This window comes from Paenibacillus sp. OAE614 (assembly GCF_040546645.1).
Lineage (GTDB): Bacteria > Bacillota > Bacilli > Paenibacillales > Paenibacillaceae > Paenibacillus_AQ > Paenibacillus_AQ favisporus.
The window spans coordinates 5462501-5520171 of record NZ_JBEPOD010000001.1 but is presented as its reverse complement, the minus strand read 5'-3'; the positions used below and the strand labels follow the sequence as shown (position 1 = coordinate 5520171).

The 57671-nt window shown below is 56.3% G+C and carries 50 protein-coding genes (2 of these 50 running past the window's edge); 40 read left to right on the top strand and 10 right to left on the bottom strand.

All coding sequences use genetic code 11. The features are described from left to right. Nucleotides 1-180, bottom strand: the 5' end (the start) of a protein-coding gene (locus ABIE48_RS25485) for a permease (RefSeq protein WP_192716965.1). Its footprint begins 813 nt before the window's first position; the window shows 180 of its 993 coding nt (coding positions 1-180); the start codon lies at nucleotides 178-180; its stop codon lies beyond the left edge, outside the window. Between the two features lie 35 nt (nucleotides 181-215). Next, nucleotides 216-1349 carry a CobW family GTP-binding protein gene (locus tag ABIE48_RS25480; RefSeq protein ID WP_192716964.1) on the bottom strand — a complete coding sequence of 378 codons (1134 nt, stop codon included), beginning with the start codon at nucleotides 1347-1349 and terminating at the stop codon, nucleotides 216-218. A gap of 304 nt (nucleotides 1350-1653) precedes the next feature. Here ABIE48_RS25480 and ABIE48_RS25475 point away from each other — a divergent pair, with 304 nt between their 5' ends. The 9 genes from ABIE48_RS25475 (at nucleotide 1654) to ABIE48_RS25435 (ending at nucleotide 9407) form a co-directional block, all read left to right on the top strand. Further along, a complete protein-coding gene (locus ABIE48_RS25475) occupies nucleotides 1654-2061 on the top strand; it encodes an ROK family protein (RefSeq protein WP_354519882.1) in 408 nt (135 codons plus the stop codon). Then, nucleotides 2013-2660: an ROK family protein gene (locus ABIE48_RS25470; RefSeq protein WP_354519880.1), complete on the top strand. Its 648-nt coding sequence runs from the start codon at nucleotides 2013-2015 to the stop codon at nucleotides 2658-2660. Before ABIE48_RS25475 ends, ABIE48_RS25470 begins: the two co-directional genes overlap by 49 nt. Next, nucleotides 2633-3307 (top strand): hypothetical protein, encoded by a 675-nt coding sequence (locus ABIE48_RS25465; RefSeq protein WP_145028952.1) that lies wholly within the window; start codon nucleotides 2633-2635, stop codon nucleotides 3305-3307. Before ABIE48_RS25470 ends, ABIE48_RS25465 begins: the two co-directional genes overlap by 28 nt. Before the next feature lie 103 nt (nucleotides 3308-3410). Continuing rightward, nucleotides 3411-4253 carry a metallophosphoesterase family protein gene (locus ABIE48_RS25460; RefSeq protein ID WP_244364510.1) on the top strand — a complete coding sequence of 281 codons (843 nt, stop codon included), beginning with the start codon at nucleotides 3411-3413 and terminating at the stop codon, nucleotides 4251-4253. 44 nt (nucleotides 4254-4297) lie between these two features. Beyond that, nucleotides 4298-4894 carry a glycerol-3-phosphate responsive antiterminator gene (locus tag ABIE48_RS25455; protein WP_260869545.1) on the top strand — a complete coding sequence of 199 codons (597 nt, stop codon included), beginning with the start codon at nucleotides 4298-4300 and terminating at the stop codon, nucleotides 4892-4894. Between the two features lie 219 nt (nucleotides 4895-5113). Beyond that, the gene (locus ABIE48_RS25450; protein WP_192716963.1) at nucleotides 5114-6430 is read left to right on the top strand and encodes an ABC transporter substrate-binding protein; all 1317 of its coding nucleotides are present in this window, start codon (nucleotides 5114-5116) and stop codon (nucleotides 6428-6430) included. Nucleotides 6431-6484: 54 nt separating this feature from the next. After that, a complete protein-coding gene (locus ABIE48_RS25445; protein WP_192716962.1) occupies nucleotides 6485-7567 on the top strand; it encodes an ABC transporter ATP-binding protein in 1083 nt (360 codons plus the stop codon). A 1-nt stretch (nucleotide 7568) separates the two neighbouring features. Continuing rightward, on the top strand, nucleotides 7569-8441 hold the full coding sequence (locus ABIE48_RS25440) for a carbohydrate ABC transporter permease (RefSeq protein ID WP_076175638.1): 873 nt from the start codon (nucleotides 7569-7571) through the stop codon (nucleotides 8439-8441). A gap of 105 nt (nucleotides 8442-8546) precedes the next feature. Beyond that, complete coding sequence (locus ABIE48_RS25435) at nucleotides 8547-9407, top strand: carbohydrate ABC transporter permease (RefSeq protein WP_192717211.1); 861 nt, start codon at nucleotides 8547-8549, stop codon at nucleotides 9405-9407. Between the two features lie 202 nt (nucleotides 9408-9609). On the opposite strand, the gene ABIE48_RS25430 is transcribed toward ABIE48_RS25435, so the two are convergent. Next, nucleotides 9610-10236: a DUF3298 and DUF4163 domain-containing protein gene (locus ABIE48_RS25430; RefSeq protein WP_145028958.1), complete on the bottom strand. Its 627-nt coding sequence runs from the start codon at nucleotides 10234-10236 to the stop codon at nucleotides 9610-9612. A 270-nt stretch (nucleotides 10237-10506) separates the two neighbouring features. Between ABIE48_RS25430 and ABIE48_RS25425 the strand changes: the two genes are divergently transcribed. Then, nucleotides 10507-12069: a sigma-70 family RNA polymerase sigma factor gene (locus ABIE48_RS25425; protein ID WP_192716961.1), complete on the top strand. Its 1563-nt coding sequence runs from the start codon at nucleotides 10507-10509 to the stop codon at nucleotides 12067-12069. Between the two features lie 165 nt (nucleotides 12070-12234). Here ABIE48_RS25425 and ABIE48_RS25420 read toward each other — a convergent pair whose 3' ends face one another. After that, nucleotides 12235-12846 (bottom strand): hypothetical protein, encoded by a 612-nt coding sequence (locus tag ABIE48_RS25420; RefSeq protein ID WP_192716960.1) that lies wholly within the window; start codon nucleotides 12844-12846, stop codon nucleotides 12235-12237. A gap of 208 nt (nucleotides 12847-13054) precedes the next feature. On the opposite strand from ABIE48_RS25420, the gene ABIE48_RS25415 reads away from it, so the two are divergent. The 22 genes from ABIE48_RS25415 to ABIE48_RS25310 all read left to right on the top strand — a co-directional run bounded on the left by ABIE48_RS25415 (nucleotide 13055) and on the right by ABIE48_RS25310 (nucleotide 44161). Then, nucleotides 13055-13837, top strand: coding sequence for an AraC family transcriptional regulator (locus ABIE48_RS25415; protein ID WP_354519876.1), 783 nt, complete (start codon nucleotides 13055-13057; stop codon nucleotides 13835-13837). Nucleotides 13838-13970: 133 nt separating this feature from the next. After that, nucleotides 13971-14867 carry a phytanoyl-CoA dioxygenase family protein gene (locus ABIE48_RS25410; RefSeq protein WP_192716958.1) on the top strand — a complete coding sequence of 299 codons (897 nt, stop codon included), beginning with the start codon at nucleotides 13971-13973 and terminating at the stop codon, nucleotides 14865-14867. 183 nt (nucleotides 14868-15050) lie between these two features. After that, a complete protein-coding gene (locus ABIE48_RS25405) occupies nucleotides 15051-16760 on the top strand; it encodes an amylo-alpha-1,6-glucosidase (RefSeq protein ID WP_192716957.1) in 1710 nt (569 codons plus the stop codon). 216 nt (nucleotides 16761-16976) lie between these two features. Continuing rightward, nucleotides 16977-18740: a cache domain-containing sensor histidine kinase gene (locus tag ABIE48_RS25400; protein WP_192716956.1), complete on the top strand. Its 1764-nt coding sequence runs from the start codon at nucleotides 16977-16979 to the stop codon at nucleotides 18738-18740. After that, complete coding sequence (locus ABIE48_RS25395; protein ID WP_145028970.1) at nucleotides 18700-19881, top strand: response regulator transcription factor; 1182 nt, start codon at nucleotides 18700-18702, stop codon at nucleotides 19879-19881. Before ABIE48_RS25400 ends, ABIE48_RS25395 begins: the two co-directional genes overlap by 41 nt. Before the next feature lie 131 nt (nucleotides 19882-20012). Continuing rightward, nucleotides 20013-21278: an ABC transporter substrate-binding protein gene (locus tag ABIE48_RS25390; RefSeq protein ID WP_192716955.1), complete on the top strand. Its 1266-nt coding sequence runs from the start codon at nucleotides 20013-20015 to the stop codon at nucleotides 21276-21278. Nucleotides 21279-21303: 25 nt separating this feature from the next. Next, nucleotides 21304-22293: a carbohydrate ABC transporter permease gene (locus ABIE48_RS25385; protein WP_192716954.1), complete on the top strand. Its 990-nt coding sequence runs from the start codon at nucleotides 21304-21306 to the stop codon at nucleotides 22291-22293. Next, nucleotides 22290-23102, top strand: a complete 813-nt coding sequence (locus tag ABIE48_RS25380) for a carbohydrate ABC transporter permease (RefSeq protein WP_145028972.1) — start codon at nucleotides 22290-22292, stop codon at nucleotides 23100-23102. The genes ABIE48_RS25385 and ABIE48_RS25380 overlap by 4 nt, the downstream gene beginning before the upstream one ends. Nucleotides 23103-23157: 55 nt before the next feature. Beyond that, nucleotides 23158-26307 (top strand): beta-galactosidase, LacZ type, encoded by a 3150-nt coding sequence (gene lacZ, locus ABIE48_RS25375; protein WP_192716953.1) that lies wholly within the window; start codon nucleotides 23158-23160, stop codon nucleotides 26305-26307. Beyond that, nucleotides 26300-27082, top strand: coding sequence for an SDR family NAD(P)-dependent oxidoreductase (locus ABIE48_RS25370; RefSeq protein WP_192716952.1), 783 nt, complete (start codon nucleotides 26300-26302; stop codon nucleotides 27080-27082). The genes lacZ and ABIE48_RS25370 overlap by 8 nt, the downstream gene beginning before the upstream one ends. 83 nt (nucleotides 27083-27165) lie before the next feature. Then, nucleotides 27166-28605 (top strand): aminomethyl-transferring glycine dehydrogenase subunit GcvPA, encoded by a 1440-nt coding sequence (gcvPA, locus tag ABIE48_RS25365; protein WP_145028979.1) that lies wholly within the window; start codon nucleotides 27166-27168, stop codon nucleotides 28603-28605. Beyond that, nucleotides 28602-30173 (top strand): aminomethyl-transferring glycine dehydrogenase subunit GcvPB, encoded by a 1572-nt coding sequence (gene gcvPB / locus ABIE48_RS25360; RefSeq protein ID WP_145028981.1) that lies wholly within the window; start codon nucleotides 28602-28604, stop codon nucleotides 30171-30173. The genes gcvPA and gcvPB overlap by 4 nt, the downstream gene beginning before the upstream one ends. A 295-nt stretch (nucleotides 30174-30468) precedes the next feature. Next, the gene (locus tag ABIE48_RS25355; protein WP_116233911.1) at nucleotides 30469-31665 is read left to right on the top strand and encodes a Gfo/Idh/MocA family protein; all 1197 of its coding nucleotides are present in this window, start codon (nucleotides 30469-30471) and stop codon (nucleotides 31663-31665) included. Nucleotides 31666-31982: 317 nt separating this feature from the next. Continuing rightward, nucleotides 31983-32735 (top strand): response regulator transcription factor, encoded by a 753-nt coding sequence (locus ABIE48_RS25350; protein ID WP_145028982.1) that lies wholly within the window; start codon nucleotides 31983-31985, stop codon nucleotides 32733-32735. Next, on the top strand, nucleotides 32704-34407 hold the full coding sequence (locus tag ABIE48_RS25345) for a sensor histidine kinase (RefSeq protein WP_192716951.1): 1704 nt from the start codon (nucleotides 32704-32706) through the stop codon (nucleotides 34405-34407). The genes ABIE48_RS25350 and ABIE48_RS25345 overlap by 32 nt, the downstream gene beginning before the upstream one ends. Before the next feature lie 136 nt (nucleotides 34408-34543). Then, nucleotides 34544-34852, top strand: coding sequence for a Dabb family protein (locus ABIE48_RS25340; protein WP_145028986.1), 309 nt, complete (start codon nucleotides 34544-34546; stop codon nucleotides 34850-34852). Between the two features lie 270 nt (nucleotides 34853-35122). Beyond that, nucleotides 35123-36760, top strand: coding sequence for an extracellular solute-binding protein (locus ABIE48_RS25335; protein ID WP_192716950.1), 1638 nt, complete (start codon nucleotides 35123-35125; stop codon nucleotides 36758-36760). A gap of 121 nt (nucleotides 36761-36881) precedes the next feature. After that, nucleotides 36882-37751, top strand: a complete 870-nt coding sequence (locus ABIE48_RS25330) for an ABC transporter permease (RefSeq protein WP_260869552.1) — start codon at nucleotides 36882-36884, stop codon at nucleotides 37749-37751. An 18-nt stretch (nucleotides 37752-37769) separates the two neighbouring features. Then, nucleotides 37770-38657 carry a carbohydrate ABC transporter permease gene (locus tag ABIE48_RS25325; protein ID WP_076175674.1) on the top strand — a complete coding sequence of 296 codons (888 nt, stop codon included), beginning with the start codon at nucleotides 37770-37772 and terminating at the stop codon, nucleotides 38655-38657. A 245-nt stretch (nucleotides 38658-38902) separates the two neighbouring features. After that, a complete protein-coding gene (gene htpG / locus ABIE48_RS25320; RefSeq protein WP_192716949.1) occupies nucleotides 38903-40780 on the top strand; it encodes a molecular chaperone HtpG in 1878 nt (625 codons plus the stop codon). Nucleotides 40781-40980: 200 nt separating this feature from the next. Continuing rightward, complete coding sequence (locus ABIE48_RS25315; RefSeq protein ID WP_354519870.1) at nucleotides 40981-42147, top strand: YecA family protein; 1167 nt, start codon at nucleotides 40981-40983, stop codon at nucleotides 42145-42147. A 226-nt stretch (nucleotides 42148-42373) separates the two neighbouring features. Further along, complete coding sequence (locus ABIE48_RS25310; protein WP_192716947.1) at nucleotides 42374-44161, top strand: prenyltransferase/squalene oxidase repeat-containing protein; 1788 nt, start codon at nucleotides 42374-42376, stop codon at nucleotides 44159-44161. A gap of 191 nt (nucleotides 44162-44352) precedes the next feature. On the opposite strand, the gene ABIE48_RS25305 is transcribed toward ABIE48_RS25310, so the two are convergent. After that, a complete protein-coding gene (locus ABIE48_RS25305; protein ID WP_145028995.1) occupies nucleotides 44353-45105 on the bottom strand; it encodes an SGNH/GDSL hydrolase family protein in 753 nt (250 codons plus the stop codon). Between the two features lie 153 nt (nucleotides 45106-45258). Between ABIE48_RS25305 and ABIE48_RS25300 the strand changes: the two genes are divergently transcribed. Then, a complete protein-coding gene (locus ABIE48_RS25300) occupies nucleotides 45259-45531 on the top strand; it encodes a NifU N-terminal domain-containing protein (protein ID WP_145028997.1) in 273 nt (90 codons plus the stop codon). Between the two features lie 243 nt (nucleotides 45532-45774). On the opposite strand, the gene ABIE48_RS25295 is transcribed toward ABIE48_RS25300, so the two are convergent. The 3 genes from ABIE48_RS25295 to ABIE48_RS25285 are packed head-to-tail and all read right to left on the bottom strand — an operon-like array spanning nucleotide 45775 to nucleotide 48929. Beyond that, on the bottom strand, nucleotides 45775-46875 hold the full coding sequence (locus tag ABIE48_RS25295; protein WP_089548622.1) for a Gfo/Idh/MocA family protein: 1101 nt from the start codon (nucleotides 46873-46875) through the stop codon (nucleotides 45775-45777). 5 nt (nucleotides 46876-46880) lie between these two features. Further along, nucleotides 46881-47729 carry a sugar phosphate isomerase/epimerase family protein gene (locus ABIE48_RS25290; protein WP_145028999.1) on the bottom strand — a complete coding sequence of 283 codons (849 nt, stop codon included), beginning with the start codon at nucleotides 47727-47729 and terminating at the stop codon, nucleotides 46881-46883. 36 nt (nucleotides 47730-47765) lie between these two features. After that, on the bottom strand, nucleotides 47766-48929 hold the full coding sequence (locus ABIE48_RS25285; protein ID WP_089548620.1) for a Gfo/Idh/MocA family protein: 1164 nt from the start codon (nucleotides 48927-48929) through the stop codon (nucleotides 47766-47768). A gap of 207 nt (nucleotides 48930-49136) precedes the next feature. On the opposite strand from ABIE48_RS25285, the gene ABIE48_RS25280 reads away from it, so the two are divergent. After that, a complete protein-coding gene (locus ABIE48_RS25280; protein ID WP_145029001.1) occupies nucleotides 49137-49964 on the top strand; it encodes an AraC family transcriptional regulator in 828 nt (275 codons plus the stop codon). A gap of 49 nt (nucleotides 49965-50013) precedes the next feature. Here ABIE48_RS25280 and ABIE48_RS25275 read toward each other — a convergent pair whose 3' ends face one another. Continuing rightward, the gene (locus tag ABIE48_RS25275; RefSeq protein WP_397342663.1) at nucleotides 50014-50739 is read right to left on the bottom strand and encodes a response regulator; all 726 of its coding nucleotides are present in this window, start codon (nucleotides 50737-50739) and stop codon (nucleotides 50014-50016) included. After that, complete coding sequence (locus tag ABIE48_RS25270) at nucleotides 50708-52354, bottom strand: ATP-binding protein (RefSeq protein WP_192716946.1); 1647 nt, start codon at nucleotides 52352-52354, stop codon at nucleotides 50708-50710. Before ABIE48_RS25270 ends, ABIE48_RS25275 begins: the two co-directional genes overlap by 32 nt. Nucleotides 52355-52595: 241 nt before the next feature. Here ABIE48_RS25270 and ABIE48_RS25265 point away from each other — a divergent pair, with 241 nt between their 5' ends. The 6 genes from ABIE48_RS25265 to ABIE48_RS25240 all read left to right on the top strand — a co-directional run. Then, nucleotides 52596-53630 (top strand): tripartite tricarboxylate transporter substrate binding protein, encoded by a 1035-nt coding sequence (locus ABIE48_RS25265; protein ID WP_145029005.1) that lies wholly within the window; start codon nucleotides 52596-52598, stop codon nucleotides 53628-53630. A 76-nt stretch (nucleotides 53631-53706) separates the two neighbouring features. After that, nucleotides 53707-54168: a tripartite tricarboxylate transporter TctB family protein gene (locus tag ABIE48_RS25260; RefSeq protein WP_145029007.1), complete on the top strand. Its 462-nt coding sequence runs from the start codon at nucleotides 53707-53709 to the stop codon at nucleotides 54166-54168. 11 nt (nucleotides 54169-54179) lie between these two features. Then, nucleotides 54180-55706, top strand: a complete 1527-nt coding sequence (locus ABIE48_RS25255; protein ID WP_076175708.1) for a tripartite tricarboxylate transporter permease — start codon at nucleotides 54180-54182, stop codon at nucleotides 55704-55706. A gap of 23 nt (nucleotides 55707-55729) precedes the next feature. Then, on the top strand, nucleotides 55730-56431 hold the full coding sequence (locus tag ABIE48_RS25250) for a TerC family protein (protein ID WP_145029077.1): 702 nt from the start codon (nucleotides 55730-55732) through the stop codon (nucleotides 56429-56431). Between the two features lie 17 nt (nucleotides 56432-56448). Next, nucleotides 56449-56688, top strand: a complete 240-nt coding sequence (locus ABIE48_RS25245) for an HPr family phosphocarrier protein (RefSeq protein ID WP_145029011.1) — start codon at nucleotides 56449-56451, stop codon at nucleotides 56686-56688. Between the two features lie 18 nt (nucleotides 56689-56706). Continuing rightward, on the top strand, nucleotides 56707-57671 hold the 5' portion of the coding sequence (locus ABIE48_RS25240; protein WP_192716945.1) for an NAD-dependent malic enzyme. Its footprint extends 454 nt past the window's final position; 965 of the gene's 1419 nt are visible here — the first part of the coding sequence; its start codon is at nucleotides 56707-56709; its stop codon lies beyond the right edge, outside the window.

Genomic DNA, 57671 nt, shown 5'->3' with positions numbered 1-57671 from the left:
CCCGGCCAAAACGAACGGCAGCGCCTCCAGCAGAATGCCGACGAAGCTGGTTTTGAACGTGTCCATATAGACGTTATCCAGCAGCTCGATGCGCTCCGGCAGCCACAGGACGAGCAGGATGATCAGAAAGGCGGCGGGAAGAAGCAGCGGGACGATTTTAAAAGGGGAGAGGGTGGTCATGGCGGGATCAGCTCCTTCCACAGGAATAATGAAGCTTAACGAAACAGTTCGGACCAGCGTTCCTTCAGCCGCGACTCGTTCAAATTCAGGCCGATCATGACGAGATACGGTGCGCCGGGGTAACGGGAGGTTTCCCAGAACGTGCGTGTCCCGGCATACTGGACGAGCTGGACCGGCTCATGGCGGGCGAGCGTTACATGCCCCTTGGCGCGAAGAAGCGCGTCCCCGCAATCACGAAAGAACGCCTCTAGCCGATCCCTGGACAGGGAAGCCTGGCTATGTTCTGCCGGGGGAAAGGTCAGCGTAATGGTGTTGACTTTGGAAAAAGAGGCCGTCTCCTCATGATGTTCATGCCCGTCGTGGCCGCCATGGCCTTCATGCGCGTGGGCCGTGGCTGTAGCTCCCGCACCGTGACCGTTATGGGCAAGGTGGTGAGCATGCGAAGCGGCGGGGTCAACAAATCCACCGAACCTGTGCTGCGCCTTGCTGCTCAGCGCCTCCTGCGCTGGGGTCTGTGTATCAGCCCGGACAGCCGCGGCCTTGGACCCTTGGCGGCGGTCGACCCCGTCCAGCAGGCTGGACAGGTCAATCCGGCTATATTCTGTGTATACGATCGCAGCCTCGGGATTATGCTTACGGATCATGCTTTCGATTTTGCCGATCGTGCCCGGGGCGGCGAGGTCCTGCTTGTTGACCGCGACAAGATCGGCGCTTTCGATCTGCTTGCGCAGCGTGCGGACCAGCTCTTTGTCGGCGGAGAAGCGGCTGTTGAACTCCAGCACGTTCTCCGCGTCGAGCATCGTCACCGTATAATGGTGCCGTACCCGGCCGGCAAGCCCCGGCTCCAGAAGGGTGCGGCGGATTTCTTCGGGATCGGCCACACCGGTGAGCTCGATGACGATGACGTCGGGTGACCGCTCCAGCAGGGTGGATAGACCCTGCGGCAGCTCGCTTTTCCGGCTGCAGCAGACGCATCCGTCCAGCAGCTTCTGCACCTGAACCCCTGCCTGTTCCTCCAGAATCGTTCCGTCTACATCCCGTTTGCCCAGCTCGTTCATCAGGATGCCGGGGGTCAGCCCCCGGGCCGAGCACTCCTTGAGCAAGGACAGCAGCAGGGTCGTTTTGCCGCTTCCCAAAAATCCACTTAATATGATGACTGGTGTTTTCATACGCGATTCATCTCCTTTATCCTCGTTGTCGAATATAGAGCAGGCCCAGGAATACGGCCTGTACCAAGCGTGAATTTTTCTCCCATTTTATCTATACGTAAAGATTACGATTTAATGCCTATGAATATGGCGGTCCGGAAGGTGCTGATAGATTCAGAACCGCGGCGATTGATGCCATTACCGGGCAACCTGCAGAGGAGAAATCTGGAAAAGAATGTTATAGATCCATTCATATCCGGAGCGAAGTCGTTTATGATAGGTTTATGTCAGCGACCAAGGATTTCCGGAGGAGGAAAAGGAAGGCATGAGCAAATTTGTCATTGGCATGGACCTCGGCGGAACCCGGATTAAATCGGCGGTATTTGACGCGGATGCCGGTTGGAGGATCGCCGCGGAAAGAATGGACGCCACCGAAGCGGATAAGGGACCGGAGCATGTGCTGAACCGGATGAAGAGGATCGCTCATGAACTGATGAAGGAAGCGGGGATCGGGCCGATGGACGTGAGCTGCATGGGGATGGGCATTCCGGGGCTCCTGGATCCGCGGGAAGGGCTGTCGATTCTGTCTCCCAACTTTCCGGAATGGGAAAATATCCACGTGGTAGACCGGATGGGGAGGAGTTCGTTTTTCCGGTTTTCATCGATAATGATGTTCGTGTCAACATGTACGGGGAGTGGCGGTTTGGCGCCGGCAGGGGCTGCAGGAACCTGATGCTCATTACTTTGGGAACCGGACTGGGCTCGGGAATAATTTATCAGGGGAAGGTTGTCTACGGCACGTCTTCGAGTGCAGGCGAGATCGGCCACATGAACATGTACAGGGAAGGGCGGCCGTGCCGCTGCGGCAGCTCGGGCTGCCTCGGCCGCTACGTGTCCGCGGTGGGCATGGTCCGAACGTTTGCGGAAAAGCTGGCGGAAGGACGGAAGAGCGTCATTCAGGAATGGACGGGGAACGACTCTTCGCAAATGACGGCGCAGCTCATTTCAGATGCCTATGACCGGCAGGATGCGCTCGCTATTGAAGTGATGCACGAGACGGGAGAGCTTCTCGGCTATGGACTAGCGAACGCGATCAATCTGCTGAATCCAGAGCTGATCATTGTAGGCGGCGGCATGGCCGCGGCCGGGGAGCGGCTCTTGCGCCCGGTGCGCGAGACGGTAGCCCGCCATGCGCTGCAGCTGTCTGCCGGTGTCTGCCGTATCGTGCAGGCCGAGCTTGGGGACAAGGCCGGGATGCTGGGCGCCGCCGTGTATGCGGACGGACGATGGAAAGGAGGGAATTCATGGTCAGGCAATGGGCCAACAGGCTGATTCTGCTGCTGGTGATGGCTGCGGTCATCCTGGTCGTTATTTACGCTTTCGAGGGGAAGCTGTTTGGCCTTCAAGACAAGGAAGCGGAAGGAAGCCCGACAGTGGTGGAGGCGATTGAGAAGATAAGAGAGCCCGGATACGTATCGTATATGATTCATGAGCACCAGATTGCTTCTGGGGAAGTGGCCTTTTTTCTACGAAAGACATCCAGCGGAGGCTACACCATCGCTGCGGAATATGTAAGGAAAGTCGGTAATGGCTGGAAGTGGGGCTATGGTGGGAGCTTTGGTGCCTCCAACTATCACCCAGGCCTCTCCGACGCCGAGGCGCGTAAGGAAAGCTTTACTGCGATTTACCTGCCCGGGACGGAGGGGACAGAATTCGGAAGTACTCCTTTTCCAATGTATTATGGCATCACTCTGCATCCCGACATCAGCCGTATTGTTGTCAAGGATTCCACCGGCTACGAAAAGCAGGCACAGATCGTTCCCGTTGAGCAGAACTTCAAATTGTTTTACGTGTTTATGGATGCGTCACAGGGAACGAAGTTTGAGATTACGGCCTATGACCGAAGCGGAAACATCGTTCGGCGGGTTACGCAGGACGAGGCTAACCCCAACAATACGGGGACGACACGAATCGATTAACCGTAATTTTACATAATTAGCCTTCCTAATTAACGGATTGGAAACAATCCATCGATAAGATGAAGGAGGAAAAATCCAATTCGAACAAGCCGGGAGGAGAGAAATGATGAGATTGGCGCTGTTGGGTGATTTGCATTACCACGAAATCGACGAGTCGGTACCGGGGCTGAAGGAAGCCCGGCGTGCATTCTATCAAACGGTGCTGGAGCAGTTTTTGGAGCAGGAAGCGGACCTGTATATTTCGCTGGGGGATCTCACCAACTTCGGCACGGCCTCCGAGCTTCGCGAAGTGTACGACCTGCTTCGCCGCCAGGACAAGACGTTCATTCACGTGCTGGGCAATCATGACTTGTATGCGCAGCGCAGAGCCGAAGTGCTGGAGATGACGGGCCAGGAGAGGTACCATGCCATCGACACGGATCAAGCGATGCTCGTGTTTCTCGACACGGCCAAGGAAATGGATTTTAAGGACTGGGGCGGCTGGCTCGATCCCGAGCAGTTGGGCTGGCTTGAGGAGCAGGTCGGACTGTCGGGCGACAAGCCGCTGCTCGTCTTCGGCCATCACCCCGTATACAATACGACGGCGGGTTCGGAGAAGGACAAGGGCTCGATTCATCCCATCATCGACATGTGGAGCATTTTGAACCAAAAGCAGGGCATTGGCATCTATTTCAACGGGCATACGCATATGGACTCGATCGCGCACCGGCAGGACTGGTCGTTCGTGCAGCTGTCGGCCTGCCTGGATCAGCCGGGCTTCCGGATCGTTGATATCGCGGAGGACGCGATCCGCATCACACCGGTCGAAGTGATGGACCCGACGCTGCCGGATCACATGGCGCTCCTTCACCAGCATATGAAGCATTTCAGCCCGAATCCGGATGCCAGAGGGATGGAGGACGACCGGGCTCTCCTCGTTCCACTGCCGATTGCGCCGCAAATCTGAATATAGAGTAATCACGACCTTCGTGAAAGGGAGGCTGTACACGCATGAATGACGTTATGACCCGGGAGCATTTTTTCAAAGGTCTCGCCAAGCATAAACGGATTGCCTCCATCAAAGACCCCCGCCATATTGAAATCGCCTTGAAGCACCGGGATGAGCTGAGCGGCATCTTTCTGCTGATGGGCCATATCGGTGTCGCCAAAGGTTATGTGAACGTATTCCGGGAGCACGGTCTGCCGGTGTTCATGCATTTGGAAAAAATCGGCGGGCTCAGCACAGACCATTACGGCCTGGACTATTTGGCCAAGAGCATTCGCCCGGTCGGCATCATTTCGACCAAAACCAGCGTCATCAAAACTGCCAAAAAAATGGGGCTGCTTACGGTGCAGCGTTTCTTTCTAGTCGACAGCGAAGGGCTGGAGAACATCGCGAAGAGCCTGTCCCAGGCCGAGCCGGACATCATCGAGCTGATGCCCGCCCGCATCCCGGACATGATCCGCAGGGTGAAGAGCTTTACGGAGGTGCCGATCATCACCGGCGGCCTGCTGTATGAGCACAGCCACGCGCAGGAGTGCCTGGACCAGGGGGCGACCGCCATTTCCGCGTCCCGTCCCGAGCTGTGGAGAAGAAAGATCATTTGATGTCCCGTTAATATTCCGCATAAACCGAGTTAATAGTTGTCCCTTATGATGAAATCGACAAGTAAATAGAACGGTTGGAGTTATGGAGAAACCTGATCTGCCGAGAGAGCGCTAAGCCAGCGTTCCTGCTCGGCGGTATTCGGGTTTCTTTATTTTTTTGGCTGCAGCCGTCGTTGTCCAGCAAACATAAACCAAATTCAAGGGTGGAGGAATCAATCGATGTTCAAGAAAAAGATCGCACTGCTTACACTGTCCGCGGTAATGACGGGCATGCTGGCCGGATGCGGCGGCGGAGCCGAGAAGGCGGCCGGCAGCGAGACAGCAGAAGCGGCAGCGGCCAAGCCGGATAAAAAAATCGTCATCAAGTACTGGTACGCCTTCGGCGACAAAATCGAGGAAGCCAAGCAGCATATGGTCCAAACGTTCAATGAATCCCAAGACAAGATCGAGGTGGTCGCCGAGCATCAAGGGAATTACGATGATCTTCATGCGAAGGTCCAGGCGGCTTTTGCGGCTGGGGACGCCCCGGCGGTCACGGATCTGGAAATTGCCTCCACGGGCGTGTTCGCCCATTCCGGCATGCTTGAAGACCTGACCTCATACGCCGAGAAGGACAAGGACCAGCTGAAGCTGGACGATTTTATCCCCGGACTGATGGGGAACGCCTACGTGGACGACAAGCTGTACGGGCTGCCTTTCATGCGCAGTACTCCGATTATGTACAAGAACGTGACGATGCTGAAAGATGCCGGTCTGGATCCATCCGGGCCCAAAACGTGGGATGAGTTCGAGCAGTACTCCAAAGTGCTCAAGGAGAAAGGCAAGCTCGGCATGACCGTGCCGGTCGATATTTGGTTCTACGAGGCGCTGGTGGCCCAAAGCGGCGGCACGATGCTGAGCGAGGACGGCAAGAAGGCAACCTTCAACAACGCGGCCGGCGTGGCGCCGGTGGACTTCTGGAAGCGGCTGGTGAACGAAGGCCTGATCAAAATGCCGGTCGGCGACGAAGCCGGGGATACGGCGGACAAGGATTGGGCGAACCAAATTTCCGCGTTTAAGTTCGCCTCGACCGCCGGCGTGTCGCAAAGCTTGGAAATCGCCAAAGGCAACGGCTTTGAGCTGGAGACGGCTTTCATGCCGGCCAACAAGGATTACGGCGTGCCGACAGGCGGATGCCAGCTCGTCATGACGTCGAAGAGCAGAGCCGAGGAGAAGGCGGCGGCATGGGAATTCATGAAATGGATGACCTCCCAGGAAAACACGATTTACCAGCATAAGCATGTCGGATACCTGCCGACCCGCACGTCGGCGGTGGAAAGCGAAGAGCTCAAGGAGCATTTTACCCAGTATCCGCAGTATAAAGTCGCTGTCGACCAGCTGAAATACGCCAGACCGCGCCCGATGGAGAATGGATATCCGGAAGTCGCCAAGATCGTCCGCGATGCGATCCAGAAGGCGATTATCGATCCGAAGACGACGCCGCAGCAGGCGCTGGACGAAGCCGCGGCCAAGTCGGATAAGCTGCTTGGCAAGTAAGCTTAGCGCCTGTCAGGCAATGATACAGACCCGCCAAACAAGGAGGCATTCGGCATGGCCCAAATCGAGCTGATCGGCATTTGCAAGAAATACAAGGAAGAAACCGTAATTCAGGACCTCAACCTGACGATCCGGGACGGTTCGTTTACCGTCCTGGTCGGGCCGTCCGGCTGCGGCAAATCGACGACACTGCGCATGGTGGCCGGGCTGGAAAGACAGACCGCAGGAGATATTCTCATCGACGGCCAGCGCGTGAACGACACGCCGCCCGGCCTGCGGGACGTGGCGATGGTGTTCCAAAACTACGCGCTGTACCCGACCATGACGGTCCGGGGCAATATCGAGTTCGGCCTTAAGAACCGCGGCGTCTCCCGCAAGGAGCGGGAGCGCCTGGTCGCCGACATTTCGGAAATCGTCGGACTCGGGCCTTACCTCGACAAGAAGCCGCAGAATCTCTCCGGCGGCCAGCGCCAGCGCGTGGCGCTCGCCCGGGCGATGGTGAAGCAGCCGAAGGTGTTTATCCTTGACGAACCGCTGTCCAACCTGGACGCGAAGCTGCGGAACCAGATGCGGACCGAGCTGATCCAGCTGCACGAACGCCTTGGCACGACCTTCGTCTACGTGACGCACGATCAGGTCGAGGCCATGTCTATGGGCGACGAGATCGTCGTCATGAACGAAGGGGCGATTCAGCAGGCAGACTCGCCGATGAAGCTGTATGAGCAACCCGCCAACCTGTTCACCGCCCAGTTTATCGGCATGCCGGCGATGAATATCATGAAGGTCGGTGACATCAAGGGACTGCGCGTCCTGCCTGAGTCCGGAGCCTACCATGTAGGCTTCCGGCCCGAGTATGCACAGATCAATCCGGACAGCCCGGTGGAAGGGCTTGTTCTCGAAGGAGACATATTGACACGGGAGAGCCTGGGTGCGGAGCACATCTATCAGATCCGTTCCAAGGCGGGAGCGTTTTTTGTCAAAACGTTTCTAAAGCCGCTGGTGACGGCGGAGCGGGTGCGCATCGCCGTACCGAACGGGCATCTCTATTATTTCAGCCTGAACGGCAGCCGGGTGCAGACGGCGGGCGCGGCGAACGAGGAGACCTCCTCGCGGCAGCTGATAGCGGGAGGGGTGTAGCATGACCGTCTGGGAACGGCTGCGCCCGTACAGCATGGTCGCGCCGGCAATTATCGTCTTTGCCATGTTTTTCATCTACCCGATTTTTTACATGATGTACTTAAGCCTGTTCGACTGGAACTTCGTCAGCCCGACAAAAACGTTCGTCGGCATCCAGAACTTCGTGGATTTGCTGTCGGAGCCGGATTTTCGCCAGGTGCTGTCGAACACGACCCTTTATACCGTGCTGACGGTTACGCTGACGACCGGACTCTCCCTGTTCATGGCGATCTGGCTGAACCGCAGCGGCTTCTTCTACGGCCTGGTACAGGGGGCGATCTTCAGCCCCCATATCATCTCGCTCGTATCGATTTCGCTCTTGTGGAGCTGGCTGATGGACCCCGAATACGGGCTCTTGAACTGGGTGATCGGCCTGTTCGGCTTCGGCAAGCTGGAATGGCTGTCCCATCCGAGCACCTCGCTGATTTCCCTGGTGATCGTGGCCGTGTGGAAGGGGCTCGGCTATAACACGCTCGTGTTTATCGCGGGGCTGCAGAGCATCCCGCAGGATATATACGAGGCGGCTTCCTTGGACCGCTCCAGGCCGTGGACGACGTTCACTCGGCTGATTCTGCCGATGCTGTCGCCGACGATCTTTTTCCTCGTCATCATCAATTTGATCGGGTCGTTTCAGGTGTTCGAAACGATCGCGATCATGACGCAGGGCGGCCCGGTCAACTCGACCAATACGCTGGTGTATTACATCTACGAGGCCGGCTTCCGCTTTTTCAAAATCGGGTATGCCTCAGCGGCCGGCGTCATCCTGCTGTTCATCGTCGGCATCCTGACCATCGTCTATTTCCGGCTGCTTTCCAGCCGTGTTCATTACCGTTAACCGGTAACGACTTCTGCTTCTATGATCTTAAAAAAGGGGGAAAACCGCGTGGAACCCGCAAACCGTGCCTTTGACGGGCATACCGTCGCCGTTCCAGGAGGACGCATGCTGGAAGCGCCGGGCAGACCTGCCCTTGTGCGCTCGGCTGCCGTCCTGCTGCTGAAGGCGCTGAACGTGGCGGCGCTGCTGCTGCTGGTTCTCATCTTTGCCATGCCGTTTGTCTGGATGCTCTCGACATCCCTCAAAACGCTGCCGGAGACGATGATCTTCCCGCCGGAGTGGATTCCCCGGAATCCGGTATGGAGCAATTACGCCTCCGCGTGGCAAACCGGGCCGTTCCTGCATTACATCACGAACAGCGCCGTCATTTCGGTCAGCATTTTGCTGCTGCAGATGCTGACGATCATTCCGGCTGCGTACGCATTTGCCAGATACCGGTTTGTCGGCTCCGGCTTTCTGTTCAGCCTGGTCATGGTGACGCTCATGATCCCGACCCAGCTCATCTTTCTGCCGGTATATTTGGAGCTGAGCGCCTTCAAGCTGCTGAACACCCATCTCGGGCTGATACTCCCGTTCGCCTCCAGCGCGTTCGGCATCTTTCTGCTCCGGCAGGCGTTCCGGCAGATCCCTGAGGAGCTGGTGGAAGCTTCCCGCCTGGATCAGGCCAAGGAATGGAAAATCATCATCCGCATCATGGTGCCTATGGTGAAGCCGGTGCTCGTAACGTTTGCCCTGTTCAGCTTCATCGCGCACTGGAACGATTATTTCTGGCCGCTCGTCATGACGACGAACGAAACGGCGCGAACGCTGCCGATCGGCATCACCAAAATCCGCGAGGTCGAGGGCGGCGGCACCTGGAACATCCTGATGGCCGGCAACGTCATTTTGGTCGCGCCGATTCTGGCCGCCTTTTTCCTGGCGCAAAAGCATATCATCAAAGCGTTTGTGTACAACGGCGTTAAGTAAGAGGCATGCTGTGTGCCACGTGTATCACAGTAATCATAAACGCGGGGTTACGTGTAAAAGAGCTGCTCCTTCGTCTCTCGGACGATATGGAAGCAGCTCTTTACTTTTTTTGGAGTTATCCAGTTTGTAGATAGGGGGTGACTTTAGGCTGTGAAAAAGGATAACAGTCGGCCGCTCAGCTCCCGTCACCTGGGGCGCTGCTTCACACGACGTCTGCGGCAAGTATCGTAAGCGGGCCGTCTTCAGCGGCGATGTCCTGCAGATCATAGACCGAAATCGGGAACATCGGAATACCGACATAATAGGGTGTGATCGCGTACAATGGGTAAAAGAGCACCAACGCCTTGTCGGCGAGGTAGAAATCCTGGTTAGGCGCGACTGTGATGCTCCCCGCATCCAGTACCGGAAGATTCCGCTCCTGCACCTGCTTCTTAACGGCAGCGGTCAGGACCGCTTGGTAAGGGGAGCCCGGTTTGAACAGGCTGGACAAGGTATAGGTGTTCCCCGTTTGCATGGAAAAGGTCAATCCCTTGGCGATCGTGTATCCATGCGCCATCGGCGTGGAATAGGTGTAATTGCTCAGCACCAGACTGAGAATGCCGCGCTCGTTCGTTTTGATCTCGAAATTTCCGGTCGTTTCCGGCTGGCTTCCCGTCTGAACCGCCTGCTGGGCGCGCTGCATGTCCTGGATCGTACGGATGATCGTGTGGTTGATTTTGTTTTCGGCCGTTTTGTCGGCGAGCCCGGTTACCTGCGGATAGTGGATCACCGTGCCGGGGGCCGTATAGGTGACGGTATGGATGGTGACCGGCGGTACGTATTGAGGCATGCGGTTCGCTCCAATCGTTGAATGGTATATACCAGCCTATTCCGGGCCTGGGCGTTCGGTGACGCGAATGGAGCGCGCTGCTTACTTCCACCTGAGGCCAGCCGATCTAATCGATATAATGTTAAATACGAGAACAGTGGTAACGCCGCGTTAAGGCGATTTTTCTAAACAGGTTCAGCTTTTTTTAAAAATATTCAAGGCTCTGGTAACCTTACGGATCTGATATTGCACTATAGGGTTGAAACCAAGATCAAAGGGAGGAGAGTGGGTGTGCGGCAGATCATTGAACAAGCCCGGCAGGGGGACGGGGATGCGCTAAACCGTCTCTTCCGGCAGTATTATGCGATGGCGCATACGGCCGCATACGGGAAGCTGCAGGATCACGATTTGGCGGAGGAAGCGGTGCAGGAGGCGTTTGCGGAAGCATTCGTCCACCTTAGCCGGCTGCAGCAAGCGGACGCCTTTCCGGGGTGGCTGCGCACGATTGTGCATCGCCAGTGCTACCGCTTAATTCGCAGAAAGCCGCAGACTTCCGCGCTGGAGGAAGGGGGAGTGACTGCACCCGACCAGCCAGATATCGGAGAGATCGTGGCGCGGCAGGAGCTGTACCGGATGCTTCACGATTCGGTCCAGGCCTTATCGCCCAGCATGCGGGAGGCGGTCCAGCTGTTTTATTTTCACGGCTATAGTCTGCAGGAAATTTCGGAGTATGCGGGAACGCCGGTGACGACGCTGAAAAAGCGGCTGTTCGATGCACGCCGCAAGCTGAGGGGCACGCTGCCGGTCGCTGACTTCGCGCATGTATTCAAGCATTTACACGAAGGAGGAAAACGCATGCTGCATATTGTTAACGGCGATACGGTCGCCGAGACGCTCAAGCAGGGAGTCGTTCAGGGGGATATCCTCGTATGGCGCGAGGTATATTCGGAAGGCCCGGTGTTTCTGGAACCGGCAGAACCGGAGAGCCGTGCAGTCCGCGCGGGATACCTTGAGAAAGATATGGGCATCCCGGTTGATGAGTATAACCGGAACTGCGAAGAGCAAGAGCAAAAACTGGCCGGATTCCGGCAGTATGACGAAATCGTCCTGTGGTTCGAGCATGACCTGTTTGACCAAACGATGCTGTCTTATTTGCTGCACTGGTTTGGACGGCAGTCTCTTGGCGGGACGAAGCTGAATCTGCTCTGTATCGGAGATTATCCCGGAGTCGGCCTGTTCCGCGGACTCGGTCAGTTAACGGCCAGTCAGCTGAAGACGTTGTCCGGAACGTGGCACCATATCGGAGCGGAAGAGCTGAAGCTGGGCAGCAGGGTTTGGGAGGCGTACACCTCGCCTGATCCGATGAAGCTCCAGCAGCTGTTGGAGGAGGACACCTCGGCGCTTCCATTCGTGCGGGAGGCATTTGAGCTGCACCTGTCCCGTTATCCTTCCGTTTATAACGGACTGGGGATCGTGGAGCAGATGACTTTGGAAAAGGTAAGCGAAGGGATTCACTCGCCGCTGGACCTGTTCAGGCAGATCGGCGACCGGCTGCACGGGTTGGGCATGGGCGACCTGCAGTACTGGGATGTTCTGCGCAGCCTGTGTCAGGGCCCAAGTCCGCTGCTGACGCTGGAGGGGGCGGAAGCCTTTCCCGGCTATGCGGGACCTTCTCCGTCTTTCCGGGACAGCAAGGTCCAGATCACGGAATGGGGAACCCGGGTTTTACGCGGTGAGGATTACCTGGAACGGTGCGGCATTGACCGTTGGTACGGAGGCGTTCATTTGAGCGGTGACCAGCCTGTGTGGCGTTGGGATCAGGATCGGAAAAGGCTGGTGAAATGCGGGGAGTAGGAACGGCCATCGGAGGCAGACGCCGTACTACCGGCCATCGGAGGCAGACGCCGTACTACCGGCCATAGGTTCAGATCATGAAGAAGAAGCAGGCAAGATGCCTGCTTCTTCGTTTCGGTTCTTCCTAGAGCCTGACCCTTTCCTTTGTTACTCATCCACGGGGGCTTACTCGAAACGAACCTCCTGATCCAGAAAGATCTCCTTGCGGCTAAAATCCATAGGCTCCTCAAACGGGATCAGCGCAAAGTGAATCTCGTTCAGCTGCTCCGGCAGGCGCGGTTCGACGAGAAAGGACATGGAGCTGATTCCACCACCACCGCGGGATCCGCTGCGCCCTACACTGTATTCTCCATCTTGGCTAGTAACATCGAGCTGAAGAAGAGGGCGGAAATCAGTGAATTCATCCACATCCTCCAGCTGTTTGATTTCGATATGTACAATACTGCCATGCTCATGCTGCATCGCGTGAGTGATCCTGTATTGGTATCCTTCCTGCACGGTCGTTTTCATAATCTGCAGGATGCCTTGCAGCTCGCCGGGACCGTCGGAGCGTGGGCGATGAAACCCTCCGTTAATCGAATGAAACAGCCAGTTCAAATGGGGAGGCTTCAAGCCGAATTTCGCTTCAAACTCCTTCATCACTTCCTTAGGCGGAAAACACCGGCGTCCTTTCGCGAGGGCTTTCCGGTGGTTGAGCAGCTCAATCAGCTGCGTATCGACCGCATGGATTTCCTCATCGTAATCATTGGGCACCGCCCGCAGTTCCGACCATCCCATAATCCAGTTCCTCCCTTATTGTCAATATACCATTAAAACATAGGTTTTCCTGATTATACCATAGGCTGAAATCTGAGATATGAAAAAGTATGGACAAGCAAATATGGCTTGGGACTGTAGCTCCTCTCCGCGATTGATGTATAGTGAACATAACATCATCAAGCGCTTGGCTTGGCCCAAGCTGGCGGACAAGGAGGATGAAGCGATTTTGCCTGAAATTAGAGGTTTTATCGGAACCCACGACAAGGACTGGGAGGACGAGCGGCAGTGGAGCCATCCCGATTTGGAAATCACCGTCGTGTTGGAAGGAAGCGGGCGCTTTGTTCATGAACAGGAAGAAAGGCGGGTCGAGGCAGGGCATATCGCGCTGATCCCGTCCCTAGCTGCGCATTCTTTCCATGCGATGACCCCGATCCGGTTCGGGGTTGTGCTCGTTGACGGACTGCCGATTCATGTACGTGAACTGTTCGAGCGGCTGGTTGTCCTTGGCAAACCGCGCCTCATTGCCTTATCCCGCCTCGACCAGGACCGCTACGAGCGGCTGTTCCGGGAATGGCTGAGGAGCCGTTCGTCTACGTTGAAAGAGCCAGTCCGAAATGATTTGGCCTGGATCGAAATTCTGCTGCTGTTTTTAAACGAGCATTCCCACCCGGACCAGCAGTCGTTCACGGTATCGCATACAGGCGATTATATTCGCCGGCATCTTCAAGAACCTATCGTCATCGGCAGCCTAGCGGAGATGGCCGGCCTGTCAGAGGAAGGCTTTCGCAAACGGTTCTTCAAAGCCTACGGCATGACGCCCAAGCAGTACCAGCAGATGTGCCGCCTGGAAGAAGCCAAGTGGCTGCTCAGCTCGACGGACAAGGATATGCAGGCCATAGCCGAGCAGATCGGCTTTGCCCAGCTGCACTCGTTTTCGCTGTGGTTCAAAAAGACCGAAGGCTGTCCTCCGTCAGAATGGAGAACGAGGCAGCGCCGCGACCATCATTGAGGCAACCGGTCTGGTTTTGCGTAAATTGTGGCGGGTTTCGATTAACGACTTTCTCCTGAAGCAGGGGCTATGATGAGGGGGAATCTTCCGCTTCCGGCAGGAACGCGGTGATACCTTGAAAGGAGAGAGCGGCATGAACGTGATGATCGGAACGAGGGAGCTTGTGATGGGAAGCCGGTATTTGACTGAGCTGAGAAGCAGCAACGATATTTTGGGGGAAACGGAAGCGCTGAGATTGCGTCTGGCGGAGGAAGGATACCTGCTGATCCGCGGATTTCACGACCGCGAGCGGGTGCTGTCCGCAAGGGAGGAGTTTTTACGCAAACTCCAGGCCATGGGCAGATTGGAGCCGGGGGCTCCGCTGGACGAAGGGCGCATTTCCCAAGACAACCGCAGCATGATGTGGGGCGGCGGCGCGGAAGAGCTGCAGGCGGACTTCCCCCGATTTTTGGATGTGGTGAACCATCCTTCGGTCTTGGATTTTTTTGACCGTCTGCTTGGCGGCAAATCGATGACATACGACTATAAATGGCCGCGGGCCGTAGCCCATGGCGGGAATACCGGCGCCCACTACGACGTCGTGTATATGGGAAGGGGCACCAAAAACGTATATACGATGTGGACCCCTTTCGGAGACACGCAGCTTGAGCTCGGAACGTTGGCTATGTGCCTGGGCTCCCAGCATTTCAGCAAAATTAGGCAAACGTACGGCGAAATGGATGTGGACCGGGATAATGTCGCGACAGGCTGGTTTTCCGAAGACCCGGTGGAGATCGTCGATACGTTTGGGGGACGATGGGCCACAACGTCTTTCGAAGCGGGCGATGCCATTATTTTCGGCATGTACATGATGCATACTTCGCTTAACAACATGACGGACCGCTACCGGATCAGCTCAGATACCCGCTATCAGCTCGCATCGGAGCCGGTCGATGAGAGATGGGTGGGCCGCAAGCCGAAGGGGCATTATGCATGGGGCCAAACGACGCCCAAGCCGGTCGCCGATGCCCGCAAGGAATGGGGCGTATAAGGGAGGCAAATTGCTGAATCTAACAATCGCACCCCCTCCCACCTGACAAAAGGACACGATTGCCCGGAAAATAAAGCCGTCCCCAACAAATGTGCAGGTACATGGAAACACCTGGCCGTTTCCCTTCCAGGCGCCGCAGTTTACAATGAAAGCGTTATATTCCTGGATAAAAGGAGAACAGCCATGAACTTTGACCTGAACGTAGTACCCTTCAGCCGCAGAGAGACGTTTCTGGCGGTTTCGCAGCTGCCTGAGGGTAAAAATAGACCAGCCGGGCTGTACCTGCGCACCGTCCGGGGCGGGGACGACAAGTTCGGGGAGGCGTTCCGCATCGAGCTGCTGGATGACGCCGGTGAGCTTTTGCCGTTCAAGGCCGAAGCCAATCCCGCCAGCGTGAAGCTAGCGGCTCTCGATGGCGCCACTTATGCAGAGCTGTGCATATCGGACAGCTGCACCGCGCGCTTCCGGACCAGAGGCTGCGGCATCCGGCTGACCTTTCAGCCGGCGGCTTACGATTATGCCTACGAGGCGGTGCCCGGCAGCTGGGAAGTGAACAGCTTTACGCACGAATGCCGGTTTATGCTGACCCGTCTCGCTGGCTGCATGAAGATGGAAGTGATATGGGACAAGATAAAGAGCTCGCGCATCGTGGCTGAGTTCAGCCCCGACGGCGCCGCGGGTACGGCCGAATTCGCTATTGAAGAGTTCCGCACCGTGTGGAAGCCGCGGCCGGCCTGGGAGCCCTTTGAGGCGGCGGTGAAGGAAGCCGAGGCCGAATTTGCGGCCTGGCTGGATCACAGCCTTACGGTGCCGGCGCGCTGGCAGGAAGGGCGGGAGCTGGCGGCTTACATTACGTGGTCTTGCCTCGTTCCGGCCGAAGGCTGCCTGACGCGCCCAGCGATGTACATGTCGAAGAACTGGATGACGAATATATGGAGCTGGGACCACTGCTTTAACGCCATGGCGCTGGTGCGCCACGATCCGAAGCTGGCGTGGGATCAGTTCATGATCTTTTTCGACCGGCAGGATGAGAGCGGGCTGCTTCCCGATTTTATCAACGACAAGTACGAGCTGTGGAACTGCAACAAGCCGCCGATCCACGGCTGGACGCTCGGCTGGATGATGCGCCGGACCGATTGGATCGGCGAAGCGCAGCTTCGGGAAGTATACGGGCCGCTGTCCAAATGGACGGATTGGTGGTTCCGGTACCGGGACGGCGACGGCGACGGCATTCCCCAGTACAATCACGGCAACGATTCCGGCTGGGACAACAGCACGGCGTTCAATAACGGCATTCCGGTGGAAAGCCCGGATCTGTCGGCGTTTCTGATTTTGCAGGCGGAGCTTCTGGCCGAGATTGCCGGGCTGTTGGGGAAGACGGAGGAAGCGGCGCGGTGGCGCCGGCTTGCCGGGGATACGCTGGACGCCATGCTAAGCCATTTCTGGAAGGACGGCCGCTTCACGGCATGCCGGTCAGGGACGCATGAGCGTTCGCAAGGCGACAGCCTGCTGCTGTTCGTGCCGATCCTGCTCGGTAACCGGCTGCCGGAAGAGATACGGACCGCGCTGCTGCAGGGGCTGCGGGAGGAGGGCCGTTTCCTCACCGGCAACGGCTGGGCGACCGAAAGCGTCCGCAGCCCGTATTACCAGCCCGACGGCTACTGGCGCGGGCCGATCTGGGCGCCGTCGACCATGCTGCTCGTGGAAGGCGCCGCCGCGGCAGGGGATACGGAGCTCGCCAGAGAGGTGGCGCAGCGGTTCTGCCGCATGCTGAACAAGAGCGGCATGGCGGAGAACTTCGACGCGCTGACGGGGGAAGGGCTGCGGGACCGTGCTTTTACCTGGACGTCGAGCGTATTTTTGATCCTCGGACACGAATACGGGGAACTTTAGCGGGATGATGCACTTCTTCGGAAGGGACTTTTTTGAAAAAGTCCTCCGGGGAGGTGCTTTTCGCGTTTCCGAAAGGTGCCTGGCTTCCGCAAACAAGGCGCTTGGCCACGGATTTCTTGTAAGCGGTAACAACTGCGCGGCGAAAGGGCTCCGTCCCCTGTCCGTCCATGCTAGAATGCAGATAGACGACTACCGTGAAGAGGGAGGGGACCCGCCATGAATATCCGCCGGCACGGACCGCTGCGGCGCTGGCTTCCGGCAGGAGCTTACCGCAGCATCCGGACCAAACTGCTCGTATGTTTTCTGATTGTGACGCTGATCCCGCTGCTCTCGCTCGGGGCGCTTTCTTACTACCAGTCCGCCAAGACAATCAATTCCCAGTTCGGCCGTTACGGCGAGAACGCGGTGGCCCAGCTGCAGCAGCAGTCGGACTCCATGCTCATCCGCATGAAGCAGATGAGCCAGACGATCTACTCGTATTTGCTGGATCCCGCTCATGCGGACCTCGGGAGCGATCCGCCGGTCACCTACGGCGAAATCATGGAGAAGAACGACTTCGAATCCGTCCTGAGATCGCTGGCTAACGACCAGACGGCCGGGATTTATATTATTACGCCATCCGGTTATTACTACGGCGAAAATAACCTCGACGTCGGCAAGCTCGCCGGCATTCCGGCCTGGAAGAGCATGCCAGACACTAATAGCGGCCCTTACTGGCTGGGCTTCTACATGCTGAACCATGCGATATCCGCCTCGGAGCAAGCCGGCCCGGCGGTGCTGGGACTGGCCGTGCCGATCCGGAACCCGGGCGGCGCCCAGGACGGCAGCACGATCCTGATTGAGGAGGACGCACGGGAGCTGCTGCGCATGTTCCGTCAGTTCGAGGAGGACACGAAGGCGCATCTTTCGATCCAAGCGCCGGACGGCCGGACCGTCTACGAAAGCACGGAATCCTTTACTCCGAGAGATAACGATATCATCTGGGACAAGACGCTGTCCGTCAATCATTGGAAGATCGAGGCAAGGCTGCCTGCCAAGGCGTTTTACCAGTCATCGGGAGTCATCCGGTCGAACACGGTCATCGTGGCGGTTTGGTCCTGCCTGCTCGCTTTCGGGCTGGCCTATCTGTTTACGTCCCGGTTTACGGGGCGCATCCGTTCCCTGAAGGAATCGATGCAGAAGGTCAGCTTCGGCAAACTGGACACGCGGGTTCCGGTCGAAGGACGGGACGAGCTCGGGAGCCTGGATATCAGCTTCAACCGGATGGTCAGCGGCGTGCAGTCGCTCGTCCAGGAAGTGGAGCGAAGCGAGCGCCTCAAGAAGGAGGCGGAGCTGAAGGCGTTTCATTACCAGATCAATCCGCATCTGCTCTTCAATACGTTGAACTCGATCCAGTGGAAGGCCAGGCTGGAAGGGGCGGAGGAGATCCGCCGAATGCTGTATCACCTGACGATGGTGCTGGAAGGCAACCTCGATATATCGCAGGAGCTCGTCACGCTGGAGCGGGAGCTGCGGATGATCGGGCATTTTTTGAAAATCCAGGAGATCCGCTATGGAGCCGTATTCCAATATGAGCTGGACTGCGAGGAAGATCTGAAAAGGTTTGTCATCCCGCGGATGACGCTGCAGCCGCTGTTTGAGAACATCTTTTTCCACGGTTTTACCGACGGGGCCGGGGTCATCGAGCTGCGCGTCCGGGAGCAGGGGGAGGAGCTGCTGCTGGAACTAAAAGACAACGGGGCCGGCATCAGCGAAGAGAAGCTTGCGCAGCTGTTCGCTCCGAATCCCGAGCCCCGCGGCCGCGGCGGTCTCGGCGTAAGAAACGCGGACCAGAAATTCAAGCTGCATTTCGGCCCGCGGTACGGACTTACGGTACGTTCAATCAAAGGAGAGGGAACATCGATACTGATTCGCTGGCCCAAAAAGGAGGAGCATCCGGATGGAGAACGCAAACAACCTGAAAGTGCTGATTGCCGATGATGAGAGCATCGTTCGCAAAGGCCTGAGATCGACGGTGCCCTGGGAGCGGTTCGGTATGGAGGTCGTGGCCGACGCCCCCAACGGGGCGAAGGCGTGGGAAGCCTTCAAGGAGCACCGCCCGGACATCGTCATTACCGATATCGTGATGCCGGAGATGGACGGCATCGAGCTGCTGCGCAGGGTCAAGGAGGCCGAGGAACGGACGAAGATCATCCTGCTCAGCTGCCACCGGGATTTTGAATACGCGCAGCAGGGCATCCAGCTTGGGGCTTCGGGATACCTTCTGAAGACCGCGTTTGAGGACGAAGAGCTGGAAGGGCTGCTGGAGAAGCTGCGGAGGGAGCTTCAGCGGCGTCCGTCCCCGGCACCGCTGGACGGGGAGAAGCTGGAGGCGCTCTTGTTCGGCTGGCTCAGCGGCAGCAGCGGAAGATTTCCCGCCGAGCTGGAGCGGCTTCGCGCGGAGGCGTGGCGTTTTGGCGGCCAGGACGTGCATGTGTACCTTGTCCGGACGGAGGGCTGCGGCATGCCGTGGGCCGAATGGCTGAAAGCGAAGCAGCTCGTACACAGCACGGGAAATGAAGCGGTCATCCCCTACGGCGGTGACGCCTGCTATTGGATCGTGCCGGAAGGGCTGCAGGAGGCGGCAAACAGCCTGCTGATCGAAGCCAAGGGCAGCCATGGACGGCTGAAGTGGTCCGCCAAGGGTCCTTTGGGCACCAGCAGCGGCATCGCGGAAGCGTTCCGCGCCCTGCATAAAGAGGCCGAGCTGGAACGGGCGTACGGCGTATCCGGCGGGGACTGGCCCGAGCCGATTCAAAAGGCGGTACGCCTGCTTCATGAGCAGCCCGGTTCCGACTGGTCGGCGAGCGAGCTGGCGGAAGAGGTCGGGCTCAGCCGCAGCCATTTTTCCATCCTGTTCAAAAAGACGGTCGGCGACAGCTTTATCGCGTTCCAATACAAGCGCAAGCTCCGGCTGGCCAAGGGACTGCTGCGGGATACGGACCTGACGATGCAGGATATCGCCGAGCGGACGGGGCTTGGCGACAGCAAGTATTTCAGCAAATGGTTCAAGCGCTGCACGGGTCAGACTCCAAGCCAATACCGGACCGTGCAAAAAGGCGAATCGGACCGGACAGTTTGACACCCCGCCCGAAAGTTCAAACAAAAAGACGCCAAATTGCCGATGATCGCACGTTTTGAACCGCTTTCAAAAGCGTTACGATGAAAGCGGTTCAAAAATGAGATGCCTCATTCGCGAGAGGAGCTGACAATATGAAAAAACAGGTTTCACTTATCGTTCTGGCAGCGGCGCTGATGATGTCACTGTCGGCCTGCGGCGGCAGCGGGGGCAAGGCCGAAACGGCCGGCCAGGGCGGCGGCTCCGGATCGGAGAAGACGCTGCGCTTTGCCACCTGGGATACGGGGGATGCGCTCAAAATTGAGCAGGACATCGCCAAGAAATTCGAAGAGAGTCATCCGGGCACGAAGGTGCAGGTGGAGGCATACGCGGACGGCTTTGATCAGAAGCTCGCGGCGGGCTTCGGCGCCGCCAATCCGCCTGACGTCATGTACATGTGGGATTTTCCGACGTACCACCAGTCGCTGGAGCCGCTGGACAGCTATGCGGACAAAGACAAGGATTTAAATATTGACGACTTCTACAAGGGCCTCTTCAATTACGGCAAAATCGACGGTACCCTGTACGGCATTCCGGCGGGCTTTACGACGCGGGTGGTGTATTACAACAAGAAGCTGTTTGATGAGGCGGGCGTGCCGTATCCGAAGGACGGCTGGACCTGGCCCGAATTCCAGGAGATGGCCGGAAAGCTGACGGATAAATCCAAGAAGCAGTACGGCTTCGGCGTCCGCGCGGAGAATGACACTTACGATCTGCAGGGGTTCGTATGGAGCAACGGGAGCTCGTTCATTTCTCCTGACGGCAAGACGATTGACGGCTACATGAACAGCAAGGAAACTGCAGAGGCGATCCAGATGTTCGGCGACATGGTGAAGAACGGCTCGGCCGTGCTGACCGGCGGAAAGGGGCAGCAGAGCGGCGACGACATTTTCAAGGCAGGCAAAATCGGCATGTGGGAAAGCGGCATCTGGCCGCTGGAGTCGTTCCGTCAGGCAGGGGTCGATGTAGGCACGGTTGAAATGCCGGCCTTCCCGGGCAAACCGGTCAAAGGCGTACTGGCTGAATCGGCGCTGTCGATCGCGAAGGATTCCAAGCAGAAGGATCTGGCCTGGGAGTTCATCAAGTTCTACGTATCCGATGCGTCAATCAAAATGCGGGTTGCCGACCTTCCGGTGCGTCAAAGCGTCGTGACCGAGCTGAAAAAGGACCAGGATCCGCTCTACAAGCCGTACTATACGATGCTGGAGCGTTCGGACAACACCCCGGCGTTCCTGCTGAATCCGAAGTGGAATGAGGTTAACCGGCAGCTCTCCGCCGCGGTGGAATCGGTCATGCACGGTAGCAATGCCCAGGATGTGCTGAACCAGGCCGTAAAGGACAGCGAGCGCTACATGAAATAATACCTGAAGAAAGAAGGTTTTTGAGATGGCTCAAACCTACCTCCACCCGGCACGGGAACAGTCAGCCGCCCTCAAGGCCTTGAAGAAACGCAGACGGGGTGGGGCTGCCCCCTACCTCTTCATTTTTCCGTGGATATTCGGCTTTCTGGTTTTCACGCTGGGACCGCTGCTGTTTTCGCTCGTCATTTCGTTCTTTGACTGGCCGATCGTCGGCAAAGTGACGTTTATCGGGCTTGGCAACTACGTGGAAATGTTCACCGACGATCCGCTGTTCTGGAAATCGCTGATGGTGACGCTGAAATTTGCCGTGCTGTTCGTGCCGCTGAACATCATTGTCGCCCTCGGGCTTGCGTTGCTGCTCAACCAGAAGGTTCGGGGCAGCGCGATTTTCCGCACGGCGTTCTACCTCCCGTCCGTTATTTCGGGTGTGGCGCTGGCCATGATCTGGTCCTGGGTGTACAGCGGCGATTATGGCATCCTGAACTACTTCCTGTCGATCTTCGGGATTCAGGGGCCGGATTGGCTGAACGACACCAAATGGTCGCTGGTGGCCATGGTCGTCGCCAGCTTATGGGGACAGGGCTCGATGATGCTCATTTTTCTGGCGGGGCTCAAAGGCATCCCGAAGGATCTTTACGAATCGGCCTCCATCGACGGCGCAGGCAAGCTTCGGCAGTTTGTCAGCGTCACGGTTCCGATGATCACCCCGACGATTCTGTTCAACCTGATCACGTCGATTATCGCGGCGTTCCAGCAGCTGACGCTGGCGCTGCTCCTGACGGGCGGGGGGCCGATGAAGGCGACGTATTTTTACGCGATGTACATGTATGAGAACGCATTTAAATATTTCAAAATGGGCTACTCCGCCGCCAACGCCTGGTTCATGTTCCTGATCGTGCTGACGCTGACGTTCCTGGTGTTCAAGTCTTCGGAAGCGTGGGTGTTCTACGAAGGCGAAATGAAGCGCGGACCGCAGAAGAAGCCGAAGCCGGCGAAAGGAGGGAGGGTAGGATGAAAAAGACGCTGAGCTATCTTGCGCTGATCCTCTTGTCCCTGCTCTTTATCGCGCCATTGTTCTGGGCCATTACGACAGCGCTCAAGTCTCCGCAGGAGCTGTACCTGTTTCCTCCCAAATGGATTCCATCCGTCTTCCGATTCAGCAACTTTGCGGATGCCTGGAATATTCAGCCCTTTAACCTGTTTTTGAAAAACACGCTGATCGTCACGTTGCTATCCACCCTCGGCCAGCTGGTATCCTGTACGCTTGTGGCCTACGGCTTCGCCCGGTTCGAATTCAAGGGACGAAACCTGCTGTTTCTGATCGTCCTGGCCACGATGATGATTCCGTGGGAAGTGACGATGATCCCGCAGTATATGGAGTTCAATTATTTGGGGTGGATCAACACGCTCAAGCCGCTGATCGTTCCGTCCTGGTTCGGCTCTGCATACTTTATCTTTTTGCTGCGCCAATTCATCATGACATTACCGCGGGAATTAGATGAAGCTGCTACGATCGATGGGGCCGGCAAGCTTACCGTGCTGATGCGGGTGATCGTGCCTTTGATGGGGCCGTCGCTCATCCTGGTGGCGGTGTTCCAGATGATGAACTGCTGGAACGATTACCTAGGACCGCTCATTTTTCTGAACGATCAGACCAAATACACGCTGACGCTGGGCTTGTCGCAGTTCAAGGGCATGTACGGCGTGGATATGCAGTCGATTATGGCGATCACCTGCCTGATCTCCATTCCGCCGCTTGCCATCTTTTTCTTCGCACAGCGTTATATCGTCGGCGGCATAGCGAGCACGGGCATCAAAGGCTGACGCCTCTACTGCTCAAGTGAGGAGATGCATCCAGAGAGAGAAAGGAAGGGAAAGCATGCACAACACGAACCTGCCCCGGGATTGGGACGATCTTGCCGTGCTGGCAAATAACCGGATGAAAGGCAGAGCCTATTTCATTCCTTATGCGGATGCCGAAGGGGCCTTAAGCGGCGACCGCGGAAGCTCACCTTGGTTCCAATCGCTGAACGGCATTTGGAAGTTTCACTATGCAACCAGGCCGGAGCTGGCGCCGGACGATTTTCGGGAAGAAGCGCTGAACGGCTGGGACTGGGCGGATATTCGGGTGCCGGGTCACTGGCAGCTGCAGGGGTACGGCAGTCCGCATTATACGGACCTGGACTACCCGTTTCCGGTGGATCCGCCCCGGGTACCCAATGACAATCCAACGGGCAGCTACGTCCGGGAATTCGAGCTGCCGCCCTATTGGCAGGGAAGACGGATTACCGTCAAATTCGACGGCGTGGACAGCGCCTTTCATGTGTGGCTGAATGGCCTGCTCGTCGGCTACAGCCAGGGAAGCCGGCTGACTTCGGAGTTTGACCTTACGCCTTATTTGCAGCCGGGGGTCAACCGTCTGGCCGTCCGCGTATATCAGTGGTCGGACGGCAGTTACCTGGAGGACCAGGACATGTGGTGGCTGAGCGGCATCTTCAGGGACGTCTACCTGATCGCTGAGCCCGCCTCGATCCGCGTCGCCGATTACCGGGTGGTTACCGAGCTGGACGCAAAGTTTGAGCAGGGGGTGCTGAACGTTCGGCTCGACCTGGAAGGGGTTGAACCGGAGGGAGGCGTCTCGCTGCGGCTGATGGACCCTGCGGGGCAGGAAGCTGCCTCTGCTAATGAAGCGGTGCCAAACGGCTCCAGTACCTTGGATGTCCGCCTGCCCGTCGCTCATCCGGCTTTGTGGAGCGCAGAACATCCTGCACTGTACCATTTACTGATCATGGTAACGGACGCGCGCGGGAATCAGACCGAGATCATCGCGCAGCGGGTAGGATTCCGGCAGGTGGAAGTGAAGGACGGCAGATTCTTCGTAAATGGCAAGGCGATCCTGCTCAAAGGAGTCAACCGGCACGACCATCACCCGGATACCGGCCGAACCGTGACTTTGTCTACGATGCGGGAAGACATCCTGATGATGAAGCGCCACAATATCAACGCCGTCAGAACGGCCCATTATCCGAACGATCCGCGGTTCTATGAACTTTGTGACGAATACGGGCTGTACGTGATGGAGGAGACGGATCTGGAGACGCACGGGTTTGAGCCGCTCGGGAACATTTCGCGCCTGAGCGACGATCCCGCCTGGACGGAAGCTTATGTCGACCGCGTCCGGCGCATGGTGGAGCGCGACCACAACCATCCTTCCGTCATCTTCTGGTCGCTCGGCAACGAGTCGGGCTTCGGCTGCAACTTCCGCGCCATGTCCGAGTGGTGCAAGGCGAACGATCCGACGCGCCTCGTGCATTACGAAGAAGACCGGGAGGCGGAAGTATGTGACGTCGTCAGCACGATGTATTCCTCCGTCGAGAAGATAGAGGGCTTTGGGAACCTGACGGACCATCCGAAGCCGCATATTCTGTGTGAGTTCGCCCATGCGATGGGCAACGGACCCGGCGGGCTGCGGGCGTATTTCGATACCTTCGAGAAGTTTCCCCGCCTGCAGGGAGGCTTCGTCTGGGAATGGATCGATCACGGCCTGCGCAGACGCACGGCCGACGGGCGTGACGATTACGCCTACGGCGGCGACTACGGCGACGTGCCGAACAACGGAAACTTTTGTCTCGACGGCCTGATCTTCCCCGACCGCACGCCGTCGCCTGGATTGATCGAATATAAAAAAATCATTGAGCCGGTTCGTGTGGAATGGGCGGAAGCAGGCCGCATCCGCATCACGAACAAGTATGACTTTATGACGCTTGAACATCTTCAGGCGGATTACAGCGTGACAGCCGATGGCCGCACCCTGCGCAGCGGTGTGCTGATCCTTCCGGCCGTGGGGCCGGGGGAATCGGCGGAGCTTGCGCTCCCCTTTGTGTGGGACCGTCCTGAAAGCGGTCTGGAAGCCGGGACGGAGCGGTGGCTGAACGTCGGCTTCACGCTGGCGGCCGACTGCAGCTGGGCGGAGCAGGGGCATGAAGTCGCCTGGGCGCAGCTGGCGCTGCCGGCTGTGGCTCCGGAAGAGGCGTCGCACAATCAAGCAGCCGGGTCCGCCGAGGCTGCGAGCCTGCGCCGGGACCTATCCGTTCAGGAACGAGGGCATGCGCTGATTCTGGCAAGCGACCGGCTCCACTTGGAAGCGAGCTGCCTTGAACCCGGCATCACTTCGCTTCGGATGAACGGCAAAGAGCTGATCCGGCGCGGACCGCGGCTGAACTTCTGGCGCGCGCCGATCGACAACGATATGTATGTGCTGGCGGACTGGCGGAAGGCGCACCTGGACCGGCTGACCGAGCGGGTGGACGATTTCCGCTGGGAGCGGCTTGGCGCGGACACGGTCCGGCTGGCCTGGTCCTCGCGGATCGCGCCGCCGGTATACGACTGGGGCTTCCGCTGCGAGACGTCGTACACGGTGACGGCGGACGGGCTTATCATCATGGACGTGGCCGGATCGCCGATCGGCACGCCGCCGTCCATGCTGCCGAAGATCGGGCTGCAGCTGCAGCTCCCGGGGGATTGTGAACGGGTGGCCTGGTACGGCCGCGGTCCCGGGGAGAGCTACTCGGACAGCAAGGAAGCCGGCCGCATTGGCGTGTACCGGAGCACGGTGGTCGGCCTGTTTACACCGTACGTATATCCGCAGGAGAACGGCAACCGCACCGATGTGCGCTGGGTTTCGATGGCGGACAGCTCGGGGCTGGGGCTGCTTGCGTCGGGCTCGCCCGTACTGGAGTTCAGCGCAAGGCGGTACACGGATCAGGATCTGGAGCAGGCGCAGCACATGACAGAGCTCAAGCAGCGCGACTATATTACGCTGAACCTGGACTACCGGCAGAACGGGCTCGGCAGCAACAGCTGCGGTCCGGCGCAGGCGCCGGAGCACGCGGTGAAGCCCGAACCGTTCCGGTTCCGGATGCTGCTGCAGCCGTATATGGCGGAGGACCAGGCGCCGGAGCGGCTGAGCCGGCAGATGGCCTGGGTGGCCGCACGATACCCACTTAAGGAGGAGAACGATGATGCTTAATACACAGGACGTTTTGAACTTGTCTGGAAAAGTGGCGGTCGTAACCGGGGGAGCCTCCGGCATCGGCCTGGCCACCGCCGAGCTTCTGGCGGGCTTCGGCGCTCACGCCGTGCTGATCGATATCAATGAAACGGCCGGGGAGGCGGCGGCCGCAGGCATCCGGGCCGAAGGAGGCTTGGCCACCTTCCGCCGCTGCGACGTCACCTCGGCCGCGGACTGCGAACGGACCGCGGCTGAAATTGCTGCCGATTTGGGAGGCATCCACATTCTGTTCAACAATGCGGGCGTCATCCGCCGCCAAAGCGTGACCGAGCTGGAGGAGCGGGATTGGGACCTGGTACTCAACGTGTCGCTCAAAGGCGTCTATCTCCTCTCGAAGTACGTCATTCCGGTGATGGAGCGGTGCGGCGGAGGCAGCATTATCAATACGGGCTCCGGCTGGGGTCTTAAGGGTGGGGACCGCGCTGCTGCCTACTGCGCCGCCAAGGCTGGCGTCGTAAACCTGACGCGGGCGATGGCGATCGACCACGGGCCGGCGGGCATCCGCGTTAACTGCGTATCGCCCGGCGATACGGATACGCCGCTGCTTCGGGACGAAGCCAAGCAGCTGCAGCAGGACGAGGCGTCGTTCCTCGTCGCCTCCGCCGGGGGACGCCCGCTCGAGAGGCTCGGCACGCCGCGCGATATCGCGAATGCGGTGCTGTTTCTCGCGAGCGACCTGTCCGCCTGGGTCACAGGCAGCGTGCTCGTCGTCGACGGCGGCGGGATCGCCTGAACTTAAGGAGTATCGATTTTTTTGAACCCTATACAACCCATTCATTTGTTTAGTTCATTCTATACAGAACGGAGGCGTTAACTTTGGCAGATCACAGAACGTATGCCCATCCTTATATACCGAATACCGTCCCGGAGGTTCGGGACGCGATGCTGCGGGAAATCGGACTGACGTCCATGGACCAGCTGCATGACGCCATTCCCGATCATCTCAAGCTGAAGCGGGAGATGAACCTTCCGCCGGCCATGAATGAACATGAGCTGCGCCGGCATATCGAAGGCATACTCGCCAAGAACAAGCACGGCGCGGATTACCTGAATTTTCTGGGGGCGGGCTGCTGGCAGCATTTTATTCCGGCGGTCTGCGACGAAATTAACCAGCGCTCCGAATTCGTGACGGCTTATGCCGGCGAGCCTTATGAGGATCACGGCCGCTTCCAGGCGCTGTTTGAGTATCAGAGCCTGCTGGCCGAGCTGGTGGATATGGACGTCGTCAACGTTCCGACTTTTGACTGGGCACAGGCGGCGTCCACCGCGATCCGCATGGCCGGCCGCATCACCGGGCGACGCACCGCCCTGATCCCGCGCTCGGTCGATCCGGATAAGGTCGCCATCATCCGCAATTACTGCACGCCGGTCATGGACATCCGCATGGTGGAGATCGACCCGGCCACCGGGAAAATGGATCTGGCCGATCTGGGATTCAAGCTGGACGGGGACACCGCCGCCGTCTATTTCGAGAATCCCGGGTATCTCGGCATCATTGAGGACCAGGGATCGGACATATCCCGCCTCGCCCATGCCGCTCAGGCATTGTCGATTGTCGGCGTGGACCCGATCTCCCTCGGCGTGCTGGAGCCGCCGGCCCGTTACGGCGCGGACATCGTCTGCGGAGACCTGCAGCCGCTCGGCATGCATATGAACTACGGCGGGGGACAGGCCGGATTTATCGCAACCCGCGACGAAGAGAAATTCGTCATGGAATACCCGTCCCGGCTGTTCGGCATCGTTCCGACGGAAGTGGAGGGCGAGTACGGCTTCGGCGACGTTGCATACGAGCGCACCTCGTTTGCGCTGCGGGAGAAGGGCAAAGAATCCGTCGGCACGCAGACGGCCCTGTGGGGCATTACGGCCGGCGTCTACTTGGCCCTGATGGGACCAAACGGCATGCAGGAGGTGGGCGAAACGATCGTCCAGAAGGCGAAATATGCAGCCCTCCAGCTGTCAGGCATCCCAGGCGTATCCCTGCGCTTTGGCGGCACGCCGTTCTTCAAGGAGTTCGTCGTCGATTTCAACGGTTCGGGACGCACCGTGGCCGACATCAACCGCCGGCTGCTTGACGAAGGGATTTTCGGCGGCAAGGATTTGTCGGCGAGCTATCCCGAGTGGGGGCAGTGCGCCTTGTATTGCGTCACGGAAATTCATACTCAGGCCGACCTGGACCGCCTGGCCGGAGCCGTCCGCACCATCGTGGGCACAGGCTCCGCGGCGGCCGGAGCATCAGGAGAGGAGCAGACGCGATGAAACGGATTGTCAGAGACCGGAAGGTCCGCCAGTTCCACCAAGCCAAATGGGATGAGCCGGTCATCTTTGAACTGCACCGCGCGGGAGAGCGGGGCGTCATCCCGCCGCAGGCCGAACCGGCCGTTGCAGCGGAAGCCGGCGGCGTGCAGGACGCCATTCCGGCGAACATGCGCCGCAGCCAGGCGCCTGCCCTGCCGGAGATCGGCCAGGCCAAGGTGCTTCGCCATTACCTGCGTCTCTCCCAGGAGACGCTGGGCTCGGATTTGAACGTCGAAATCGGGCAGGGCACCTGCACGATGAAATACATCCCGCGGATCAACGAAATGCTGATCCGCAGCCCCCGCATGGCCGAGCTCCATCCGCTCCAGGATGTGAGCTCGGTACAGGGCATGCTGGAAATCTACCACAGTCTGGACCTTGCGATGCGGGAGATTTCCGGTATGGACGCCTTTAGCTTCCAGCCTAGCAGCGGCACCCAGGCGCTGCTGGCCATGGCTTCCATCGTGCGGGCTTACCATGACTCGCGCGGGGAGGGGGAGAAGCGCGACGAGATCATTACGACGATCTTCTCCCATCCGTCCCAGGCGGCGACCGCTGCCGTCAAAGGCTATAAGATCATCACCCTTCATCCGGACGAGGACGGATTCCCGGACCTGGAGAAGCTGAAAGCTGCGGTCTCTGAACGGACCGCTGGTTTCGTTGTGGCGAACCCGGAAGACACCGGCATTTATAACCACCGGATCCGCGAGTTTACGGACGTGGTGCATGCCGCCGGCGGGGTTTGCTACTACGATCAGGCTAATGCCAACGGCCTGCTCGGCATTACCCGCGCGAAGGAAGCGGGCTTTGACATGTGCTTTTTCAACCTGCACAAGACGTTTGCCGCGCCGCATATGTGCGGCGGACCGGCCACCGGCGCGCTCGGCGTGACGGATGCGCTGAAGCCGTTTCTGCCGGGACCGCTGGTGGATCAGGCGGCGGACGGGAGCTATATCCTGCGGGAGCAGGGCGGCAGCAGCATCGGCAAGGTCCGCAGCTTCCACGGCGTCGCCCAGACGGTGCTCCGCGCCTATGCATGGATTCTCAGCCTCGGCGCGGAAGGACTGAAGGATGTCGCGCAGATCGCCGTGCTGAACAATAACTATCTGTACCACAAAATTCTGCAAATCCGCGGGGCAAGCGCGCCATACATCAAGGGCCGACGCCTGGAGCAGGTCCGCTACAGCTGGAAGCAGCTGACCGACGAGACCGGCGTCACGACCGAAGATATTACGCGGCGGATGTGCGACTTCGGCCTGCATTACTGGACGTCCCATCATCCGTACATCGTGCCGCAGCCGTTTACGCTCGAGCCGACCGAATCGTACTCCAAGGAAGATCTTGACGAGTACATCCAGGCGCTGGAGCATATTTCAAATGAAGCGTACACGAATCCCGAGATGGTCCGGACGGCACCTCATGCCAGCACGGTTCACCGCAACGACGAATCGTCCCTGGACGATCCGCGGCAGTGGTGCATTACCTGGCGCGCCTATCTGAAGAAGACCGAACCGTCAGCAGTGAAGTAACCACGAATGAACTTGTGAGACCAAGGCCACAGCCGAACCGATGGCTTTGACCTTTTTTTATGGACTTGGCCCAATTTAGTCTTCTTAGACTTAATGGGGCGGCTGGCCAAGCCGGATCCGGGGGAGGAACAGGACTTCCGGTTCCCTTATGCTCGTTATCCAAAAAACACAAAAAATTTGGAGAAGGAATAACCCTTTTTATAGAGAACTATGCTTGTATAGTCCATAAAACAGCCAAAGATGGACTGCATTGTTCACAGCCAAAACAACCAAATATTTGGAGGAGTGATCGAGGGTGAAGGAGAAGGTGCGTGTTGGAATGATCGGTCTCGGCGCACGCGGCATGGGGCTGCTGAGAGGAATCATCCTGCATATGGAAGATGTCGAGGTTGTCGCGGTTTGCGACCTGTATGAAGACCGCTGCGAGGAGGCGGCTGGATATGTCCAAGAGACAGGAACCGCCAGACCGCTGGTAACGACCAAATATCAGGAAGTTGTGGCCCTGCCGGGGCTGGACGCCGTTGTCATCGGCGCATCCTGGGCGGACCATATTCATATTGCTACGGCATGCATGGAAGCGGGAATCTACGTGGCCAGCGAAGTCGGCGGCGCCTATTCGGTGCAGGAGTGCTGGAAGCTGGTGGAGACGTACGAGCGTACCGGAGTACCCTGCATGATTATGGAAAACTGCTGCTATGGACGCGAAGAACTGATGGTGCTGAACATGGTCAAGCAGGGCGTATTCGGCGACATCGTTCACTGCGCCGGCGGCTACCATCACGATCTGCGCGAAGAAATTGCCTATGGCATCGAAAACCGGCATTACCGCCTGAACAACTATATTCACCGCAACTGTGAAAACTACCCGACGCATGAACTTGGACCGATCGCCCAAATCCTGGGCATTAACCACGGCAACCGGATGGTATCCCTCGTCTCCATGTCCTCCAAGGCCAAAGGCATGCATGAATACGTTGTCCGGGAGAGAGGCGCCGATTCGGCTCTTGCCCAGACCGAGTTTATGCAGGGCGATATCGTCACCACCGTTATCAAGTGCGCCCATGGCGAAACGATCACAATTACGCTCGACACGACGCTGCCCCGCTACTACTCCAGAGGGTTTACGGTCCGGGGCACGAAGGGGATGTATGTGGAGGAGAACCATTCCATTTACATCGACGGACAGCATGACGAGCACCACTTTGACTGGAAAAACCAATGGGGCAACGCCGACTCCTTCCGTGAGCAGTATGAGCATCCGATCTGGAAGAAATTCATCAGCGAGGGCGTGAAGGGCGGCCACGGCGGCATGGACTGGCTGGTCTACTCCGAATTTATCGAATGCGTGAAGAACGGCACGGATACGCCGCTTGATGTGTACGATATGGCCGCCTGGATGAGCATCTCGGCTCTGTCCGAGGAGTCGATTGCGCTCGGCGGTCATCCGGTGGCGATTCCGGATTTCACGAACGGAAAATGGATGAGCCGTTAAACGATAAAGCGATATTTTAAGGATATTTCTCGAAAAAGTGACCTGCAGCCATTTCGGAGAAACTTTCCCGAATGTACAGGTTACGGGCGCTGGCGATAAAGCCGGCGCTCTTTTTTGTCTAACCGGCGGCCATCCTTACCCTACAAGCGAACAATTTATTGAAAGCACTTTCACTTCATATGATATAATGCAATAAAAGCAGACATACCTAATATATCAATCACTTCCATCGTTTGCATCGTTAAAGCGCAGCAGCCGCTTGCCCCTAAGGTCCTTTCCCAGCATATTATTAGTTCATAAGGAGACGAGTCCGTACGATGTTTAATGTTCTTGTAGTAGACGATGAGCATGTTCAACGGGAAGGCATCAAGGATTTGATATCGGAATACCGGTTTCCGTTCCACGTGCTCGAAGCCGACAATGGCCGCGCGGCCGAAACCATTTTGAACCGCCACCCGATCGATATTCTGATTACCGATGTCAAAATGCCGCTGATGAGCGGCCTCGAGCTCGGCAGGCTGGCGAAAAAAACGCAGGACAACCTCAAAATCGTCATCTGCAGCGGATACGACGAATTCGAATACGCGAAAACCGCCATCAAGCTGGGCGTCGTCAACTATCTGCTCAAGCCGCTTGTGACCGAGGAATTTTTGGAGGTGATGGAGGAGATTACCCATATTCGTCCCCATGCCGGCGAGCCGGAGGTGGAATCGGAGGAATCGAAGGTGATCCGCCAGGTGAAGGAGTTCGTGAAGGATCATTTTCAGCGCGATCTGTCTTTGACGGAGGTGGCCAATGAGGTGTATCTGTCCCCGGGATACTTGAGCATTTTGTTCAAGAAAGAAACCGGGATGAACTTTTCCAAATATTTGACCGACCTCCGCCTCCGCAAGGCAGGCCATCTGCTGCTGAACTCCAATATGAAAATTAACGACATCGCGGCGTTTGTCGGCATCGACAACACCTCTTATTTTTGCCGGCTGTTCAAAACCAATTACGGCGTGAGCCCATTACAGTATAGAGAGAGCGGGAATGCCCATGCTTCACTGGATCAAGAGCAGGTTCAATGATATCCGGTTCCGCAACAAGCTGCTGCTGTCCCACCTTTTTATTGCGCTGATACCCATTCTGCTGCTCGGCGTGCTCGCTTTTATCCAATCCTACCGCATCCAAATGAAGGAGCTGAAGAGCGAAGCCGCGGCCAGTCTGGACCAAGTGGCGAACATTCTCGATTATAAAATCAACCGCTACAACACGCTGAGCGAATTTATCGTGCTGAACCGCGACTTTTCGAAATTGTTTACCCGGAACTATGCGGGCAATTATTTCGAGATGTTCCTCGATTTCCGGGATATTATGGACCCGCTCATCTCCAATACGAAAACGATGGACGACAATATCGAGGGCATTACGTTCTATACGTCCGGGGATCTGCTCGGCATCCGCGACAACATTTTGCCGCTCAGCGATTTGAAGCAAAAGCCGTGGTTCGACGGGTACCGGGGCAGGCATTGGGTGGTGGACGGCAGTCATGTCTATCTGGTGCAGGAGCTGATCAGCAATTTAAAGGACAGCAATTACATGGTGATCTCGGTCAATTACGACAGCATTTTCTCGGATATGGACAAGCTGTCGGATCATATTACCGTGCAGATCGAGGGTCCGCAGCACCAGCCGATCTTCCGTGAACAGAAGGCGGACCCGCCCGCGCAAGGGGCGACTCGGCTCGACCGGACGCTGAAAAGCAACGGATGGACGATCCATTATTACCTCTCCAATGCGAATGCGTATGTCAACGCGCTGACGTTTTTCAAAATCACCCTGCTCGTCATTGGATTAAGCCTGCTCGTTGCCTTTTTCCTGATCTATATCGTGTCGAACAACTTCACGAGGCGGATCATTCATCTCAAAAACAAGGTGGACAAGGTGGAGCAGAACAACCTGGACGTGGTTATCCAGAGCTCTTCCCGGGATGAGTTCGGGGAACTGACGAACGGTATCGGCAGGATGCTGGGGCGCATCAACAGTCTGATTCACCAGGTGTACCAGGCGGAAATCGCCAGGCAGCAGAGCGAGTACCAGCGATTGATCAATCAGATCAATCCCCACTTTCTGTACAACACGCTGTCTTTTATACACTGGCGGGCCAAAAAGAAGCGTGACCTGGAAACCGGGTACATGGTATCGACGCTGGCCAAGTTCTACCGGACGACCCTGAACGGGGGCAGGGATATGGCGACGGTCACGAACGAAATCGAGCATATCCGGGCGTATCTGGACCTGCAGCTCGTCATGAATGACGGGGACTTTGACGTGGAGTTTCAAGTGGATGAAGATACGGCGGATTTGAAAATCATTCACTTCGTGCTGCAGCCGATCGTGGAGAACGCAATCAAGCACGGATTCACCCATCCGGAGGCTGAGGAAACTCCGCGGATCGTCATTGCGTCGCGCCGGCAGGAGGGCATCCTGACGCTGAGCGTAACGGATAACGGCGTCGGTATGACCCCTGTCCAGGCCGCCAAGCTGCTGTCGGCAGAGAACGGGGGAACCGGCGTGAAGAACGTCAACGACCGGATGAGGCTGTATTACGGGCCGCCGTACGGCCTAGCCATCGACAGCGCCCCCGGGGTGGGCACGACGGTCACCCTGACGTTTCCTGCGGAGCCGAACGGACATGGCGCCGAAGGGGCTAATCGAGAGCGCGGCTGCCGGTCCTTAGAGGGCGTAGATCAGCGGTAGCGAATGGGGCGTGTATCCGCTTCGAAGCGCCATTGGCCGGCAGGCAATCCAGTTTTTTAGCGCACAGAAGGAAGAGCCGGCTTCCGTATGGAAAGAAGGTAAAGAAGGAAAGAACGCATGAGGAGGAAGAAACCATATGTTTGAACATTTGGTCTCATTTAAATTTAACCGCATTCTTGAACCAGAGCTGGAGCAGGAGCTCCTTAGACTGCTGCGGGGGCTGAAAGATCAGATTCCCGGCATCGTTGACCTCACGGCCGGCGTCAATGAAACGGAGGAAACGGAAAACATCCACGGGTTCAGCATCGGGCTTCGCGTGACTTTCAAGGACCGCGAATCGCTGCAGGCCTATGGGCCGCATCCGGCGCATCAGACATTTGTCCGCAGGCTCGATGGCTTGATCGAGCAGGTCGTGGTGGTGGACTATCCCGTTCAACAAGGCTGAGCATCCATAATCGGTGAGGCCGTGTGAAGCCGGCAGTCGTGCAGCCTACTGGCATATACCGTGATATTCCTATTATTGCTCAACGTCTGGTAGCTGCCGCCAGAGCCAAAGAGCGTTCCTTCGGGGCGCTCTTTTTGTGTGTCGAATCCGCTTGCGGGGCATTCATGAAAAAAGTGACACAGAACGGAAAAATGTGATATATACGATTTTTTTGCAACCGCATACAATTTTACTTGTACAAGGAATCGACAAGAGAGGGGTTCAAAAGGGATGAACAAGCGAAAAATATCGTCGCTGCTGGCCGTCACGTGCATAACGGCGCTTATCGTCAGCGGATGCGGCGGCGGAAGCGGTAAGGCGGAGGACAAGGCTGTCAGCGAGAAGGACTACGAGCCGTACAGCAAGTACGAATCCCCGGTGGAGTTTACCATCGGACGCAATACGAGCCATACGAACAATCTGCCGAAGGGCGATTCGATTGAGAACAACATGGCGACCCGATATGTCGAGAGCAAGGTAAACGTAAAGGCCAAGGTGGCCTGGGAGACCGACGATATGGACCAGAAGCTGTCCCTGTCGATGACGACCGGCGATCTGCCGGACGTGATGCTGGTCAGCCGCACGATTTTCAACCAGCTCGTGGACAATGACCTCATTGAAGATATGACCGAGGTATATGAAAAAACCGCCTCCGAGGGCGTCAAAAACATTTACTCTTCTTACGGGGATCTGCTTCTCGACCAAGTGAAAGTGGACGGCAAAATTATGGGCCTGCCGATGACGAATATCGGCAACCAGCATCAGCTGCTGTGGATCCGTAAGGATTGGCTGGACAAGGTCGGCGGCAAGCTGCCGCAATCGGTGGACGATGTGTGGAACCTGGCCAGAATCTTTGTGGAGAAGGACGTCTCCGGAACCGGCAAGACGATCGGGTTCGGGATGAATCAGGATGCGATGAATTTTTCGCCGATTTTTGCGGCCTATAACGCGTTCCCGGGTCAGTGGATCAAGAAGGACGGCAAGGTCGTGTACGGCTCCGTGCAGCCTGAAATGAAAGAGGCGCTCGCCGATTTGGCCAAGCATTACAAGGAAGGGCTGATCGACAAGCAGTTTGCGGTCCGCTCGGATGAAGAGAAGGAAGCGCTGGTCATCAACGGCCAGGCCGGCATGCTCTTTAACCCATGGTGGATCGGATACACGAACTATAAGGATTCCATCAAGCAGGATCCGAAGGCCGAATGGGTAGCGGTATCCGCACCTGTAGATGAGAACGGCAAATTTAAAACGATCCGGCAGGACCCGGTCGGCGGAGGCATTGTTGTCGTGCGCAAAGGTTACCCTCATCCGGAGGCGATTATGAAATCGATCAACCTGACGACGGACTTCCTGTACTCGCTGACGGACGACGCGATTCAGTACAAGAAGGAGCATGCCAGCGAAGGGCTGACCGACCACAGCCGCTGGAACAACGAGCCGACGCAAATCCCGATGCAGGTGGACTATGACGATGTGCTCAAGCGTTATTACGACGACATCATGAAGGCTGACAAAGCAGGCAGCGCCGACGGAATCCAGGAAGACCGGGTCGTATCTTACGAAGCGTACCAGGAGTTCAAGCAGAAGGGGAACGCGGTTGATGCCAATACGTACGGCGAATATCTGTCCCGGGTCGAAGGGCAGCGGGAGGCGAACAATCCGAACCTCGAGGTGATCCCGGCCGGTTTCTACGGCACGACGGAAGCCATGAAGCTGAAATGGGCCAACCTGCAGAAGATGGAGCAGGAAATGATGCTGAAGATCATCATGGGACAAGCCGGCATTGAAGCTTTTGATCAATTCGTATCGACCTGGAAAAAGACCGGCGGCGATGAGATCACGCAGGAAGTGGAAGAGATGAGCAGCAGGTAAGTCCCAGTCAATACATCCTGGATAAATGGAAGTGATAAGCATGTCTTCGCTGGAAGCAAGTCTCAATACGGAACGGCAGGTTTCGGGACGGATACGGAAGAAACGGAAAGCCTTTCATGAAATGACGTATCACTTCATGCTGCTGCCGGGCATGGTGCTGCTGTTCATTTTTTCCATCGTCCCGATGTTCGGCATCGTGATGGCCTTTCAGAAGTTCATTCCGGCCAAAGGCATTTTCGGCTCCAAATGGGCCGGGCTGACCAATTTCACGTATATGTTTCAGCTCCCGGACGCGAGGCAAATTTTCGTCAATACGCTGGTTATCGCGGTCGGAAAAATCATACTGGGTCTGATCGTGCCAATCGTGTTTGCGCTGCTGCTGAATGAAGTCCGCCTGAAGGTGTTCAAAAGCACCGTGCAGACGATCGTGTATCTTCCCCACTTCATGTCCTGGGTCGTGCTCGGCACGATGATGACGATGATTTTCTCTTACGACGGTATGGTGAACAACGTTCTGCAGCTGTTTGGGATGGACAGAACGATGTTTCTGGCCAGCAACACCTGGTTCAGGCCGCTGCTGATCGTGACCGACACCTGGAAGGAGTTCGGCTACGGAACGATCGTCTATTTGGCCGCCCTGACGGGCATCAATCCTTCGCTGTACGAATCGGCCGCTCTTGACGGGGCAAGCCGGTGGAAGCAGACGCTGAACATTACGCTGCCCGGAATTTTGCCGACGATCATCCTGCTTGGCACGCTGAGCCTGGGGAATGTGCTGAATGCCGGCTTCGATCAGGTATTCAATATGTACAATCCGCTGGTGTATCAGACCGGAGACATCATCGACACGTTCGTGTACCGGATGGGTCTGATCCAGATGCAGTATTCGTTTGCCACTGCGGTCGGCTTGATGAAATCGGTCATCAGCTTTGTGCTGATCGTCGTATCCTACAAGCTGGCTTCCAAATACGCCGGTTACCGGATTTTCTAGAAAGGGGCGCTGATTTGCATGATACAATCGAGAACGTTCGGGGCGCAGGCTTCCCGCTTCCTGATCATCCTGGTGCTGGTGCTGATCGCCTGCCTGTCCCTGGCCCCGATCATCAATACGATCATGGTGTCGGTGAGCAGCAGCACGGCGGTCAACGCGGGGAAGGTGTATTTTCTCCCGGTAGATATCAACTTCTCCTCTTATGTTAAAATTTTGGACGACGAGAAGTTTTGGAGGGCTTTCCTGGTGTCGGTGGAACGGGTTGCCTTGGGCGGAGCGATCAACATGTTGCTGACGGTTCTGATGGCGTACCCGTTATCGAGAACGGCATCGCAGTTCCGGGCACGCAACGTCTATATGTGGATTATCGTGTTCACGATGCTGTTCAGCGGCGGCATTGTTCCCTGGTACATGGTCATCAGCAAGCTGGGATTGATCAACTCGATCTGGGCGCTCGTGCTGCCCGGCGCGGTACCGGTCTTCAATGTCATCCTGCTGATGAACTTTTTCAAAGGGATTCCGAAGGAAATGGAGGAGGCGGCCTTTATCGACGGGGCGGGTCCGCTGAAAATTTTGTGGCATATCTTCATCCCGGTGTCCCTGCCCAGCTTGGCGACGATCACTTTATTTGTCATCGTGGGCCACTGGAACAACTTCTTCGACGGGATCGTGCTGATCAACGACAGTCATAAGATCCCGCTGCAAACGTATTTGCAGCAGCTGAATTTGACCCGGGACCAAATGCAGAATCTGTCAGTTGAGCAGCTGCAGCAGTACAACAAGATCTCTAACACCACGCTCAACTCGGCCAAAATTCTCGTGTCCATGATCCCGATCCTGCTGATCTATCCGTTCCTGCAGCGGTATCTCATTCACGGCATCGTGCTGGGGTCGGTCAAGGAATAACGGATCCCGATAGGCAAAACATGACAGCGACAATGAAGGACGGGGCTGACCGCGCAAGCTTTGTAAAAGGCTGCGGGGGCAGCCCTGTTCGGCGTTTGCCGGGAATGTCGGAGGGGACACGAAAGGGGTGCGGATAACCAATTGTTGACTTCAAAAATGAACTTATGTTATATAAAAATAAGAATAATTAGCACTCATTATGTTTGAGTGCTAAGATACTATGTTCGTTGAGGGGAGTATGCTAGATGGCCATGAAAGAGTTTAAAGCCGAGTCGAAACGACTGCTTGAAATGATGATCAACTCCATTTATACGCAGCGGGAGATCTTTTTGCGCGAACTCATCTCCAACGCCAGCGACGCTATCGATAAAATCTATTATAAAGCGCTAACAGACGACCAGCTGGTTTTCAATAAAGACGATTATTACATCCGGATCACGCCGGATAAAGAAGCCAGAACGCTGACGATTTCCGATACGGGCATCGGGATGACGCAGGAGGAGCTGGAGAACAATCTGGGCGTCATCGCGAAGAGCGGGTCGCTGGCCTTCAAGAACGAGAACGAAGCCAAGGACGGCCACAACATTATCGGCCAGTTCGGGGTCGGCTTCTATTCGGCCTTCATGGTGGCGGACCGGGTGACGGTCATCACCAAGGCGCTTGGCTCCGATACGGCGTACAAGTGGGAGTCTGCGGGAGCGGACGGATATACGATCGAGCCTGCGGCGAAGGATACCGTGGGTACGGAAATTACTTTGAAAATCAAAGAAAACACGGAAGAAGACAATTACGATGAGTTTCTGGAGGATTACCGCCTCCGGACGATCATCAAGAAGTACTCGGATTTCATCCGGTACCCGATCAAGATGGACGTCACCGGACATCGGCCGAAAGAGGGCGCGGACGGCGAATTCGAGGAGTACAGCGAAGAGCAGACCGTGAACAGCATGGTTCCGATCTGGCGCAAGAACAAGGGCGAGCTGACCGATGAGGACTACGTCAACTTTTACAACGAGAAGCGCTACGGGTTTGACAAGCCGCTGACGCATGTGCACATCAAGGCGGACGGCGCCGTTGTGTACAACGCGATCCTGTTCATTCCGGAGCACACCCCGTTCGATTATTATACGAAGGAATACGAGAAGGGGCTTGAGCTTTACTCGAACGGCGTCCTTATTATGGAAAAATGCGGCGACCTGCTCCCGGATTACTTCAGCTTCGTCAAAGGGATGGTCGATTCCGAAGACCTGTCGCTGAACATTTCCCGAGAAATGCTGCAGCATGACCGTCAGCTGACGCTGATCGCGAAAAATATCAAAAGCAAGATCAAGAGCCAGCTGCAGACGCTTCTCAAGGATGAGCGCGAGAAATACGAGAAGTTCTACGAGGCGTTCGGCAGACAGCTGAAGTTCGGCGTGTACAACAACTACGGCGCGGATAAGGACGTGCTGCAGGATCTGCTGCTGTTCACCTCTTCCAAGGAAAAGAAGCTGGTGACGCTGGACGAATACGTATCCGGTATGCCGGAAGATCAGAAATATATTTACTATGCCGCCGGCGAATCGGTGGAGCGGCTTGAGAAGCTGCCGCAGACGGAAATGGTGGCCGATAAGGGCTACGAAATTTTGTATTTCACCGACGATATTGACGAATTTGCCATCAAGATGCTGATGAAGTACAAGGACAAGGAATTCAAGTCGGTATCAAGCGGCGATCTCGGTATCGAGACGGAAGCGGACAAGAAGGATGAAGCGGCGGAGACGGAGAGCAAGGAGCTCTTCGAGGAGATGAAGAACATTCTCTCCGGCAAGGTGAAGAACGTCAAGGCTTCCAAACGGCTGAAGTCCCACCCGGTCTGCCTGTCCACGGAAGGCGACCTGTCGATCGAAATGGAGAAGGTGCTCAAAGCGATGCCGAGCGGCCAGGACATCCAGGCCGACAAGGTGCTGGAGATCAACATTCACCACGAGGTGTTCCAGTCCCTGAAGGATGCTTATGACAAGGACCGGGAGAAGCTGGGCCTGTACACGAACCTGCTGTACAACCAGGCGCTGCTGATCGAAGGGCTGCCGATCCAGGATCCGGTCGAATTTACGAACGATATTTGCAAAATTATGGTGTAAGCCAAGCTCCTCCCGACCTGCGGCAGAATGCCTGACAGGGGGTACAACCCGGCCTGCCGGAGTTTTGACCTCCGGGCCGGGTTCCTTTTTTTGCCGGAGGGCGGGCTGCGAAGTCAACATCGTGTATAATGGTAGAAGGGCGCAGGGTGATGCCTTAACCGGTCATGCTGCGCATGCTTAATAACGAAGAAGAGGTGTACATGTTGGAAGACCCTACGTTACAACTGGAACAAACAAACATACAGCACGCCATCATCGGCGAACCCATGACCAGCTTGTCCGAGATTTTGCTGAGCCTGACCAAGACGAGGCTGTCCGCGCTGGCTTCCGTCCACAGCATCACAGGTCGTTCCAAGATGAAGAAAGAAGAGCTTGCCGAAGCGCTGTCGGATTACGTCACGAATACGGAGCATTTGTCGTCCATGCTGCTCCAGATGGATGGTGCCGAATGGAGCCTGTTTGAGACGCTCCTTCAGGAGTCTTCCGTTCAAGATAATACGATTCCATACGGGGATTATGCCTTTTTGCTGGATCGCGGGCTCGTATTCAGCTTTTTCTCGGAAGGTCAGCTGCACCTGATCATGCCGGAAGAAATAAGGGACGCCATCCGCAAGGCTGATCTGCCTGCTTTGAAACAGCAGCACGGCCAGCACCAGCTGGCTTATCAATATATTGTTGCCGCATCCCATTTGTACGGAGCGGTTAAGGTGGACGAGCTTCTTGAGATCTACAACGCCCAGAATGAACAGGCGCTGAGAGCGAAGGAGCTTCTGAATGAAGTGAACGAGGCGATCGGCCGGGGCGAGAACCTGCTCCTTCACGGCGGATACATCGTGAACAGCTATCTGCTCCACGACATGGACGAGCAGAAGATCAACGACTGGATCGCGAAGGTCGAAGGGAAACCGTATTATGTTCCCGAGCAAGAGGAGCTGCTCCGGTATGCGGACGAGACGTATTTTGAAATGACGCCGCAGCTGTCCGCGCTGCAGCAGTATGTGCTGCGGGAGCTGTGCAAGGACCAGGAGACGGTGGAATACCTGATCGACGATCTCCAGCTGGCGTGCGCCAAGGGTTCGTCGATTCAGGATCTGATCTACGAATTCGAGAGCCGCAAAATCAATTTCAAAAACCCGCTTCAGGCCCAGCAGACGATTCAGCTGCTGACCGAAGTCTATAACCATACCCGGATGTGGGCCAATAACGGCCACACCTTGGTGGAGCTTCAGGCCATTGCCGACGGCGTTAAGCCGGAGCTGGTGAAGCTGGTGAACATTTCCGCAGCGGATACCGTGCCGAAGGTGGGACGCAACGAGCCGTGCCCTTGCGGCAGCGGGCTGAAGTACAAGAAGTGCCACGGAAAATAAATGCTTATCGCTCTATTTATCCTATATAGATCATCACCTATAAGGGCGGCAGTCCGGACATGAACGTCATGTCCCGGGCTGCCGTTTTTGCGGTTCCCTCTTTTCATATGATCCAGCACCTATGGATTGATTCCGAACAGTCCCATCCGATAGAATAAAATGAATACAGAAAGCGCTTACCCCATGCTGAAAAAAATTGGCGACTACGAAAGCGAGTGGATAAAGTATGTATGAACAATTGGTTGGCATAAACGATCGATGCGTGGAGGAAAGCCTAAGCCGCCAGGTGCTGGACGAGGGCAGCCGTTATCATGGGGGCGTCACGGACCCGGTCAACGGCATCGCCTGGGCCAGCCATGGCGGCACGCCGATGGTCATGGCGCTCTGGGCCGCGGCGCTGATCAATCCCGATTCGCGTTATTATCATAACGAAGAGCTGCTCAGCCGGCTGGAGCACGGGGCAGAATTCATATTGAGATTCCAGCATGCCGACGGCTCCATCTCCCCGGGCTGGACGAATATGCACTCCCCGCCGGATACGGCGTTCGTGGCAGGCGGTCTCGCCCAGGTGCACGAGCTGCTCGAGGCCCATCTCGAGGGCTGGGAGCAGCTGGAGAAGGCCGCCGGCCTGATCCGGTTGTTCCTTACCCGGACCGCCCCTGTACTGCTGACAGGCGGCTGCCATACCCCCAACCACCGGTGGGTGCTCACGGCTGCCCTCGGCTTTTTGTACCGGCTCACCGGTAAGGAGGAACTGAAGGACAGGGCCGAAGCCTGGCTGGCTGAAGGGATGGACTGCACGGAGGACGGGGAATGGACCGAGCGGAGCAACGGAATCTATAACGGGGTCAGCGACATCGTGCTGTATTATGCCGCGGAACAGCTGAACCGGCCGGAGCTGCTGGAACCGGTCCGCTGGAACCTGCGGATGATGGCTTACCTGATTCATCCGGACGGCGAGGTTGTAACCGATTATTCCGGCCGCCAGGATTACGGGGTGAGGCATGACCTGTCCGGGTATTTTCTAATCAGCCGACTGATGGAGCATATGGACAGGGATCCGCTGTTTGCGGCGCTTGCCGATGCCGCCGGCCAGGCGCTTGTCCATCCGGGCTGGCTGCCGAACAACGCGATGATCGGCTATCTGCGCTATCCGCAGCTCCGTGAGCGGCAGGTTCAACCGTCTCCTCTTCCCGATCGCTACCGCGTGATGATCAACCGGCATTTTGACCGCGGGCAGTACCTCCGGCAGCTGGAAAGCGCGGGCCATTACGGCCGCATTTACCACAGCCGGCTGCACACCGATTTCGGCGCTCCGGTCGGACGGCAGCGGGACGGTCAGACCAGCCTGACCGTCATGGCGGAGACGGACTCGTTCCTGTCCCTCCGGCATGGAGCTTTGCGGCTGCTGGGCGTCCGGCTGGCCTCCTCATTCGAACCCGGCTACGTCAAAATGAACACGCTAGAGGAGCTGCCGGACGGATACCGTTTGGCCGGGGACGAGGCCAAAGGCTATTACGGTCCGCTCCCCCGAACGGCGCTGCCGCAGACGGCGGCAGGTGGCGGGACGAGCCCGTGGTACTTGCTGCCGCACCATTTGCGCGAGATGACGCATGAGCAGCACCATCGCGCCGAAGCGGAGCTGACCGCAGATGAAGAGGGGTTCCGGCTTCGCGTGCAGTGCCGGGAACCTGAAGGCATGATGACGCAGGTATCCTTCGTCTTCGGCGGCGAAACGGCATTCGTTGGGGAAGGGTTGTTTCCCGCAGACGAGTCCGGCGGCGTGCTGTTCTGGAAGCAGGGCGGCGTCCGCTGCAGCGCCGGTACGGACTGGATGGAGATGGAGGGCGGGCAGCACGGACACTGGGCGAAGGCGCTGAACAACACCAGCTTTCCTGCCGGCTGCCGCACGCTGGTCGTCAATTTGATGACGCCGTATGACTGGACGTTCACTCTGCGGCTCTGCCCGAAGGAAGGCCGCTTGGGAGAAGTAGACTCGAAAGAGCCGGACTGAACGAATGAGAAAACTCCAAATGACAAAAAGGCTGTTCCCCAGGTGAAGTCACCTGATAGGGCAGCCTTTTTAGTACAAACCAAGAAAGTCTAGAAGCAAGGTACGTCTATTGAATTGGATTTTCCAGCAAACGGATGAATGAAACGCAAAAAATGCATCTAATTTCAACTAAACTCGCATGATCCTATCATTTACGCCTCGCAGCCTATCGTATTGTCTTTCAGCAAATGCCCGTAATTGGCCTTGACGAACTCGAGAACCTTGTCGTAAATGATACGATGGCCGTCCTGGTTCGGATGGATGCCGTCGGAGCAGATGAATTGGGTAAAGTCCGGATGGGCGAGAAAAGCACCCCGCACGTCAATGTATTTGGTCTTGGTCAGCTCGGACACCTTGAGGATCGTCGAATTGTAACGCTCCTGCCACCAGTAGATTTTGGTGACGCTGCCGAGAAACTTCATGATGTTTCGCTCCGCTTCGGGGTTATCCTGGCTGACCCACTTGAAGTATTTATCCGCGTTGAGGGGAGGGAGGCTCATGAGGACCGGCGTAATCGACTGGCTTTTCAGAAAATTCACCGTGTCCGTCAGCATTTTCTCAAACAGCGTAAAATCCGTCTTGGGACGGTGCTCCGCGTCCGGATTGTTGGCAATTTCACTCCAGTTAAAATCGCAATCGTTGCCGCCGTATTCAATCAGCACCATGCTGGGCTTGCCCTTCAGAATTTCTTTCTTCAGGCTGCCGATGCCCTTCATCAGCGTATTGCCGAATCTCGCCGTGTTTTTTACGGCTCCCTTTAGTTTGTCCTGAAGAAGGGATACGTAATTATCCTCAAGGATGACATATTTGCTGCGTGTTTCATCATACACGACCCCCTTGGAAATCGAGTCCCCGGAAACGATGTACGTGGCGTCTATTCCGGGCTGCAGTCTGCTGTCGCTCATTTCTTCACCTCTCCCTAACCGTTCAATTCCTTTTATTGTAATCCAGCGTTTCGCCAAGCGCAAATGATGTCGCTTTCACTTCTGAAGGGCGAATTGGTTTTGGTGGATAATGGACAATATGGTACAGTTATAGGCAGAAAGGAGTGATTAAGCATGGCCGTATCCATTCAAATTCAGCAGACCCCGAACCCGCACTCGCTTAAAGTCAATGCGAGCCAGAGCCTGTTCGAAGGACCGAAAAGTACCTCACTGAAAAAAGGGGACGAAACCGACCATCCGCTCGCCGGCGCGCTGCTCAGCATCGACGGGGTGGACAACATTTTTGGCATCGGGACGTTCGTCACCGTCAGCAAAATGCCGGATGCCGATTGGGACAACATCGTTCCGAAAATCGAAGAGGCGTTTACCAACGTCTACGGGGAGTAGTGACAGAATAATAGCCATAGCCTCGGCACGTGCATGACATATAACCGAATGGCATGGCTATTCTTTATTCGATGGATGCCCTAACGAAATAGATCCAAGTCCGGATGGAATGAAAAAAGCTCCCGCCGTGCTCTCAACCTCTTTACACAGAGGGGGAGCGCGATACGGGAGCTTTTTGCTTATGGAAAAGTCGTCAATCCTGGCAGTCCGTTAATTTAACATGCGGTCGGGCAAGAATTGTGGCTACGAATTCGTCTGCAGCACCTGATCAATACGTACGGCCGCTTCCTGCGCCTTAAGGCACAGCTCGGCTGCTTTAAAGCAGTGCTCCTGGGTCATGGCGTTCTCGGTCCGGTTCAGGCAGTCGAGAATGAGCTGGCCGAAGTAAGGGTAGCCTACCTTGCCTTTAACTTCGAAGTGCTGCTCGCCGTCCCCGTTCACCAGGTAGACATGGTCGCCGCGCGGATCGCGGGCGATGTCGATGTATTTGCGCAGCTCGATATAGCCTTCGGTGCCGAGGATGATCGTCCGGCCGTCGCCCCAGGTGCCGAGACCGTCCGGTGTAAACCAGTCGACCCGGAAATACTGGGTGGCGCCATTGTCGCCTACCAGGGTCGCGTCGCCGAAATCCTCGAGCTCGGGATAGTCCGGGTTGTTGTAATTCGCTACTTTGCTGTGCAGAACCTTGGCGTCCTTGCAGCCGGCATAGAACAGGAACTGTTCGATTTGGTGGCTCCCGATATCGCACAGAATGCCGCCGTATTTATCCTTCTCAAAAAACCAGTCCGGACGCGACGGCGCATTCAGCCGGTGCGGGCCGAAGCCGGTCACCTGGATGACACGGCCGATGGCTCCTTTTTGCACGAGCTGTCCGGCATAGACCGCTGACTCCACATGGAGCCGCTCGCTGTAATATACAGCGTATTTTTGGCCGGTTTCCTTCACCTTCCGGCGCGCCGCTTCCAGCTGGTCCAGCGAAGTGAACGGCGTTTTGTCCGTAAAATAGTCTTTTCCTGCGTCCATCACCTGCAGCCCAAGAGCACAGCGTTCGCTTGGCACCGCGGCTGCGGCCACCAATCGGACCTCCGGATCCCCGAGCACCTGCTCAAGGCTGTCCGCGATCTGAACCTGCGGGAACTTGTCGGCAAAAGCCTGGCTTCTCGCCGGCTCCGGATCGTAAACCCATTTCAGCGTCGCCCCGGCTTCGATCAGCCCGTTGCACATGCCATAAATGTGCCCGTGGTCCAAGGCCGCCGCCGCAAACACAAATTCGCCCGGTTCAACAACATGGTTCGGCTTGCCTTCCGGCGCGTAGTTCATTCCGTCTTTATTTTGTGCGGTCATGAAGGTCACATCCTTTCGCGCATGAGCTGGGCGAATTCCTTCAGCAGCTCACGCGACGTGTATTGTTCGCTGAAATCCTCGATGCCCAAGTAGCCGTCATAGCCGACGGATTTCAGGTCATTGAGCAGTGAGGTGAAATCTACGATGCCTTCGCGCATCGGGGCCCATTTCGAACGCCATTTGACCGTTCCGTCTTCACGCGTTCCCTCGCGGACCCACTCGGCGTTTTTGATGTGAACGTGGGCGAGGTAAGGACCGAGAAGCTGAAGGCCCATCCGGGAATGCTCGAAGCCTTCGTGGATCATGTTGCCCGGATCGTACAGAACGCCGATATGGTCCGGGCTGCAGTGGCTGACCAGACGGTGGGCGAGACCGGCGCTCGGCGCGATCGTGCCGTGATGGGTTTCGATGATGCCTTTGACGCCGTATTGCTGGGCCATTTGCTCCGCTTCTTTTAAATAGCGGACTGTCTTGTCGTACAGCTCGTTATAGTCGGCGGTTCCGTTATACCCGGCCACGCCGAGGCGGATCATTTTCGCCCCAAGCTGCTGGGCCGTCCGGAATACATGCTCCGTATCCTTCAGGTCCAGATGGTTCAGATAGGGAGTGATGCTGACGACTTCAAGCCCCTGCGCAAGGGCCAGGTCTTTGAATTTCTGCATTTGGTCCGCGGGAAGGGAGGGGTCGATCGAGCACAAATTGTTGCTCCAGAACGACGGCTTCTCGCCTGCCGCGCCTGCGGGAACTTCCTTGAAGCGCCATTCCACGCCGTCCAGCCCGGCTTCCTTAGCGGCCAGTACAAGCTCTTCAGGGGTTAGATCCGGGGTAACGACGGTAAATACCGATAGTTTCATAGGGCGATTCTCCTCTTATCGATAATGGGATATCTATCAGTGAGTTCCGGATACGTCCAGCACCTTACCGCCGGCGGTTTCCTTGCGGAACGTCGAGTTTTTGATCTTCTCCTGCAGCTTGTCGTAGAACAGATCCTCGTCGAGCGGAAGGTCCACCCAATCGTCCGTCCAGGCCGACAGATGCATCGCGTTCGAGATCGTCAGGCCGCGGATGCCTTCTTCGCCCGGGGCGATCAGCTTCTCGCCGTGCAGCAGGGCATTGGTGAAGTTCTGTAAAATCCCGTTATGCTGCGGACCGTGTCCCCCATGCACCGGAATGTCGCATTTCCAGCATTCCGGCTGGCCGAATCCGCCTGTATATTCCGCGTTGAACTGCGGCTCGGGCACGCGCAGGCGCCAGAAGGTGATTTTGTCGTCTTCGACGACGATTTTGCCGTTATCTCCGGAGAGCTCGAACCGGTTCGTTCCGGGTGCTTCGCCTACGGTGGTCACGAATACGCCGGTAGCTCCGTTTTCATATTCGACATATGCGGTGACGTCGTCTTCGACTTCGATATTGCGGTATTTACCAAAGTGGCAGAAAGCACGCACGCGCTTCGGCATCAGGCCGGTCGTCCACTGCCACAGGTCCAGCTGGTGCGGATCCTGGTTCAGCAGCACGCCGCCGCCTTCGCCGGCCCATGTGGCCCGCCATCCGCCCGAATTATAGTAGCTCTGCGAGCGGTACCAGTTGGTAATGATCCAGTTGGTCCGCTTGATATTTCCCAATTCTCCGGACTGAACCAGGTCTCGCAGCTTGGTATACAGCGGGGAAGTCCGCTGGTTGTACATGATGCCGAACAGCTTGCCCGATTGGGAAGCAGCCTCGTTCATTTCACGAACCGCTTTGGTGTAGACTCCGGCCGGTTTTTCGACGATGACGTGGTAACCGTTCTCAAAAGCCTGGATCGCCAGCACCGGATGATCATAATGCGGAGCGGCGATCAGGACGGCATCCATCGCTTGCGAAGCGAAGAAAGCCTCCGGTGTGTCGAATTTTTGAACCGATTCCGGCAGATGGGCCTGTGCCCACTCCAGACGGGCGGGGCTCGTATCGCAGATCGCCGTCAGCTGCGCCCCCTTGATTTTGTCCACCAAATTCAGTGCATGACTGCTTCCCATATTCCCGATGCCGATAATGCCGTATCGTACTTGCTCCATCTAAATGATCCCGCCTTCCCATGGATTATGATCAAAGTTTGCAGGCATGTAAGCCATTACATCTCCCTCAAGCTTAGCCCGAATGGCATGGGAAGCAAATGGCTAAGATTAAGAGGGTTTTGCACAAAATTAAGGTGTTTTCGTAAAATGGGGATGATACAATGGCATTACATCAGACGACTATTTTCTATATAAGGAGGGTCATTTATGGCACAGGCTATGCAGCTCGGCGCACGGCTGCCGGAAGGGCTTCGGGTACATATCAGTCACGTCCAGCTCAAAAGCGGCTTTCCCGACTGGAACCGGGCCGAAGTCGCCCCGAGCTTCCACCGGCTCTATTACATCACTGAAGGCGAAGGATCGGTCGTCATCAACGGCGTGACCTATTACCCCAAGCCGAACCAGCTGATGATCATGCCTGCGGGGACGAGCCAGACGACCTATACGTCCAAGGAAAATCCATACACGCGGTATTTCTGCCATTTTGACGCCCAGGTAGGGGAGTGGCCCTTGTTCCATGCAGACAGCAAGCTCTATATCAGCGATGTCGGCGACCCGGAGTTTATTCGAAGCACTTTTAACGATATGATCGGCCAATTTCAGGCGGGAGGTCCTTTCGCGGCCCTGCGCATGCAAGCGGGTCTGCTGCACATGCTGGCCTGCTGCTTAGAAGAAGGAGGATACACCGACTATTGGATCGATTTCATGCACCATACGGAAGGGAACAAGCTGGGCGGTGTGCTGCAGTACATCCATGACCATCTTCGTGAACCGATGGAAATCGAAAAGCTGGCCGAGATCGTCCATCTGCATCCGAACTACTTTATCCCTTATTTTAAAAAAGCGATGGGATGCACACCGATGCATTACGTCCAGCGCAAACGGATGGAGGAAGCCAGACGCCTGCTTTCATTTACGAACGCGCCCGTAGCGGACATTGCCGATCAGCTCGGAATGCAGCTGTCGCACTTTTCCCGGCAGTTCAAGGGGCATACCGGCATGTCGCCGACGGAGTATCGGGCGTGCACGCGGTAAGAATTATCCGGTATGGAGCAAGGAAAACCCGCCTGCGCCTGCAGACGGGTTATTTTTTGCTCCGGTATACGCGCTCCGGCCGTCCTACGACCCCATAGGACAGGTCGGCATAGACAATGCCGAACCCGACGAGATGCTCCAGATATCTACGGCTGGTCGAACGGCTGATGCCGATCCGTTTGGCCACTTGATGGGCGGTTAGCCCGTCGTTCACCGTTGAAATGGTTTGAACGACCTTTTCAAGCGTCAATTTATCGATGCCTTTAGGCAGGAAAACATCGGCCGTATTCACAGGAAGCGGCTCCGCTTTGACGGGACCTGCGAGCAGGCGGTCCACATCGCTCTGGCCGATGCTGCCAGCCGTATCCAGCCGGGATAACTCCCGTTGAAATACCGCATAATGTAGCAGCGTTTCCTTCAGCCTGTCGAAGATGAGCGGCTTCATCAGGTAATCGAACGCGCCGCTGCGGATGGCTTCCCGGATCGGTTCGATTTCCCGGGCGGCGGTAATCATGATGACATCCGTGCTGCGGTAGTGCTGGCGGATGAACAGCAGCAGATCCAAGCCATTGGCTTGAGGCAGGTAGATATCCAGAAGCACCAATTGGGGCTCCAGGATTTCCAGCTGCGATTTCGCCTGCATTTCATCCGTGGCGATGCCGACGACTTTAAATCCCGGCACTTGCTCTACGAATCGCCTGTTTATCTCCGCGATTTTGGTATCATCCTCCACGATTAACACCTCAATCGTTGGGTTTGGTTCGGACATTTCCATGAGGATGCTCCTTTCTGAATAGATCGGGTTGTTTGGGGATCGCCACCGTAAAGACCGTACCGCCGCCCGCCGTATTCCGATGGAACGTAATGTAACCGCTTAACTTATGGACCGCATGAACGACAAGGGCAAGCCCGATCCCGCGGTGTTCCCCCGGTTTGGTAGAGAAGCCCTTTTCATAGATCGTTTCTCCGATGTCTTCCGGAATGCCGATTCCGTTATCCTCGCATTCGATGATCAGGTCCTCACCCAAATCTGTCAGGAACAGCGTGACTTCGCCTTTGGATTCGGAAAAGGTTTGCCGCGCAAGAACGGCTTCCATCGCGTTGTCGATCAAATTTCCGATAATGGTCACGAGCAGGCTGCGGTCCATATGGTCCGGGATGTCAGCGAACGTGCTCTCTGGATCAATCTCAAAGAAAAGCTTCAGCTCTTGGGCGTGATTGTACTTGCCGATCAGCAGCCCGCCGATGACCGGGTCCGGGATTTCCCTCATCACAAACTGAATCAAATGCTGATGGACGTTCACTTCGCGGTTGATCAGGTCCACCGCTTCCTGGTAAGACTCCAGCTGGATCAGGCCGGATATGACATAGAGCTTGTTGGAGTATTCGTGCGTCTGCGCCCGGAGCGACTCCGCAAAACGCTTGACCTGGGACAACTCTTCGGCCAGCCGGTATAATTCCGGCTTGCTGCGGAAGCTGGAGACCGCGCCGGTTAATTGATTGTTCATATCCATGATAGGGAGCCTGTTCACGATCACTTCATGGTCGCCGATCAGCATCTCCCGGTCGAACTCGGCTTCGCCGCTCCGGACTACCTCGAGCAGCCGCGTGTTCGGAAGGACATCTTCAATATGTTTTCCCATGATCGCTTCATTCTCCGACAGATTCATCAGCTGAAGAGCGAAACGGTTAGCCATCGTAATGAAGCCATCCCGGTTAATGGCGATAACTCCTTCGCGGATCGATTCCAGGACCGCCTTTTTCTCTGTATACAGGGCCCCGATTTCCTTGGGCTCAAGTCCATGAATGGAACGCCTGACGCTGCGTGCGATCAGTACGGCTCCGCTTGCCCCGACAGCCAGACCGACCAAGGAGACCAGCAATATTTCATTCTGGTACACATCGTTTATCCGGTCAATGTTGTCGGTCAGAAAACCGACAGACACGATGCCGATCACCGTCCCGTCATCCGCGATAACAGGAGCCTTCCCGCGTACGGAAGGCCCCATGGAACCTGTGGCCTTGGACACGATCGAATGCCCCGCAAGTACCGGACCGTTGTCGCCGCCGACCATCGATTTGCCGATCCGGTCCGGCAGGGGATGCGAATACCGGATGCCTTCGCGGTTCCCTACAACGATATACTGGGCGCCGGTTTTGATCCGGACGCTTTCCGAAATAGGCTGGATTGCGGCCGAAGGATCCGGCTCAGTAAAGGCTTTTCTAATCTCCGGCATGATCGCTAGAGTTTCAGCTACTTTTAGGGCGCGCTGACCGATCTGATCCTCGAAAATGTTTGTGATCACGACATAAAAAATACCGCTCAAGCTGAGGATGATAAAGGCAATCAGGGAACAGATGATCCAAATCAGTTTTGTCTGCAGCCGCATGTTGTACCGTGCGCCCCTCCGTTTTTTGCTTTTATTGTAGCATAAAGGCCTTGAAAGGGCTTTCATTTTATCGTGAACAAAATGAACAAAATGCCCATAATCGTGTTTTTAGATCTTATGTGCTTAACATTTGCTAAAGCTGCCGCGGGTGATATGCTGAGAACCACAAAAAGAAAGCGCATACATTGTGATGACCAAGTTGAATAAGGGTTGAGATGAACTTTTCGAAAGGGGTATCCAGATGAATAAAAAAATGATGAGCAAAACCTGGAAAGTGATACCTGCGGCCATTCTGGCGCTTAGTTTGGCGGCTTGTGCCAACGGGGGAGCAGCAAAAGAGGGGACTTCTGCCCAAAAATCCAATTATCCCGACAAAGCGTTAACGCTCGTGGCCCCATCGGGTGCGGGCGGGGGATGGGATATGACGGCCCGTACCATTGCGAAAGTATTGACCGAGACAAAAACTGTCAGCAAAGCTATTACGGTTGAAAATAAACCGGGCGGAGGCGGCGCCGTGTTTATGGCCGAGTATGCGACCAAGGACAAGAAGGATGACTACAAATTGTTTGTCAGCTCTCCGCCGATCCTGATCAACCATTTAAAAAAGGAGGGCAATTCGCCATATGGATATCAGGATACGACGCCGCTGGCTCAGCTGACGAAGGACTATGGCGCCATTGCCGTAGCGGCTGACTCGAAATACAACGATCTGAAGTCGCTGCTCGATGATTTGAAAGCCGATCCGACCAAGTTCACGATCGCCGGCGGATCGGCTCCCGGCTCTATGGATCATCTCGTATCCATTCTTCCGGCGTTCAAGTACGGGATTGACCCCAAGAGCGTCAAGTACGTTTCTTATGACGGGGGCGGCGAAGCCATTACCGCACTGCTTGGCGGCAACGCCGATGTACTGGGTACGGATGCCTCGTCGCTTGATCAGTATTTAAAGGCCGGAAAAATCAAAGTGCTCGGCGTGGCCGCACCTGAACGTCTGGGAGGAAGCTTGAAAGACGTGCCGACGATGAAGGAGCAGGGAATTGACGCGGAATTCCTCATTTGGCGGGGGATATTCGGACCCAAGGAAATGAGCGCTGAAGCGAAGAGCTATTGGGATCAGGCCATCAAAAAAATGACCGAGACGAAAGAGTGGGCGGCCGAGATGACGGCGAACAACTGGGAAAGCGATTATAAGAACAGCGACGATTTCAAGGCTTTCCTGGCTCAACAAAATGATCAGCTGAAAGAAATGCTGACGGCACTCGGCATGCAGAAGTAACGGCTTAGGCCATGCAGGGGCAGGGAAAGGGATGGGGACTTCCCTTTTCCCTGTCTGAAGAGGAGGCTTGAAGACTATGAATCATTCATTTGACCGCTATGCCGGCATCGTATTTTGTGCGATCGGCATCGCTTTTGTCATCGGAAGCACCAGCATATCGACAAGCGCCTATGGCAGCAACGTTGGCGCGAACATCTTTCCGATGTTTCTCGGCGCATTTCTTTCGCTGATGAGCATCAGGCTGATATATGAAACCTTCCGCAGGCAGCAGAAGCAGCAAAATCGGGAAAAGCTCGATTACAAGCGTTTCGGTATTATTTTTACGGCCGCCGTGCTGTACGCCCTTTTCCTGGAGGATATCGGATTCGTTATTTCAACGTTCCTGTTCCTGATGATCGGCTTTCAAACGATGCAGCGGGGCCGGATCTGGATATCGGTCGTGATCTCCGCCTGCTTTTCTTACGGTGTGTATTATCTGTATGTCAACGTGCTGGATGGTACCCTGCCCGGTTTTCCATCTTGGTTAGTCTTATTCTAGGGGGTTAAACAATGAGCACAGTTGAATATTTGCTGCATGGACTTGGGACGGCAATGCAGTGGCATAATCTGGTCTTTGTATTTTTTGGCGTCTTGATCGGCACCGTCGTTGGCGTGCTGCCAGGCATCGGTCCGATGAGCGGCGTGGCGCTGCTGATTCCGATTACCGCAACCATGACATCGGGCCTGAGTCCGGAAGAAGCGGCTACAAGTTCCATTATTCTGCTGGCTGGCGTATATTACGGCGCCATGTACGGCGGGTCCACGACTTCCATTCTGCTCAATACGCCGGGCGAGTCCTCGTCTGTCGTCACGACTTTGGACGGATATCAAATGGCGAAGCAGGGACGGGCGGGTGCAGCGCTTGCGATATCGGCTATCGGTTCGTTTGCCGCAGGCATTATCTCTTTGGTTGGACTCATCTTCCTGGCCCGCCCATTATCGGCTGTTGCTATTAAATTTGGTCCCGCCGAATACTTTTCGCTGATGGTGCTTGGACTCCTTGCGATCAGCGGCCTGGCCGGCAAATCGATGGTCAAGGCGCTGATGATGACGGCACTCGGCCTGCTTCTGGCGACGATCGGGATCGACAGCGTATCCGGTGTAGAGCGGTTTACCTTCGGGATTCCGGAGCTTTATCAGGGGCTGGAATTTTTGACGATCGCAGTCGGCATGTTCGCGGTAGGTGAAGTGTTCAAAACCATTTTGGAACGGGACCATAACGATGGAGAAATCGCAAAAATCAGCCGCATTCTGCCAACGAAGCAGGATATGAAGGACAGCGCCGCACCGATCGCGCGCGGTTCTATTCTTGGCTTCTTTATCGGACTGCTGCCAGGAGCAGGAGCCATTCTCGCGTCCTTTTTTGCATATATTGTAGAAAAAAAGATCAGCAAGCATCCCGAGAAATTCGGCAAAGGCGCCATCGAAGGCGTTGCGTCGCCCGAATCGGCAAATAATGCGGCTTCCGGCGGGGCCATGATTCCACTGCTCAGTCTGGGGATTCCGTCTTCCGGTACGACGGCCATTTTGATGGGTGCCTTCATTATGTACAATGTGCAGCCGGGCCCATTGCTGTTTCAGGATCATCCCCAGCTGGCCTGGGGCGTTATAGCCAGTATGTTTGTCGGCAACCTGATGCTGCTGATTCTCAACATGCCACTCGTCAAGCTGTTCGCCAAGGTGATCGAGACGCCTGCCAAGTACTTGATCCCTTTAATTATTGTCTTTTCGGTCTTCGGAGTGTACGCCGTTCAGTATTCAACGTTCGATCTTCTCTTAATTATGGGCTGCGGTGTGGTCGGTTATGTATTGTCCAAAAACGACTTTCCGCTCGCTCCCCTCGTCCTGGGACTTATTCTTGGCCCCATGATGGAAAATAACATGCGGCGCGCGCTGACGATTTCCAACGGTGATTTTATGATCTTCCTCCAGAAGCCGGTCTCCCTTGTGTTTCTGATCATTGGACTGCTGTGGATTACGATTCCGTTAATCCTGAAGCTGAAAGGCAGGAGAGTTCTTGTTAATGAGGAAGGCTAGGAAAGGAAACGGCACTTATGGATATGGAGTGGTTACTTCTAGGTCTATTAAAAATTATCGTCATTAATATCGTGCTGAGCGGCGATAACGCTGTCGTTATCGCTCTCGCTTGCAAAAACCTGCCGCCCGAACAGAGGAAGAGGGCGGTATTCTTCGGCAGCTTCGGAGCGATTGTGCTTCGTTTCGTACTGACCATTGCCGCCGTTTGGCTGCTGCAGATACCTTTCGTTCAATTGGCAGGAGGCATACTGTTGCTCTGGATTGCGCTTAAACTCATGCAGGGTGAAGCCGAAGGGGGAAAGCTTGAAGCAAGCACCCGCCTGGCAAAAGCCATTAAAACGATTATGATCGCCGACTTGGTGATGAGCCTTGATAATGTGGTGGCCGTGGCTGGAGCGGCGTCAGGAAATTATCTCTTAATTGCCCTTGGACTTGCCGTCAGCATTCCATTGATTATTTGGGGCAGCAGACTGCTGATGACTCTAATGAGCCGTTTTCCGGTTATCGTTATTGTTGGCGTTGCTCTTCTCGGGTACACGTCGGGTGAAATGATTCTAAAAGAGAAGAGGCTGGCCAATATCACGGATGCCTTGCCTCATGCGTTTCACACGATCATTCCACTGGTACTCGCCGTTGGGATTGTCCTGGGAGGCAGACTGCTGCAGCACTACCGTCAGATACATGAATCCCGGACCGATGCAGGTGCAAGTACCCCACAAAGATAAAGAACGGAGGTAAACACATGGGTGGTTTGGTGACCAAGGCGATTGTGGATATTAATCAGACGGCTAACCGGTTTACATCCAGTATCGTGCTTAAGGCCGGTGGCCGGGCGATCGATGCCAAGAGCATCCTCGGTTTGAGCTTTTCGCTGTTGAGCCGGGAACAGTATCAGCTTGAAATTTACGGTCCTGACGAAGCTGCGGCCACAATAGCGATGAAAGAGGCGTTTGCCAGGCACGGCCTTAGGGTTGAAATTTGACGGGGGAGAGTGGAAGACATGGCTGTGCCTAAATCAGGAAGCACGAATATCATCGTCCGGGTGGAAATGGACAAGGCCTCTGCAGCGTTTGGAAGAATTGCCATGGCTATCGGGGATTCAGGAGGAGATATTGTAGCTATTGATGTCAGCGGTACCGGTAAAGTAACGACGATCCGGGACCTGACGGTTAACATTACGGACACGGGAGCGAAGGATTTAATTGTCCAGGTGCTGAATAAGCTGCCCGGCGTTAAGGTTTTGCAGGTTTCCGACCAAACCTTCCTGATGCATTTGGGAGGCAAAATCGAAGTGACGCCGAAAATGGCCATTAAATCCCGGGATGATCTGTCCCGTGTCTATACACCCGGCGTTGCCAGCGTATGTATGGCGATTCATGAGGACCCGTCCCGTGCCCATACCCTTACCATCAAACGCAACACAGTTGCGGTGGTGTCGGACGGGAGCGCCGTGCTTGGACTCGGGAATATCGGCCCACTCGCCGCCATGCCCGTGATGGAGGGAAAAGCGATGCTGTTCAAGCAGCTCGCGGGGGTGGATGCCTTTCCCATCTGTCTGGACTCGCAGGATACGGAGGAGATCATCGCGACGATCAAACGGATTGCTCCCGCGTTTGGAGGCATCAATTTGGAGGACATTTCGTCTCCGCGCTGCTTTGAAATCGAGAGGCGGCTGATCGAGGAGCTGGACATCCCCGTGTTTCACGACGACCAGCATGGGACGGCTGTCGTGCTGCTGGCGGGCCTTTATAATGCAGTGAAATTGGTCGGAAAGAGACTTGAGGATTGCAAAATCGTTCTGTGCGGCATCGGCGCTGCCGGCATCGCCTGTACCAAGATCCTTCAAGCTGCTGGCGTTACGCGGATCGTGGGGGTGGATCGGGAGGGTGCCATCGTTCGCGGGAACGAGTATACACATGACGCCTGGCGTTGGTACGCCGAGCATACGAATCCGGGCAAGGAGTC

Excerpts from the sequence above, each read along its gene's own strand:
- ABIE48_RS25480 (WP_192716964.1), bottom strand. The coding sequence starts at position 1,349 with ATGAAAACACCAGTCATCATATTAAGTGGATTTTTGGGAAGCGGCAAA.
- ABIE48_RS25475 (WP_354519882.1), top strand. The coding sequence starts at position 1,654 with ATGAGCAAATTTGTCATTGGCATGGACCTCGGCGGAACCCGGATTAAA.
- ABIE48_RS25470 (WP_354519880.1), top strand. The coding sequence starts at position 2,013 with ATGTACGGGGAGTGGCGGTTTGGCGCCGGCAGGGGCTGCAGGAACCTG.
- ABIE48_RS25465 (WP_145028952.1), top strand. The coding sequence starts at position 2,633 with ATGGTCAGGCAATGGGCCAACAGGCTGATTCTGCTGCTGGTGATGGCT.
- ABIE48_RS25460 (WP_244364510.1), top strand. The coding sequence starts at position 3,411 with ATGATGAGATTGGCGCTGTTGGGTGATTTGCATTACCACGAAATCGAC.
- ABIE48_RS25455 (WP_260869545.1), top strand. The coding sequence starts at position 4,298 with ATGAATGACGTTATGACCCGGGAGCATTTTTTCAAAGGTCTCGCCAAG.
- ABIE48_RS25450 (WP_192716963.1), top strand. The coding sequence starts at position 5,114 with ATGTTCAAGAAAAAGATCGCACTGCTTACACTGTCCGCGGTAATGACG.
- ABIE48_RS25445 (WP_192716962.1), top strand. The coding sequence starts at position 6,485 with ATGGCCCAAATCGAGCTGATCGGCATTTGCAAGAAATACAAGGAAGAA.
- ABIE48_RS25440 (WP_076175638.1), top strand. The coding sequence starts at position 7,569 with ATGACCGTCTGGGAACGGCTGCGCCCGTACAGCATGGTCGCGCCGGCA.
- ABIE48_RS25435 (WP_192717211.1), top strand. The coding sequence starts at position 8,547 with ATGCTGGAAGCGCCGGGCAGACCTGCCCTTGTGCGCTCGGCTGCCGTC.
- ABIE48_RS25430 (WP_145028958.1), bottom strand. The coding sequence starts at position 10,236 with ATGCCTCAATACGTACCGCCGGTCACCATCCATACCGTCACCTATACG.
- ABIE48_RS25420 (WP_192716960.1), bottom strand. The coding sequence starts at position 12,846 with ATGGGATGGTCGGAACTGCGGGCGGTGCCCAATGATTACGATGAGGAA.
- ABIE48_RS25410 (WP_192716958.1), top strand. The coding sequence starts at position 13,971 with ATGAACGTGATGATCGGAACGAGGGAGCTTGTGATGGGAAGCCGGTAT.
- ABIE48_RS25405 (WP_192716957.1), top strand. The coding sequence starts at position 15,051 with ATGAACTTTGACCTGAACGTAGTACCCTTCAGCCGCAGAGAGACGTTT.
- ABIE48_RS25400 (WP_192716956.1), top strand. The coding sequence starts at position 16,977 with ATGAATATCCGCCGGCACGGACCGCTGCGGCGCTGGCTTCCGGCAGGA.
- ABIE48_RS25395 (WP_145028970.1), top strand. The coding sequence starts at position 18,700 with ATGGAGAACGCAAACAACCTGAAAGTGCTGATTGCCGATGATGAGAGC.
- ABIE48_RS25390 (WP_192716955.1), top strand. The coding sequence starts at position 20,013 with ATGAAAAAACAGGTTTCACTTATCGTTCTGGCAGCGGCGCTGATGATG.
- ABIE48_RS25385 (WP_192716954.1), top strand. The coding sequence starts at position 21,304 with ATGGCTCAAACCTACCTCCACCCGGCACGGGAACAGTCAGCCGCCCTC.
- ABIE48_RS25380 (WP_145028972.1), top strand. The coding sequence starts at position 22,290 with ATGAAAAAGACGCTGAGCTATCTTGCGCTGATCCTCTTGTCCCTGCTC.
- lacZ (WP_192716953.1), top strand. The coding sequence starts at position 23,158 with ATGCACAACACGAACCTGCCCCGGGATTGGGACGATCTTGCCGTGCTG.
- ABIE48_RS25370 (WP_192716952.1), top strand. The coding sequence starts at position 26,300 with ATGCTTAATACACAGGACGTTTTGAACTTGTCTGGAAAAGTGGCGGTC.
- gcvPB (WP_145028981.1), top strand. The coding sequence starts at position 28,602 with ATGAAACGGATTGTCAGAGACCGGAAGGTCCGCCAGTTCCACCAAGCC.
- ABIE48_RS25350 (WP_145028982.1), top strand. The coding sequence starts at position 31,983 with ATGTTTAATGTTCTTGTAGTAGACGATGAGCATGTTCAACGGGAAGGC.
- ABIE48_RS25345 (WP_192716951.1), top strand. The coding sequence starts at position 32,704 with ATGCTTCACTGGATCAAGAGCAGGTTCAATGATATCCGGTTCCGCAAC.
- ABIE48_RS25340 (WP_145028986.1), top strand. The coding sequence starts at position 34,544 with ATGTTTGAACATTTGGTCTCATTTAAATTTAACCGCATTCTTGAACCA.
- ABIE48_RS25335 (WP_192716950.1), top strand. The coding sequence starts at position 35,123 with ATGAACAAGCGAAAAATATCGTCGCTGCTGGCCGTCACGTGCATAACG.
- ABIE48_RS25330 (WP_260869552.1), top strand. The coding sequence starts at position 36,882 with ATGACGTATCACTTCATGCTGCTGCCGGGCATGGTGCTGCTGTTCATT.
- ABIE48_RS25325 (WP_076175674.1), top strand. The coding sequence starts at position 37,770 with ATGATACAATCGAGAACGTTCGGGGCGCAGGCTTCCCGCTTCCTGATC.
- htpG (WP_192716949.1), top strand. The coding sequence starts at position 38,903 with ATGGCCATGAAAGAGTTTAAAGCCGAGTCGAAACGACTGCTTGAAATG.
- ABIE48_RS25315 (WP_354519870.1), top strand. The coding sequence starts at position 40,981 with ATGTTGGAAGACCCTACGTTACAACTGGAACAAACAAACATACAGCAC.
- ABIE48_RS25310 (WP_192716947.1), top strand. The coding sequence starts at position 42,374 with ATGTATGAACAATTGGTTGGCATAAACGATCGATGCGTGGAGGAAAGC.
- ABIE48_RS25305 (WP_145028995.1), bottom strand. The coding sequence starts at position 45,105 with ATGAGCGACAGCAGACTGCAGCCCGGAATAGACGCCACGTACATCGTT.
- ABIE48_RS25300 (WP_145028997.1), top strand. The coding sequence starts at position 45,259 with ATGGCCGTATCCATTCAAATTCAGCAGACCCCGAACCCGCACTCGCTT.
- ABIE48_RS25295 (WP_089548622.1), bottom strand. The coding sequence starts at position 46,875 with ATGACCGCACAAAATAAAGACGGAATGAACTACGCGCCGGAAGGCAAG.
- ABIE48_RS25290 (WP_145028999.1), bottom strand. The coding sequence starts at position 47,729 with ATGAAACTATCGGTATTTACCGTCGTTACCCCGGATCTAACCCCTGAA.
- ABIE48_RS25285 (WP_089548620.1), bottom strand. The coding sequence starts at position 48,929 with ATGGAGCAAGTACGATACGGCATTATCGGCATCGGGAATATGGGAAGC.
- ABIE48_RS25280 (WP_145029001.1), top strand. The coding sequence starts at position 49,137 with ATGGCACAGGCTATGCAGCTCGGCGCACGGCTGCCGGAAGGGCTTCGG.
- ABIE48_RS25275 (WP_397342663.1), bottom strand. The coding sequence starts at position 50,739 with ATGGAAATGTCCGAACCAAACCCAACGATTGAGGTGTTAATCGTGGAG.
- ABIE48_RS25270 (WP_192716946.1), bottom strand. The coding sequence starts at position 52,354 with ATGCGGCTGCAGACAAAACTGATTTGGATCATCTGTTCCCTGATTGCC.
- ABIE48_RS25265 (WP_145029005.1), top strand. The coding sequence starts at position 52,596 with ATGAATAAAAAAATGATGAGCAAAACCTGGAAAGTGATACCTGCGGCC.
- ABIE48_RS25260 (WP_145029007.1), top strand. The coding sequence starts at position 53,707 with ATGAATCATTCATTTGACCGCTATGCCGGCATCGTATTTTGTGCGATC.
- ABIE48_RS25255 (WP_076175708.1), top strand. The coding sequence starts at position 54,180 with ATGAGCACAGTTGAATATTTGCTGCATGGACTTGGGACGGCAATGCAG.
- ABIE48_RS25250 (WP_145029077.1), top strand. The coding sequence starts at position 55,730 with ATGGAGTGGTTACTTCTAGGTCTATTAAAAATTATCGTCATTAATATC.
- ABIE48_RS25245 (WP_145029011.1), top strand. The coding sequence starts at position 56,449 with ATGGGTGGTTTGGTGACCAAGGCGATTGTGGATATTAATCAGACGGCT.